44 protein-coding genes (2 of these 44 cut by a window edge) are annotated in these 57,671 nt (G+C 45.2%); 15 read left to right on the top strand and 29 right to left on the bottom strand.

Features of this window, described 5'->3' with window-relative positions; genetic code table 11:
- From A136_RS09890 to A136_RS09850, 9 genes are all read right to left on the bottom strand, one after another.
- Positions 1–240, bottom strand: the beginning of a protein-coding gene (locus A136_RS09890; protein ID WP_017065449.1) for an alanine/ornithine racemase family PLP-dependent enzyme. The gene continues 897 nt to the left of window position 1, outside the view; only the first 240 of its 1,137 coding nucleotides appear in the window; its start codon is at positions 238–240; its stop codon lies off the left edge, out of view.
- Positions 237–1,439: a DUF1611 domain-containing protein gene (locus tag A136_RS09885; RefSeq protein ID WP_017065448.1), complete on the bottom strand. Its 1,203-nt coding sequence runs from the start codon at positions 1,437–1,439 to the stop codon at positions 237–239. The genes A136_RS09890 and A136_RS09885 overlap by 4 nt, the downstream gene beginning before the upstream one ends.
- 402 nt (positions 1,440–1,841) lie before the next feature.
- Complete coding sequence (gene pheT, locus A136_RS09880) at positions 1,842–4,229, bottom strand: phenylalanine--tRNA ligase subunit beta (protein ID WP_017065447.1); 2,388 nt, start codon at positions 4,227–4,229, stop codon at positions 1,842–1,844.
- An 18-nt stretch (positions 4,230–4,247) separates the two neighbouring features.
- Positions 4,248–5,231: a phenylalanine--tRNA ligase subunit alpha gene (gene pheS / locus A136_RS09875; RefSeq protein ID WP_004734764.1), complete on the bottom strand. Its 984-nt coding sequence runs from the start codon at positions 5,229–5,231 to the stop codon at positions 4,248–4,250.
- 218 nt (positions 5,232–5,449) lie between these two features.
- Entirely contained in the window at positions 5,450–6,559 is a 1,110-nt protein-coding gene (locus tag A136_RS09870; protein WP_029235308.1) for a GGDEF domain-containing protein, read from the bottom strand.
- Positions 6,560–6,761: 202 nt separating this feature from the next.
- Positions 6,762–7,970 (bottom strand): hypothetical protein, encoded by a 1,209-nt coding sequence (locus tag A136_RS09865; RefSeq protein WP_017065445.1) that lies wholly within the window; start codon positions 7,968–7,970, stop codon positions 6,762–6,764.
- Between the two features lie 9 nt (positions 7,971–7,979).
- Entirely contained in the window at positions 7,980–8,786 is an 807-nt protein-coding gene (locus A136_RS09860; protein ID WP_017060448.1) for an outer membrane lipoprotein-sorting protein, read from the bottom strand.
- Positions 8,787–8,830: 44 nt separating this feature from the next.
- On the bottom strand, positions 8,831–11,293 hold the full coding sequence (locus A136_RS09855) for an efflux RND transporter permease subunit (protein WP_241846869.1): 2,463 nt from the start codon (positions 11,291–11,293) through the stop codon (positions 8,831–8,833).
- Between the two features lie 171 nt (positions 11,294–11,464).
- A complete protein-coding gene (locus A136_RS09850; protein ID WP_004741595.1) occupies positions 11,465–12,250 on the bottom strand; it encodes a TetR/AcrR family transcriptional regulator in 786 nt (261 codons plus the stop codon).
- Between the two features lie 554 nt (positions 12,251–12,804).
- Here A136_RS09850 and A136_RS09845 point away from each other — a divergent pair.
- Both A136_RS09845 and A136_RS09840 read left to right on the top strand, forming a co-directional pair.
- The gene (locus tag A136_RS09845; RefSeq protein WP_017065442.1) at positions 12,805–13,590 is read left to right on the top strand and encodes a hypothetical protein; all 786 of its coding nucleotides are present in this window, start codon (positions 12,805–12,807) and stop codon (positions 13,588–13,590) included.
- Complete coding sequence (locus A136_RS09840; protein ID WP_017065441.1) at positions 13,511–14,293, top strand: hypothetical protein; 783 nt, start codon at positions 13,511–13,513, stop codon at positions 14,291–14,293. The genes A136_RS09845 and A136_RS09840 overlap by 80 nt, the downstream gene beginning before the upstream one ends.
- A 155-nt stretch (positions 14,294–14,448) precedes the next feature.
- On the opposite strand, the gene A136_RS09835 is transcribed toward A136_RS09840, so the two are convergent.
- The 3 genes from A136_RS09835 to A136_RS09825 all read right to left on the bottom strand — a co-directional run bounded on the left by A136_RS09835 (position 14,449) and on the right by A136_RS09825 (position 20,657).
- The gene (locus A136_RS09835; RefSeq protein WP_017065440.1) at positions 14,449–14,943 is read right to left on the bottom strand and encodes an outer membrane beta-barrel protein; all 495 of its coding nucleotides are present in this window, start codon (positions 14,941–14,943) and stop codon (positions 14,449–14,451) included.
- Between the two features lie 143 nt (positions 14,944–15,086).
- Positions 15,087–19,130, bottom strand: coding sequence for an ATP-dependent RNA helicase HrpA (hrpA, locus tag A136_RS09830; protein WP_017065439.1), 4,044 nt, complete (start codon positions 19,128–19,130; stop codon positions 15,087–15,089).
- 198 nt (positions 19,131–19,328) lie between these two features.
- Complete coding sequence (locus A136_RS09825) at positions 19,329–20,657, bottom strand: MipA/OmpV family protein (protein WP_017060442.1); 1,329 nt, start codon at positions 20,655–20,657, stop codon at positions 19,329–19,331.
- A gap of 81 nt (positions 20,658–20,738) precedes the next feature.
- Between A136_RS09825 and A136_RS09820 the strand changes: the two genes are divergently transcribed.
- From A136_RS09820 to A136_RS09810, 3 genes are all read left to right on the top strand, one after another.
- Positions 20,739–21,191 (top strand): hypothetical protein, encoded by a 453-nt coding sequence (locus A136_RS09820; RefSeq protein ID WP_102428589.1) that lies wholly within the window; start codon positions 20,739–20,741, stop codon positions 21,189–21,191.
- Positions 21,192–21,292: 101 nt separating this feature from the next.
- Positions 21,293–23,320, top strand: coding sequence for a hypothetical protein (locus A136_RS09815; protein ID WP_017065437.1), 2,028 nt, complete (start codon positions 21,293–21,295; stop codon positions 23,318–23,320).
- 153 nt (positions 23,321–23,473) lie between these two features.
- Positions 23,474–23,923, top strand: a complete 450-nt coding sequence (locus tag A136_RS09810; RefSeq protein ID WP_017065436.1) for a TerB family tellurite resistance protein — start codon at positions 23,474–23,476, stop codon at positions 23,921–23,923.
- 122 nt (positions 23,924–24,045) lie between these two features.
- On the opposite strand, the gene A136_RS09805 is transcribed toward A136_RS09810, so the two are convergent.
- Both A136_RS09805 and A136_RS09800 read right to left on the bottom strand, forming a co-directional pair.
- On the bottom strand, positions 24,046–24,576 hold the full coding sequence (locus tag A136_RS09805; RefSeq protein WP_029235307.1) for a 3'-5' exonuclease: 531 nt from the start codon (positions 24,574–24,576) through the stop codon (positions 24,046–24,048).
- Positions 24,577–24,663: 87 nt separating this feature from the next.
- The gene (locus A136_RS09800; protein ID WP_017065434.1) at positions 24,664–26,202 is read right to left on the bottom strand and encodes a sensor domain-containing diguanylate cyclase; all 1,539 of its coding nucleotides are present in this window, start codon (positions 26,200–26,202) and stop codon (positions 24,664–24,666) included.
- A gap of 348 nt (positions 26,203–26,550) precedes the next feature.
- On the opposite strand from A136_RS09800, the gene A136_RS09795 reads away from it, so the two are divergent.
- The 3 genes from A136_RS09795 to A136_RS09785 all read left to right on the top strand — a co-directional run bounded on the left by A136_RS09795 (position 26,551) and on the right by A136_RS09785 (position 32,135).
- A complete protein-coding gene (locus A136_RS09795) occupies positions 26,551–27,183 on the top strand; it encodes a DUF2760 domain-containing protein (protein ID WP_017060436.1) in 633 nt (210 codons plus the stop codon).
- A complete protein-coding gene (locus tag A136_RS09790; protein WP_017065433.1) occupies positions 27,183–29,141 on the top strand; it encodes an Hsp70 family protein in 1,959 nt (652 codons plus the stop codon). The genes A136_RS09795 and A136_RS09790 overlap by 1 nt, the downstream gene beginning before the upstream one ends.
- A gap of 153 nt (positions 29,142–29,294) precedes the next feature.
- The gene (locus A136_RS09785; RefSeq protein WP_017065432.1) at positions 29,295–32,135 is read left to right on the top strand and encodes an Hsp70 family protein; all 2,841 of its coding nucleotides are present in this window, start codon (positions 29,295–29,297) and stop codon (positions 32,133–32,135) included.
- Between the two features lie 171 nt (positions 32,136–32,306).
- Here the strand turns inward: A136_RS09785 and A136_RS09780 are convergent, their stop codons facing one another.
- From A136_RS09780 to A136_RS09745, 8 genes are all read right to left on the bottom strand, one after another.
- On the bottom strand, positions 32,307–32,522 hold the full coding sequence (locus tag A136_RS09780) for a hypothetical protein (protein WP_017065431.1): 216 nt from the start codon (positions 32,520–32,522) through the stop codon (positions 32,307–32,309).
- Positions 32,523–32,790: 268 nt separating this feature from the next.
- Positions 32,791–33,264, bottom strand: a complete 474-nt coding sequence (locus A136_RS09775) for a DUF2947 domain-containing protein (protein WP_017060433.1) — start codon at positions 33,262–33,264, stop codon at positions 32,791–32,793.
- 164 nt (positions 33,265–33,428) lie between these two features.
- Entirely contained in the window at positions 33,429–34,016 is a 588-nt protein-coding gene (rimJ, locus tag A136_RS09770) for a ribosomal protein S5-alanine N-acetyltransferase (RefSeq protein WP_017065430.1), read from the bottom strand.
- 18 nt (positions 34,017–34,034) lie between these two features.
- Positions 34,035–35,579 (bottom strand): transcriptional regulator TyrR, encoded by a 1,545-nt coding sequence (gene tyrR / locus A136_RS09765; RefSeq protein ID WP_017060431.1) that lies wholly within the window; start codon positions 35,577–35,579, stop codon positions 34,035–34,037.
- A 123-nt stretch (positions 35,580–35,702) separates the two neighbouring features.
- A complete protein-coding gene (locus A136_RS09760; protein WP_017065429.1) occupies positions 35,703–36,755 on the bottom strand; it encodes a YcjF family protein in 1,053 nt (350 codons plus the stop codon).
- A gap of 14 nt (positions 36,756–36,769) precedes the next feature.
- Positions 36,770–38,143, bottom strand: coding sequence for a YcjX family protein (locus A136_RS09755; RefSeq protein ID WP_017065428.1), 1,374 nt, complete (start codon positions 38,141–38,143; stop codon positions 36,770–36,772).
- A gap of 199 nt (positions 38,144–38,342) precedes the next feature.
- Positions 38,343–38,528 carry a hypothetical protein gene (locus tag A136_RS09750; protein WP_004734731.1) on the bottom strand — a complete coding sequence of 62 codons (186 nt, stop codon included), beginning with the start codon at positions 38,526–38,528 and terminating at the stop codon, positions 38,343–38,345.
- A gap of 164 nt (positions 38,529–38,692) precedes the next feature.
- Positions 38,693–40,210 (bottom strand): fumarate hydratase, encoded by a 1,518-nt coding sequence (locus A136_RS09745; RefSeq protein ID WP_017065427.1) that lies wholly within the window; start codon positions 40,208–40,210, stop codon positions 38,693–38,695.
- Positions 40,211–40,464: 254 nt separating this feature from the next.
- Between A136_RS09745 and pabB the strand changes: the two genes are divergently transcribed.
- Positions 40,465–41,844: an aminodeoxychorismate synthase component I gene (pabB, locus tag A136_RS09740; protein WP_017065426.1), complete on the top strand. Its 1,380-nt coding sequence runs from the start codon at positions 40,465–40,467 to the stop codon at positions 41,842–41,844.
- A gap of 162 nt (positions 41,845–42,006) precedes the next feature.
- Here pabB and A136_RS09735 read toward each other — a convergent pair whose 3' ends face one another.
- Together A136_RS09735 and A136_RS09730 are read right to left on the bottom strand one after the other, a co-directional pair.
- Positions 42,007–43,725 carry an ATP-binding protein gene (locus tag A136_RS09735; RefSeq protein ID WP_017065425.1) on the bottom strand — a complete coding sequence of 573 codons (1,719 nt, stop codon included), beginning with the start codon at positions 43,723–43,725 and terminating at the stop codon, positions 42,007–42,009.
- 1 nt (position 43,726) lies between these two features.
- Positions 43,727–44,269 (bottom strand): heme NO-binding domain-containing protein, encoded by a 543-nt coding sequence (locus A136_RS09730; RefSeq protein ID WP_017065424.1) that lies wholly within the window; start codon positions 44,267–44,269, stop codon positions 43,727–43,729.
- A 304-nt stretch (positions 44,270–44,573) separates the two neighbouring features.
- On the opposite strand from A136_RS09730, the gene A136_RS09725 reads away from it, so the two are divergent.
- The 3 genes from A136_RS09725 to A136_RS09715 all read left to right on the top strand — a co-directional run bounded on the left by A136_RS09725 (position 44,574) and on the right by A136_RS09715 (position 48,218).
- Positions 44,574–45,173: a CoA pyrophosphatase gene (locus tag A136_RS09725; RefSeq protein ID WP_017065423.1), complete on the top strand. Its 600-nt coding sequence runs from the start codon at positions 44,574–44,576 to the stop codon at positions 45,171–45,173.
- Between the two features lie 309 nt (positions 45,174–45,482).
- Complete coding sequence (locus tag A136_RS09720; protein ID WP_017065422.1) at positions 45,483–46,736, top strand: aromatic amino acid transport family protein; 1,254 nt, start codon at positions 45,483–45,485, stop codon at positions 46,734–46,736.
- A gap of 120 nt (positions 46,737–46,856) precedes the next feature.
- Entirely contained in the window at positions 46,857–48,218 is a 1,362-nt protein-coding gene (locus A136_RS09715; RefSeq protein WP_017060420.1) for an L-serine ammonia-lyase, read from the top strand.
- A 133-nt stretch (positions 48,219–48,351) separates the two neighbouring features.
- On the opposite strand, the gene A136_RS09710 is transcribed toward A136_RS09715, so the two are convergent.
- Positions 48,352–49,494: an amino acid permease gene (locus A136_RS09710; protein ID WP_017065421.1), complete on the bottom strand. Its 1,143-nt coding sequence runs from the start codon at positions 49,492–49,494 to the stop codon at positions 48,352–48,354.
- Positions 49,495–49,575: 81 nt separating this feature from the next.
- A complete protein-coding gene (locus tag A136_RS22600; protein WP_048611631.1) occupies positions 49,576–49,773 on the bottom strand; it encodes a hypothetical protein in 198 nt (65 codons plus the stop codon).
- Between the two features lie 501 nt (positions 49,774–50,274).
- Here A136_RS22600 and A136_RS09705 point away from each other — a divergent pair.
- Positions 50,275–51,897, top strand: a complete 1,623-nt coding sequence (locus A136_RS09705; protein WP_017065420.1) for a methyl-accepting chemotaxis protein — start codon at positions 50,275–50,277, stop codon at positions 51,895–51,897.
- A 94-nt stretch (positions 51,898–51,991) separates the two neighbouring features.
- On the opposite strand, the gene A136_RS09700 is transcribed toward A136_RS09705, so the two are convergent.
- Complete coding sequence (locus A136_RS09700; RefSeq protein ID WP_017065419.1) at positions 51,992–53,482, bottom strand: SulP family inorganic anion transporter; 1,491 nt, start codon at positions 53,480–53,482, stop codon at positions 51,992–51,994.
- A 558-nt stretch (positions 53,483–54,040) separates the two neighbouring features.
- On the opposite strand from A136_RS09700, the gene asnS reads away from it, so the two are divergent.
- Positions 54,041–55,441 carry an asparagine--tRNA ligase gene (asnS, locus tag A136_RS09695; RefSeq protein WP_017060416.1) on the top strand — a complete coding sequence of 467 codons (1,401 nt, stop codon included), beginning with the start codon at positions 54,041–54,043 and terminating at the stop codon, positions 55,439–55,441.
- A gap of 133 nt (positions 55,442–55,574) precedes the next feature.
- Here the strand turns inward: asnS and A136_RS09690 are convergent, their stop codons facing one another.
- Both A136_RS09690 and A136_RS09685 read right to left on the bottom strand, forming a co-directional pair.
- Complete coding sequence (locus A136_RS09690) at positions 55,575–55,781, bottom strand: hypothetical protein (RefSeq protein WP_004734707.1); 207 nt, start codon at positions 55,779–55,781, stop codon at positions 55,575–55,577.
- Between the two features lie 127 nt (positions 55,782–55,908).
- Positions 55,909–57,312: a PLP-dependent aminotransferase family protein gene (locus A136_RS09685; RefSeq protein ID WP_017065418.1), complete on the bottom strand. Its 1,404-nt coding sequence runs from the start codon at positions 57,310–57,312 to the stop codon at positions 55,909–55,911.
- 218 nt (positions 57,313–57,530) lie between these two features.
- On the opposite strand from A136_RS09685, the gene A136_RS09680 reads away from it, so the two are divergent.
- Positions 57,531–57,671, top strand: partial view of a hypothetical protein gene (locus A136_RS09680; protein WP_017060414.1) — the 5' end (the start) only. 159 nt of this gene lie beyond the right edge of the window; only the first 141 of its 300 coding nucleotides appear in the window; the start codon lies at positions 57,531–57,533; its stop codon lies beyond the right edge, outside the window.

Here is a 57,671-nt window from a genome sequence, read left to right as displayed (position 1 = left end):
ACGTATCAGCATTTTAGGGATAGCAATGCCAGATTCAGTCATCTTTTGAAGATTTTCGATTCTTGAATCGGCTAACATTGTCGCGCCAGCATCAATAAGAACTTGTGCGATGATAGGGTGGCCGAGGAAGGCTTTTGTTACAGGCGTAACGGATATATTTTTCAGTGAGAGCTGAGAAATCAGGAACTGAGCGTTATGATGAACTTTCCCACAATCGATGTCTAACCTAGGGTAGTTCACCCTTTTTCGGCCAGTTTACTTGCTATTATAGGAAAGGCTGACGTTACGATGTGCAGTAGATGTTCAACAGGCTGTGACAAGACATCAGTAACCGGTAAACCAAATTCGGTAGTGTAAGTGTCTATCGCACAACGTGTTTCATCCAACGACATATCTTCATGATTCAGTGTTAGTCCAATAACATTGGTATTAGAAAACGTTTCGATAAGATTGATTTCTGAGGCAATCGAAGGCATTGGGCAATCAGGAAAATCACTACGATATAAACGTTTAGGGGCATGTTGCAGTATCACACCCGTTGGACAACTGCCACGTAAGATAAAAGCGCTGGTTGAAAACGCAGGGTGACTCAAGGCTCCTTGCCCTTCAATAATAATCAGATCCGGATTTTCTTTTTCATAGGCCTGTACAATGACAGATTCCAACTCACCGGCACAAAATTGTGAAGGAACAGCATCGAGTGCAACGCAGTATTGTGCGCCCTGCATAATGCCTGTTTGACCAGTGGCAATCAGAACGACGTTAAGGCCTTTTTTAGTCAGTTCATTCGCCAATATTGTTGCTGTTGTTCGTTTTCCTAGCGCGCAATCCGTCCCCATTACAGCAATTCTCGGGCATTTAACGTTGTGTATTTTCCCGCTAAACGTTTTCAGTTCGCCTTTATTTTTGGGTTTGCGAGTATCGAATATTCGAACGTTATTCTTTAAGCTGGCTTCTAAAAATAGAGGATCATCGGTTAGGAATTCATGTAAGCCATTTACGATGTTCATTCCTAGTGACATGGCATTTAAAATGATGCTTTTATCTAAGTCAGATAAAAAGCCACTTGATGGCGCAATGCCAAAAATGAAGTAATCAGGAATGCTTTCTGCGTGAATGATAGCTTCTTCAGCATTAGCAAGGATAGGTATTCCATTGGCTTTGTTATCAAGAACTTCACCAGCATCTAAGCCAGCAGACTCACTATCAATAACTGATAGAATACGATAGCTTAACGAATGTCTCACTAATCCATTAGCGGTTTTACCATCAATTTTACCAAAATTACCTTCGCAATATATAATCGCAGAAGGGATGACTGGTTTTACTTTCTGAGCAAGTGGTAACCAAGGAGCTATATGGGGGACGTTGTTGGTATCTACATTTTCAATTCTAGAGAGTCTGAATATATTTCTTAACTTTTCGGTTGAGATGGACATAATTAAAGCCTGCAGTATGGCTTAGGAGGGCGACTAAGGAGTGCCGAGTTGCGAGTTCGGAAAAGAAAAGAAGTCCCTACTAAGCGGTAGGGATAACAACCAAGGTAACACACTCACCAGACTTTTGTTGGTTATTATTAATACGCTTTCTGAGTCTATTACTTTCAGACTTCGCCCATACTAGCGTAATTGATTAGATAGCTAATACTCATTGTTCAACGTCGCCGTATCAAACTCGCAGCTTTACGGTTTCAAGGTACTTTTTCTAATATCAGTTAAGTGAATTAGAGTTTTGAGTATAACGCGTTTATGCCCAATAATGAGTTAGTATCCGCATCCATCTCCAAAACAAAAAAGGCCTCGCAATTGCGAGGCCTTTGGTTTTCTATCTATCAGAAGAGATTAGTCGCGAAGTGCTGCGCCGAATTTCTCTGAGATTGAAGCTACGATAGCATCTACTGAACCAGCGATGTCTGCATCTTCAAGTGTGCGCTCTACAGACTGTAGGCTAAGTGCGATTGCTAGGCTCTTCTTACCTTCTTCAACGCCTTGACCAACGTATACGTCGAACAGTTTAGCGCCTGTTAGGAATTCGCCACCAGCAGCGATACACGCTTCTACGATGTCGCCAGAAGCAACTGCTTCGTCAACAACAACGGCGATATCACGACGGTTTGCAGGGAACTTAGATACGGCTACTGCTTCTGGAAGCACGCGAGTGTTGATAGCTGCCCATTCGATTTCGAATACGATAGTGCGGCCGTTAAGACCAAACTTACGCTCTAGTTCTGGGTGAACAGTACCAATGATACCCACTTCTTTGCCGTCTACTACGATAGCCGCAGTTTGACCTGGGTGAAGTGCTGGGTGCTTCGCAGCTTTGAAGCTGTATGCGATTTCGTTTGCAGAAAGCTCAAGAACGGCTTCTAGGTCACCTTTAAGATCGAAGAAATCGACAGTGTTCGTTGCAATGTCCCAGTGCTCTTCGCCACGAGTACCAGAGATAACGCCCGCAAGCATCATTTCTTGGCGCATGCCGTTTTCAGCCGTTGCTTCAGGGATGAAACGTAGGCCTGATTCGAATAGACGAACGCGAGACTGTTGACGCTTCTGGTTGTGAACCACTGTGTTTAGAAGACCTTGGATTAGGCCAAGACGCATTGCTGACATGTCCGCAGAGATTGGGAATGGCAGGATTAGCGGCTCAACACCAGGTACAACAAGTTTTTGCTGTTCTGGTTCTACGAAGCTGTATGTGATTGCTTCGTGGTAGCCACGGTCTACAAGAAGGTCACGAACGCGCTTAAGCGGTTGGTCAGCTTCTTTGTGGTCATTCATTTTAAGTGCCGCTTTAGGCGCTTGGTTTGGAATGTTATCGTAACCGTAGATACGACCTACTTCTTCAATTAGGTCTTGCTCGATTGCGATATCAAAACGCCAAGATGGAGACGTTGCCGTCCAGCCAGCGTCTGTCGTTTCAACGTTACAACCTAGGCGAGTAAGAATTTCCACTACGTCTGTAGATGGGATTTCGTGACCTAGTAGGCTATCTAGCTTAGCGCGACGTAGAGCAACTACGTTTGCTTTAGGAAGATCAGCTTCAGATTCGCTGCCGTTTACTGGCGCAACTTCACCACCACAGATTTCAACTAGAAGCTGTGTTGCACGCTCCATAGCTGCTGCTTGTAGCGTTGAATCAACACCACGTTCGAAACGTAGAGAAGAATCAGTGTGAAGGCCGTAAGCACGTGCGCGACCACGGATATGATCCGGTGCGAAGAATGCTGCTTCAAGAAGTACGTCTGTTGTTTCAGTCGTAACACCTGAATCTTGACCGCCAAAGATACCAGCGATTGCTAGTGCTTTGTTGTGGTCTGCGATAACAAGTGTGTTGCTGTTTAGTTCAGCTTCGTTGCCATCTAGAAGTGTTAGTTTCTCGCCCTGCTCTGCTAGACGAACCACGATGCCGCCTTCGATCTTAGCGAGATCAAATGCGTGCATTGGTTGGCCTTGCTCTAGCATCACGTAGTTTGTGATGTCTACAACTGGGTCGATTGAACGGATACCACAACGACGCAGTTTTTCTTGCATCCAGATTGGAGATTCCGCTTTCACGTTTACGTTCTTAACCACACGGCCAAGGTAACGTGGACAAGCATCAGTAGCTTTGATTTCAACAGATACTGTGTCTTCAATGCTTGTTGCAACAGCTTCAACTGCTGGCTCTGTAACGTCTGCGCGGTTTAGTACGCCAACTTCACGAGCAAGGCCACGGATGCTGAAGCAGTCTGCGCGGTTTGCTGTTAGGTCTACGTCGATAGTTACGTCGTTAAGCTCTAGAAGCTCACGAACGTCCATACCTAGCGTTGTACCTTCTGGCAGCTCAAGGATGCCGTCAGACTCTACGTCGATACCTAGCTCAGAGAAAGAACAAAGCATGCCGTGCGATGGAACGCCACGTAGTTTTGCTTTCTTGATTTTGAAGTCACCAGGAAGCACTGCGCCAACTGTTGCTACTGCTACAGTTAGGCCAAGACGACAGTTAGATGCACCACAAACGATGTCTAAAAGCTCTTCTTCGCCGATATCAATTTTTGTAACTTGTAGTTTGTCTGCGTCTGGGTGCTGACCGCACTCAACCACTTTACCTACTTTAACGCCGGTGAAAACACCCGCAACAGGTTCTACATCGTCAACTTCCAAACCAGCCATAGTGATTTGGTGAGCTAGCTCTTCGCTGTTAATTGCAGGTTTAACCCACTCGCGTAGCCAAGATTCACTGAATTTCATAGTTTTGACTGCCCCGGATTACTTGAATTGTTTAAGGAAACGAAGGTCGTTCTCGAAGAACGCACGAAGGTCATTTACGCCGTAACGAAGCATCGTTAGACGCTCTACACCCATACCGAATGCAAAACCAGAGTATTTCTCAGGGTCGATGCCAACAGAGCGAAGTACGTTAGGGTGAACCATGCCACAGCCTAGAACTTCTAGCCATTTGCCATCTTTACGTTTCACGTCAACTTCAGCTGAAGGCTCTGTGAACGGGAAGAATGAAGGACGGAAACGCACTTCAACTTCTTCTTCAAAGAAGTTACAAAGGAAATCGTTAAGAATGCCTTTAAGTTGTGCGAAGTTTACGTTCTCATCAACTAACATACCTTCCACTTGGTGGAACATTGGCGTGTGAGTTTGATCGTAGTCGTTACGGTAAACACGACCCGGAGCAATGAAGCGGAATGGCGGTTTGCCGTTTTCCATCGTACGGATTTGAACACCAGAAGTGTGCGTACGTAGCATTAGATCAGGGTTGAAGAAGAAAGTATCGTGATCAGTACGAGCTGGGTGATCGTCTGCGATGTTTAGTGCATCAAAGTTGTGGAATGCATCTTCGATCTCAGGGCCAGACTCAGTGCTAAAGCCAAGCTCACCAAAGAACTGTTCGATACGCTCAACAGTGCGAGTAACTGGGTGAAGACCACCGTTCTCAATGCGACGACCTGGTAGGCTCACATCGATAGTTTCTTCAGCTAGTTTCGCTTCAAGCTCTGCACGTTGTAGTGCGTCTTTGCGAGCTGCGATCGCTTGTTGAACAGCACCTTTCGCTTTGTTGATCTCTTGACCAGCAGTGCGACGCTCTTCAGGTGGAAGTTTACCTAGGCTTTGTAGTTGAAGAGTTAGTTCACCCTTCTTACCTAAATACTGAACTCGCACTTCATCAAGTGCGACTAACGAATCTGCTGTATCAATAGCAGTCGTTGCATTAGCAATGATCTCTTCTAGATGTTGCATCATTTCCTCATCTACCAGTTGGTAGTGTCCGTATCGGATGATTAGTTTTTTTAGATAGCTACACATAGTAATCAAACACGCAACCAATGCCAAATTGAATCGCTAAAAGAACAAGTTATTGCCTAAAAACACGGCAAATTTAACAGGATATTAATGAGGAGTAGGAAGAAGTGGAACAATTACAGGTTCCACTTCTTAATTTGGAAATGACCTGAAGGCTAGATCTGAATAGAACAAACGCTGTTTTTGCCTGCGTTTTTCGCTAAATAGACGGACTCATCGGCGGCTTTAATCAATTCGTTCATGGTTTCGAATTCTTGGGTCATTTCAGCGACACCGACACTAATACTGCCAATCCAAACTTGATGACTGGTTTCAACCTCTAATTCAGACACTTTCTGTCGAGCGGTTTCCGCGATGTACATCCCACCTTTAAGGTCGGTGTTTGGGCAAATAACCAAGAACTCATCGCCACCTAACCGGCAAACAATATCATCATTACGGAACGTGTTTTTCAGTTCACGCGAGAGGGTTTGTAGCACCAAGTCGCCTGCATCATGGCCGCTGGTGTCATTAATGCGCTTGAAGTGGTCGGCATCAATCATAATACACACTAAAGGCATGCCCAGTTCTTTGGAGTCTTGCCAATGCAGCGCTAACTGTTTAAAAGCACTACGACGGTTATGCAAATTAGTAAGAGAGTCGGTTAATGACAGTTCTTCAAGTCTCTTATTCGCTCGTTTTAATTCTGCCGTACGTTCCTCAACTTTATCTTCGAGTAACTGGTTGAAGCGTAACAACTGTTTGTTTCGTTCAGAGACTTGTTCAAACAGGCCGTTAAGCGCAGCCAACAGCGGGACAGTCGCAGAATCTTGCTGCTTTTCTTCCGCTTCAAAGGCTTGCAGAGGTGTCGCGCCCTCTTCTATCGCGGTCATTTGTCGCGCCATGTTTTGGTCGATGCCGAGGATGTGGTAAGCAAGCCAGTGGATCAATAAATCAAGTAACTGCCGTGCTGACGACTGATCTTCTTCCATGATGAAAGCTTGCATACTGTAGATATCTTGCATAAATACACGATGCACTTTGATATGCTCTTCAATGTGTCGCTCATACACACCGCAATCTCTCATCAAAGATTCTTCTTCTTTAAAGTGAAATTCGGCATAGCATGTGAGATCGAGTAAAGCGACGTTTATGTCGTCGATAGAGATAGTGTTCTCTGACAACAGATTTCCGTAGTGGTTGATAATACCAACAAGATATTGATGCTGTTCATCTACAACACCAATGCCTGTTTCAAAGTTTTTATCCCAATTAAATGAATTCATAAATCCCTTAAGGCCGATACCACCAGCACGATTTACATGCATATTCGGAGGTTATAGATACTGAAAAAATATAACCATTTTACCTGTAGGTTTATTCGATTGTTTGATCCACTTTATAAAAAGACGACTTTGAACATTCTAAATATGGCTCATCTTAAATTTGAGACGTCCCCCCCAACAGGAACGCCCCACGAAGCTAACATTAGAAATAATATTCCAACGCCATCTCAACAAAGTCATCCTTGAGTGCGAAGAACAACAAGTCCTCTGGGGTTTCGTTCTCAAACAACCAAGCATTCAGTCGCCACTTGAGATTGTTGTTAATACGGCTCGATGCCTCTAGCTTGGCACTGTAGACATCACTGTTATCTAAGTCTTGAGTGATACCAGTAAGCACTTCGGTGCCGTCTTCATCGTTCAAAGCGAAACGGGCGCCAAGGAACACATCATTTTGGCCGATGGTTTGGGCATTGTTGCCTCGGCTGTCATACAGGTATTCAGCGATGAAGCCGATGTCCCAGTACGATTCAAGCGCCCCTACCCAAGTGTATTCAAAGCCTGTCGCCACGCCGGTATGGTTGTCGTAGCTGTCGCGATAAATGCTTTCCAGCTTCCATAACCAGTCACCGATAATGCCTTGAACATCCAATCCGAAGTGTTGCATTTGGGCGTAGTATGGCTTGAGTTGATTGCCTTCCACACGGTAATAAGGGTCGCGGTTTGTGCCGCCTAAGTAGCTTAAACCGACATCCCAATCACCGTACATTTGGCTGTAACGCAATGCCACATCAACGTGTTTTTCTTCTCGTGAAGATTCGTAAAGCGCATCGTCCGATACTGGCACGGTTGGCCTTAATCGACCGTCTTCGCCTGCGAAGGTACGCTCACGAAAATACGGCAGTAACATGGCGTCTATGGTGCCCCACTCTTTTATCGAGGTGAAGTGCACCATAGGCTGACCTAACTTGGATTCGCCATCGACCGATTCAATGGCATCGGTCTGGTTTACCACATCCACTAAATGCGCCGATTCGGTTACGCCCCAAAATACCTTTCCAACACCCGCTCGCAGTTCGTAATCATCCCAATAGGTTAAATACAAGGCTTCGCGAATATCACCATGAGTTCGTTCATCGTCTTCACTGTCTAGGCGATAAAACGGGGTGAAGGTAATACTGCCGTTGCCCTCTTGTTGCTCCCAGTAAAACTCTGGCTGCAACACCAGTGAGCTTTGTCCTTTGTCTTGCCCTTGTAAGCCGTCGCTAAAGAACTGCCTATGTTCAAGGTTAACCTGCCCTGCGATATCAGGACTAAAGCCTGCCGCCACACAAGGCAACGACACCTGCATAAGCCCGACGGTCGCCGCCAAGGTTAAGGATAATTGGGTTCCTGTTGCCACAATCCTTTTCATATTCCTGCCTTATTTCGCACGTTTTAGTGTGTTCTTTTGGAAATCCTTGTCTTTAAGACCGGTCTGGAACACTAAATCTGTCGTGGTTAATACGGTGCTTTTGCCTGTTTGATGGTTTTGCATCGCCATGGTGTGTGCGCGCCAGTATTGGTTTAGGTACTGTTTGTAATCTTGGAACGATAGAGTTTTAAGCAGTGCGCCTTTGCGGTCGTAAAACTCGACTTTCATTGGGCGGTAGTGCTGTTGGTCTAGCCATACCTTTTGCATGGTGTAGCCTGAGTTTTTATCGGTCGGTACTTGCTCTAAAACAAAGGTGTCTACGCCTTCCAGTTTTGCGTCTTCAATGTAGTTGAAGGTGTACTTTTCAAGTTCAAACGAGCTTAAGTCCTCATACGCAAATTCACTGCCCATAAACGGGCCAGATTTGTTGCGTGAAGAGATGCGTTTTACACGCTTGAGTGCAGGAAGATACAACCACTGGTCATCGGATTTGGTGATGTGCGAATGGTTTAGGAAAGCCGTGCCTTTTACGTCGCGTGGTTCATCAAAAATGGTTAAGCCTTTGTCGCCATCGTCATCGACTTCCAAAGATTTCAATCGCATCAGACGTGTACTGCTTTCGCCCTGCTTGTTGCGAAGTAGCATTTCCATGGTTGCGACAGAATCGCCCCACCCGACATCGACCGCTTTACGTTGCTCGGCAATTTCTAAGCCTTTCGCAGGGTCTGCTAACGCTGGGAAAGCGGCGAATGTGCTCAGTGCCAACGAGCTAACAGTAAGTAATGTAGTAGCGAATGTTTGTTTAACGCTTTTCATAAATATCTCCTTGAGTCAGCCCACCGCAGCAGGCCGACGTTTCCTTATTTGGTCGAAGTAGTCAGTTCGGCTGTCGATCTAGGCTGCGACTTGGTATCTGGCTTTGATTCGTGCTGAGTTTTAGCTGAATAGTGGGTCTGTTTGTCGAAGATCATCAGTAAGCTTGGTAGCAAGATGAAATCGACCACCAGCGCAATGAAAATCACAATCGCGCTGAGTAAGCCCATGTCGGAGTTGAGTCTGAAGCTCGACATCGCCAGTACAGAGAAACCGGCCACTAGCACAACAGTGGTGATCCACAAAGCGCGACCTACGGTGTGGAAAGCGTATCGAACCGCTTCTTCTGCTGATTTCCCTTCGATTCTTGCGCGCTGGTATTTACTCAAGAAGTGCACCGCATCATCAACCACGATACCCAACGTGAGCGTGACCACGACTGACAAACCGAGGTTGATTTCACCTGAGATAAGCGCCCATAAACCAAAGCCAATGATCGCAGGCGCAATGTTGGGCACTAGGCTGATCATGCCTAAGCGAACCGAGCGCAATGCAAAGATCATCAAGCCAGAGATAAGCACTAGGGTGATAGGCAAAGTTGATAGCATGCTCGCCATGTTGGTTTCGCCAATATGAGCAAACATCAGTGACGGGCTCGAAGCCACCACTTCATATTGCGGTGCATTGGCTGCAAACCATGAGTAAATGCGCTCTTCGAGTTCGACTAGCTCAACGCTGCCAAGGTTATCGACGGTGAGTACCATTTTGATCGATGATTTATCGACGTTGATCTGGTTGTTCAAGTCCAAGCCGTACGGCAGAGACATTTCGTAAAGCAGCAGATATTGCGCGGCAAGTTCACGGTTCAGCGGTAGCTTGTAGTAGCTGTCGTCGTCGGCATGCATATTCTTGTTCAAACGCATATAAACATCAGAAAGCGTTGCCACATGGTCAGTTTCTGGTTGAACGCGTAGCCACTTAGTAAAGTCACCAATTGCTTGCAAGAACACAGGATCAGCAATCGCTTGAGACTCGTTAGTTTTCACTGCGATACTGAGGGTTGTCATGCCGCTTACGGTCTCTTCCATGAAGTCAGCCGCTTGTCTGAATTCACTTGAGGTATCGAAATACTTCACCGATTCATCGTTGACTTTGTTGAGCGGAATTAACGCGGCAGCGCCAACAATCACTAGCGTAGAAATCGGCAGCAGTGCTTTACGGTTAGTTACGACAAAATCGCCCAGCTTATCCATGAAGGTGACTTTGTCTGCCGCCTTAGGGTTGGCAGGTAGACGTTTGACTGGCAGCAGTTTTAGCAACGCTGGCAACATAGTCACAGACAAGAAGCACGCAATAAGTACACCCAGTGCCGATAAGTTACCGAAATCACGCAGCACTGGTGAGTCCGACATGTTCATCATCAGGAAACCAATCGCAGTGGTCACCGAGGTGATCAGAATCGGCATCGCATTGAGCTTGATGCTGTATTGAATGGCTTGTGCTTTCTCCATACCGCGCTGCATCGCTTGTCTCATGGTCACAATCACGTGAACACAATCAGCCACCGCCAAAGTTAAAACCAAGGTTGGCACATTCACGGTTGCGGTACTCAAGAACATCCCTGCCCAACCAGACAATCCCATGGTGGCAACAATCGAAGAGATGATCACAATGAGCGTCGCCACCACACTAAAGAACGAGCGCAGCATAAAGGTCAGGAACACCAGTACCACCAACAGCATTAAGGGAACGAGCGTTGAGCTGTCTTCTTGAGCCGAAGTCATAAACGCGTTGTTCATGGCTATGATGCCCGCTTTATGGAATTCGACATTAGGATACTGAGCTTGGTACTTGCCGATCATGGTATTGATTGCCGCAATCACCTCTTGCACTTCTGCGGTTTTGTCCACTTCTGGCAGTTGCACGGTGACGTTCACAATCGTCACATCGCCAGAGGCCGACACCAAGGCATTCTTAAGCAACGGCTCGTTAAGGGCGATCTGTTTTACTTTGGCGATGCGTTCTGGTGTGTGTTCGTACTCTTCATACAGCAAGTCTTCTACCAAAAGATCATCTTCAATGGCTTCGGTGTGCTGATAATTAGCAAGGGAATCGACACGGCTTGAATACGGGATCTGCCACGCATCAACCGTGAGATTTTGAATCAGGGTGAGAGTTTCAGGGGTGAAGACATTGCCATCTTCAGGTGCGACAACAATCGCAAGGTTGTCGGTTTTTGCAAAGATGGTTTGGATTTCATCGAACGCCATCAACTGCTTGTTGGTGCCTTCGAAGAAGATGTTGTAGTCCCCTCTAAAGTAGAGGTTCTTAGCCCCTAATGCAGAGAGAATGATGATTGAAAACACCACCAGCAGAACGATAAACGAACGCTTGGTAGGTATTGAGTGCCAACTGTTTAGATCTGTGTTTGCGCTATCAGCATTAGGGTTATCTCGGTTTTGCTGATCGAACGTGGGCTTCTGGCTGTCATGTTTCATCACAGTCTCCATTTGTGACGATTCGTCATATTTGTGTCATAAAAAGCCAGCCGAAGCTGACAAAAGACACAATGCTTAGTCAAACACTCAAGAAAACAGCAACCACAGTCGGTCAGTCTCAAGTTTGTGACGAATCGTCAAAAATGGTTATTAATAAACCCACATGTGTGGGTTTAACGGAAGCTATCGACCTACAGACTCTAAGTAAGCGATCTCTTCACTGAACAGTTCTTGTTCTACACGACGCCAAGTTTTGCGGTAATCCCAGTCACTAGAAAGGGGCTGCCAATTTAGGCCGTCTAGAATCATGTTCGCGTTGTGTAATACTGAATACGGGTCTTGTAACCGCTTAATACAATGACTGTTTGATGCGTTCTGTGACAAGGCATTTGAACCAAATGCGATTGACCAGTTAGCAAAAACGATGGCATCTGAGCCAACGCCAGAAGAGAACTTTAGGTCACCCGCTTCTACCGCTTGGTTAACCATAGAGTCGCATTGTTCAATCACCAACTCTTCCAGTTCATTCATCTCGGCGACGCGTGCACTAGACGCTTTCTCTAGTACCCACGGGCTTTTAGCCATGATCGCACAGGTTGATAGTACCGGTTCCATGCGAGCATAGATTCGGTAAGCAACGTGCAATGCGACGATCTTTTCACGTGTGTTGCCTTCAAACTCTCCAGAGCGAGCAAACATCATTGCTTCTGTCTTGAGAGAGTGAATACATAACGCTAAAACGACGTCTTCTTTGCTGCAAAAGTGATTGTATATCGTACCTTTAGAATAAGAGCTCGCTGCCGTTAGCTTGTCCATCGTGAGGTTTCCGAACCCTTGTTCTCGAACCAGATCTTTTGCTAACAACATCAACTCTACTTCTCGGTCTGCAATAGACTGCTGCTTTTTAGACAACACGCCTTTGCAACCAAAGATACCTTGTTTATCGCCTTTACAACCAAAGCCAAACATAATTTTTTAGTCCGTATATGAGCTTAGCCGTTATCTAAGCTTCGCCAGTATTTAAAACACTCCTATCCAATATATTAACACGAATAGTAAATTCATGTAGTTAACCATTTTGTGACGCTTCGTCATTTCTGACTTATCGTCATAATAGCGCAAATATTGATCATATCAAGGTGTTTTATAAATTAAATACAAGTTATGAATGGATGGATAAATATGTCAATAAGTAGATAAAGAAATCATCAACAGTCACTAGAGAGAGAAGATAGACGCTTTCATGAAGACAACACTAAAGGTTGGAAGCTCATTCTTTACGTTAATAGACCACGTTATTTTGAGCCTTGGTACAGAATCAGACCCGAAAAAGACGGCCGTAAACCCCATCTTTAGCCACCTTCTGACCTAGAATGAATGAGTGTAGGCTTACTTTTTGGGGCAGACCTCTCCTTATGGTCAATATTTGGCTTACTAATGTCGTTTTCTGTTAAGTTGCTATAAATTCGGTAAGGGGTGACTTACAATAGTGACAACGACTTACCTTTTTTGAGAACACGATATTGAGCGCCAAATATTCTTATTTAGCTTGGCAAGTGAATACTTCTAGCCCTGCAGAAAAGCTGGTTTTATTGATGCTTGCAGACGGTGCTGACGAATTCGGCTACACCAATGTGTGCCTACAAACAGCAGGTCAACTTTGTGCTCTCTCTACGTTTGGTTTAGCCGACTGCCTTAAGTGTTTAGTCGACCAAGGTTTCCTCGATAAGGTGAAAGTAGACTATCGAGATAAGAAAGAGATTCACGTTTTCAAAATGCTCATTGAGCAAGAGCAAGCTACGGCGCACGTTGAGGTTCAACCGACCAATAGTATTCGGGTCTACTCTACTGCACCTGCACCTGCACCTGCACCTGCACCTGCACCTAAGTTTCAGCCTGCTCCGGCACCAATGCAACACATGCAGCAGGCCCCTCGCCCACAAGGTCGAGGCTCAATGAACAGCAACACCGTCTCTACTCATGATCTCAACGAAGAAGAGATACCATCATGGGCAGAACGTGCGTTTAAATTCTCCGGTTTGACCGGTGACCATAGTTTAGTATGGAAGAAATTTGTCCTCTGGTATAAAGCCAAAGCCAATGAATTAATGCCATTATCTCGGATTGAATCCAAGCTGCAGTACTGGCTAGTTAACGAGAAGCAAAATGAAAGACAACAACAGCAGAAGACCTCTCAATATTCAGGAAATGCAGGACAAGCTCAAGGAAATGGGTATAGACAAAAGCTTAGCCCATCTGAACGCTTCAGGCAGCAGCTCATTCAAAAAGGCAAAAAGCCAACCTTCTGAGCTAGCTCAACCTGTTGTACCTGACGCTACAGGTCCATTAGTACCTGAAGTGATTGAAGCGCAAAGTACCGAAGTGAAAGTAGCGGCTGCACAAGCTGCGGATTCTGGTGCGTCTCAACAAGTACCTGTTGTTGATCAAGATCCTGCAGAGCTGGAACTAACCGATTGGTGTATTCACGTGTTCGGCTCTTTCTTGAGCGTGTACGAAACGCAGTGGGAATATCAGTACGGTAGTGAGCCAAGCGGTAAGTTCATTGAGTTTGCCAACTCTGTTGATTCAGACGGCCTTAACCGCGTTTTAATGCACTGCCACGAACGTATTCAGCTTGGCAACAGCTGGCCGCCGCAAATGGGTGAGCTGTGGATCCTGAAAGATTCTTTAACTGAAGAAGAGTTGCTGGATAGCCGTATCCGTGTGTTGTCTCGCACCGCTGCCAACAAAATTGAAAAATGGCTGATTCAGAACAAACTGTATGACTTGAAGCGTACGGCTGAAAACAAGCTGGATGGTCTGTTTAAGAAGTACTACTTGGAAGCAAAACGTTTAGATGAGAAAGGCATGCTTGAAACTGAGTTACCAGAATTCCTTCTTGCCGCTAACTCTGTAAAGAACCTGAACGATTTAAAACGTGAAGAGTACGAAAGTAAACACGGTAAAGCGATTAACCCAAGAATTCAGCGTATTCTGAACAGTAAAAAATAACCATCCGCTTGCTATCTGTTATAAGAAAACAGAGTAGCGATTACACGGTTAACAGATACAAAAATGCCAGCTATCAAGCTGGCATTTTTTACGAATTCTTACGAACTCTACAAATATCCGTGACCAACGGTACGTCTGTCACTGACTGCAAGTAATTACAGTAGGTGGATAGTTGCGTTTAGCGTGAATACGCCAGAGTCGTCATCTTTCATTTTGAAGTTTTGGTAGCTAGCGCCTACAGATAGTGGACCAAAGATGAAGTATTCAGCGCCTACACCGTACATGATATCAACATCGTCTTGCTTGAAGCCATCAGCTTTAAGCTCGTAAGAGTGAAGACCACCCTTCGCGTATACGTGAAGAGGACCAAAATCGATGCTTGGTTTAATCGCTAGGTAAGCAGTGCTTGCGTCTAAATTCTTAAGATCGCGGTTGCCGTAATTAACGCTGCCGAAAGAACCTAGATCCCAGTAACCCGCTTCAACACCGATTAGTGGAAGGATACCTGTACCTACGTGGATGCCCACCGCGTTTTCATCTTCACCAGCGAATGAGTTTTGACCACCCATTACACCGCCGTACAACCAAGAATCAGCCATTGCTGTTGAAGATGCACCTAGTAGTGCTAGTGCCAATAACGTTTTTTTCATATTCGACCTTTTTCGTCCTAGTGGCAGGCCTTGAGTGGTAATAAATTGCCACCAAGTCGCCCTGTATGTAATAACTATTCAATTAGTAATGCAATAAGCAAGATTTATACCCAAACCTTGCCATTGCGTCTAGCTTTATTCCTTTAGCAAGCATCAATCGCGTTTTTAACACGCTTATCTGATACTGGGTAAGGCGTACCGAGCTGCTGTGCGAAGAAGCTTACACGAAGCTCTTCTATCATCCAACGCACCTCTTTTACATTTTCTGGAACCGCGATCCCTTTTGGAATTTTATTCAGCAGTTCTTTGTAATCATTCATTACTGACTCAACTTTGATCATGTGAAGACGATCTTTGTTCGGGTCAATTGGCAGTTTTTCCATGCGGCGTTCAATCGCTCTCATATAGCGTAGAATATCCGGCAAGCGTTTCCACCCACATTCTGTGGCAAAACCCTTAAAAATCAAACCTTCTACTTGAGCTTTTATGTCAGAAAGTGCGAATGCCATAGAAAGATCCACGCGTCCTTTCAGCTTTTTACTGATGCTGAATGCCGTGGTTAGGATGGTTTCAACCTGTTGAGCAATCTCTACTACGGTATCACCCAGCTCTGCACGTACGTGTTCTTTCAGAGCTTCAAACTGCTCTGGTTCCCAAACCAAACCGCCCTTCTCTTCAATCAGCTTATCAATACCACAAGCGATACAGTCATCGATAAGATCGAGTACCTGTCCGTATGGGTTGAAGTACAAGCCAAGTTTCGATTTGTTCGGCAGGTTCGAGTGCAAGTATTTGATCGGTGATGGCACGTTCAACAAGATTAAACGACGCTGACCCGATTTCATTGCCGAGATTTGCTCTTGCTCGGTTTCGAACAGTTTGATCTCTACGCTGTCTTTGGTATCCACCAGCGCAGGGAAGGCTTTAACATCGTAGCCACCACGTTTCTGTTGGTAGACTTTTGGTAATTCACCAAAGCTCCACGTGTGCAGGTTCTGCTGCTCGATATCGTCGTCTGCCACTTTAGAAAGCGTTTCTTGAACCTTGTCTTTCAGGCTCTCTTTCAACTCATGCAGATCTTTCTGTTCTTTCAGCTTACGCTTGCGATGATCTACAGCGCGGAATGTTACCTTTAAGTGCTCTGGAATCTGGTCTAACTTCCAGTCATCACGTACCACTTCCACACCCGTCATGCGGCGTAGCTCTTTCTCAAGAGAATCCAGTAACGGTGCTTCAAGCGGTGTCACACGTGCCAAGAATGCATCTGCGTAGTTTGGCGCAGGTACAAAGTTACGGCGTAGCGTTTTAGGTAGTGACTTAATTAGGCTAATCACCAGTTCCTGACGCAGGCCTGGGATCTGCCAATCAAAACCGTTTTGGTCAATTTGGTTCAAGATAGGCAGCGGAATGTGTACCGTTACACCATCGTTGTCGTCACCTGGTTCAAATTGGTAGCTCAGTTTCAACTTAATACCGTTTTGGTGCCAGAAGTTCGGATAATCCAAATCAGTAACGTGGCTAGCATCGCCTCGGAACAGCATCGACTTTTCAAAGTTAAGCAGCTCAGGAGTTTTCTGACTGGTCTTCTTCCACCACGTATCAAAATGACGGCCTGACACTGCCTCTTCGCCAACACGTTGATCATAGAAGTCGAACAGTTCATCATCATCGATCAAGATGTCGCGACGACGCGATTTATGCTCAAGCTCTTCCACTTCTTGCAGGAGCTTGCGGTTCTGTTTGAAGAACGTATGTTTGGTTTCCCACTCACCTTCAACCAATGCACTGCGTACAAACAATTCACGGCTGACAGTGGCATCAATCGCACCGTAGTTAACTAAGCGTTTTGGAATGATTGGGATTCCGTAAAGCATCACTTTTTCGTGTGCCATTACTGCCGCTTGCTTCTTCGACCAATGTGGTTCGCTGTAACTACGTTTAATCAGGTGTTTCGCTAGCGGTTCAATCCATTCCGGTTGAATCTTCGCGATAACGCGCCCCCAAAGTTTTGAGGTTTCTACCAGCTCCGCAGACATGATCCACTTAGGCTGTTTCTTAAATAAGCCAGACGCAGGGAAGATATGGAAGCGTGCATTACGTGCACCTTGATACTCATTCTTCTCTTGATCTTTCATACCGATGTGCGAAAGCAGACCTGATAGCAGTGACATGTGAATGCCATCGTAGCTGCCCGGTTCTGTATTCAACTTAGTATCCAGTTCACGCATTGCTTGGTGAATTTGGAAGTACACATCTTGCCATTCACGGATACGTAAATAGTTGAGGTAATCTTGCTTACACTGTTTGCGGAACTGGTTACTCGACAATGCTTTTTGCTGCTGCTTGATGTAATCCCATAAGTTCACAAACGTGATGAAGTCAGACTCTTTATCGAAGAAACGCTTGTGCTTGTCATCAGACGATTGTTGCTTATCTGATGGACGCTCACGCGGATCTTGAATCGACAACGCAGACGCGATCACCATCACTTCGTGTAGGCATCGGTTACGTGGCGCTTCAATTACCATACGCGCTAAACGTGGATCGATAGGCAGTTTTGCCAGCTTACGACCAATCGCGGTTAGCTTCTTCTTGTCGTCGCCGTGGTTCTTGTTTTTGTTCGCTGACGGTTCAACGGTGGCGATCGCACCAAGCTCTTCAAGCAGCCTTACACCGTCTTGAATGTTGCGCTTATCGGGCGCTTCAACAAATGGGAACGCTTGAATATCGCCTAGGCCTAGCGCTGTCATCTGAAGGATAACCGATGCTAGGTTAGTACGAAGAATCTCTGGGTCAGTAAACTCTGGGCGTGATTCGAAATCTTCCTCTGAGTACAGACGAATACAGATACCTTCCGCAACACGACCACAACGACCTTTACGCTGGTTAGCACTCGCTTGAGATACTGGTTCAATCGGTAGGCGTTGTACTTTAGTTCGGTAGCTGTAGCGGCTAATACGCGCCGTACCCGGGTCGATAACATACTTGATGCCCGGAACGGTTAACGAGGTTTCTGCCACGTTGGTTGCCAGAACGATGCGTCGACCAGTATGAGACTGGAAGATACGGTTCTGCTCACCCGCCGATAGACGCGCGTAAAGCGGGACAATTTCGGTATCACGAAGGTTGCGTTTACTTAATGCATCTGCGGTATCACGAATTTCTCGCTCACCGTTCATGAAGATCAAGATATCGCCAAGGCCTTCATCACACAGCTCATCAACGGCTTCAAAGATGCCTTCGATTTGGTCGCGGTCTGAATCACTTTCATCACCACCTAATGGGCGGTAACGCGTATCAACTGGGTAAGTACGACCAGACACTTCAATGATCGGTGCATTGTTAAAGTGCTTAGAGAAACGCTCTGGATCGATGGTTGCCGACGTGATGATCACTTTCAGATCAGGACGCTTTGGCAGTAACTCTTTCAGGTAACCCATGATGAAATCGATGTTCAGGCTACGTTCGTGCGCTTCATCGATAATGATGGTGTCGTACTGATTTAAGAAACGGTCGTGTTGAATCTCCGCCAGTAGAATACCGTCGGTCATCAGTTTGATTTGGGTATTGTCAGAAATCTGGTCGTTGAATCGAACCTTATAACCAACGAACTCACCCAGCTGTGTTTCCATCTCTTCAGCAATACGGTTCGCAACCGAACGCGCCGCAAGACGACGGGGCTGAGTGTGACCAATTAAGCCAAAGCGGCCGCGGCCAAGCTCAGAACAGATTTTTGGTAGCTGAGTGGTTTTACCCGAACCCGTTTCACCCGCCACGATAACCACTTGGTTTTCAGCGATGGCTTTCGCGATGTCTTCGCGCTTTTGGCTAACCGGGAGAATTTCTGGGTATTCAATCGTTGGTTTCTGTGCCGCACGCTGAGTTGCCGTCATCATCGACTTAGCAATGTCTAACGCAATCTCATCAAAGACAGCGTGCTTAGCTTGTTCGTTCTTAATTTTGCTCGCACCAGCAATTCGCTTACTCAAACGGAAGCGATCGCGCATCATACATTCGTTGAGCGCTTTACGAAGAGAGGCTGGGCTATTCTGAGATGATTTGTTGTTTGTCGCTGATTGTTCAGCAGATTTTTTCGATGCAGCTTGGTTTGGTTTCGCTTTGCTCTGTGAAGAACTTGGCTGTGCTGCATTCTTGTTGTTATCTGCTTTTTCCGGAGACGAAGTCAAAGCGTGTCCTATTCTTGTACTTATTAAACTCGCGCGATTATATCACAAGTCTCAAACAAAAAAGCCTGACAGCAAAGGGAAAACCTTTAGCTATCAGGCTGATTAACCTCGCTAACACTCGCAGGAGCTATGAAAGCGCGGTCAAATGTAATTCGTACTTAGTCAACTCTGGTTTAAAGCTAACGTTAAAAACTGCGCTTAAAACTCATATTGGAAGTAAACCGTGTTGTAGTTACTACCGCCTTTGATACGACCATACTGAGAGGATTTTTCAAAGATTGCAGAACGGTGATGCAATGAATAACCGAACCATAAGTTGTTCAAGTCATTCTTACCAATCAAGTCGCCAACGTTGACATCGAATGAGAAGTCTAAGTAGTTCAATAGATGGCTTGCGGTGTAACCTTTACGGTCCATCTCAGAGCCTTCGATATAGGTAATCGAATCGATGTAAGACATACCTTCTGCCACACCAACACGCCACTGAGTTGGCCAATCAAAGGTGTAGTACGCCTTGATTGCGATAATGTATTCGGTGCTGCTCGATTGAACGTCTGAACTCCAGTGGTGCGCAATACCTGGGGTTAAATAGATATCCAGTGGCAAACCGAAGATCTCATCGGTTAACGGGTGTCCATAGAAGAACGAGGTCAACTGGTTGTTGTATTCGTCTTTTTCTCTATTGAACTTCATGATGTCGCCAATATTGGATGGCGTTCCCCAGCCGTGTGCGACACGTAAGTAAGGCGCATTGCTCAGTTTAGGTTTTGGCGCTTTCTCTTTGTCGTTAAAGAAACCAAAGCCAAGGTACAATTCCCCCTGATAACGGTCTTCAACAATCGAAGAATCGTAAGCGTTATCGTCCAATCGAGTCACACTGGTTGAACCCAATAAGTACAAGTTAGAAACCACATGGTAACGCGTTTCAACACCAACATTTAAGTCAACACCAGCACCAATGGTTTCATTAGATGCGGAGTAATACTCACTGTTGAAATCAGCACTTTTATAACGCAGCGTCGCGCTCGGGTAAAACTCCCAATCTCCAGTTTCATACTTGGCTTTAGCTCGTAAGTTACCGTGGAAGTTGTATTCACTGTCGCTCATTAACTCCGTCTCGACAGACCAAGAATCATCAAGTTGGTAGGTCAGTTGAGCACCAAAGTCCGCCGTATCGCCTTCAATCGCGTTCTGCTCAGATGCAGGAATATCAATAAAGCGCATGCGAGAGATAGCATTGAAAGACCACTTCTCATCGTCAGTTTGATAGAGGTATACCCCCATCTCAGTACCGTCAATAAACACATAATCGTTCTTGAAAAACAGCATCGGTACGAATGAGCTAACCGATTGGTCGCCACCAGACGTGTCATAAGGGATGCTTGCTGTACGGAACATTGCAGCGATGCCCCACTCTTGCTCTTCAGCGGCCCACGCATTAGCACTTACGAAAATGCCACTTAGGAAAGCGCTACCTAGTAAAACCAATCCAGATGAAGGAAGAGTCGGTAAATATTTGAGCTTCATTCTTGTGTAATTACTCTTTGAAAAAAATATTGTTTTACTGATTAGACATTTATTAACCATGACGGCTAACTATTTTTAGGTTTGCTCGGCATTGACCGTTACAATGTAGAATATTCTCGGTTAAATGAAAGTATTGTGAAAGTCTCCGAATTACAAAACATTATAGATCACTTACCCAAAGATTCCGATCCAGATATTGTTATGGGTGAGGCGTGGTTGCCTGAGCGTTTGGTGGATACCAACCTAGACGGTGACATGCTATTTCTTGAATTCGATAATGCCCCTGAAGACAATCAAGGGGATGAAGAAGGCCGTGGCTTTGTTGAGCACGAGATTGCTATGATTCGAGAAAAGCTCGAACTGTTATTAGACGAGCCTTCCGATACCAAGACCAAAGCCGATGCCCTATTGGCAATATTTCTAATGGGCCATGAACTTTCTAGCTCAGAAGTTATCGAAGTTCTTGAATCAACAGAATCTGAAACGACAGAGCCTGAGATTGCAGAGCATAATCAACAGAATCTGACTCAGTAGAATTTGAAGCATCAACGCTTGGAACCACAAAGCCAGACACGAACAAGCTCGAAACAAAAGAACACCACGACGACTAGCCACCAACGATTTTAGGTACCGTATTGAAACCCTCTACGACATCATCTCTTCCCCTGTTACTCGCCGGACCCATTTTAAGAAAAACCACCGCGACTGAAGTAGTACTTTGGTTAGCCACCAGCTCGCCTCTTACAGGCAGAGCCGAGCTTCATACTCAAGAAATAGACGATTCTGAAGCAGCACAAGACCAGCCGTTTTATACCTCATCGCTTGAAGAACATGATTCGATTCAAATCGGTACACATGCGTGGATAACGCTAATTCGCTTACAAGGTGAGTTTCCGACTAATACGCGGCTTGAATATGATATTCACACAGAGTCAGGTTCACTAAAAGAGCTCGCCCCTCACCTTGTTTACAACGGTAAATCTCGCGTTGAGTTTAAGATATCGACCTCTGCTGATTACATTCTTCATGGCTCTTGCCGCAACCCGCATCATCCAAGTAAAGACAGCCTAGTTGCAGCCGATAACAAGATGGCCGATCAAACCGTCGCTGAAAGACCCGACATGCTGATGATGAGCGGCGATCAGATCTACGCCGACCATGTGGCAGGCCCAACACTTGATGCTATTCAACAAGTGATTCACCTGCTTGGCCTTGTAGGCGAAAGCTTACCGACTGACTCGCAAATTAAACAAATCAACAACAGTGACGCTCTGTATAACAGTGAATACCACTTATACCAGCGTCATCACTATTTGCCGCACCACACAGCTTCAGAATCCATGCTCGATAAGTTATTCCCGAATCGTGGCGTGCCGATTTTCAGCTCTACCGATTGTGAAAACCACTTGGTCACGCTGTCTGAGTTTATCGCGATGTACTTATTGGTTTGGTCTCCGACACTGTGGCAATGCGTCAATCGAGAGCGTTTAATTGAGAATAACTTCACTCAAGGTGGACGCCAATTAACACCGACTGAGCAGCAACAATGGCGTGATGAAAGCGTCATCATGGATGATTTCATTGCTGGCTTACCGCAAGTGCAACGTCTGTTCGCGCATATTCCAACGTACATGATCTTCGATGATCACGATGTGACGGATGATTGGAACCTTACCGTGGGTTGGGAGCATGCCGTCGACCAAAACCAGTTCGCGACCCAAGTCATTGGTAACGGCCTTGCGGCTTACTGGATGTGTCAAGGTTGGGGTAACAAACCGGAGAGCTTCGATGAAACGTTTATCGAGCAAGCAAAACAGCTTTTTGTCGCTCAACCGCTCATTACTAAACAACCGCGCATTAGTAAACAAACTCATAATGAAGCCGGCAATGCAGCGACTACTCACTCTATTGGCAACATCGAGCCAGACAAGCATCAAGCCTTTATTGAGATGCTGAGCCGCTTTGAAGAGTGGCATTACACAATAGATACCTCACCCAAAGTCATTGTGTTGGATACTCGTACGCGTCGTTGGCGTTCAGAGTCACGCATGAACAAGCCTTCAGGTTTAATGGACTGGGAAGCCTTGATTGAGTTTCAACATCAGTTAATGAATCAAGATAAAGTGGTGATCGTTTCTGCTGCACCGATGTTTGGCGTGAAGTTTATTGAAACACTGCAAAAGATGGCGACCACAATCGGCAAGCCATTAGTGATTGACGCTGAAAACTGGATGGCACATCCGGGCAGTGCTAATACGCTGATTAGCATCTTTACCCATACCAAAACACCGACCAACTTCGTGGTACTTTCTGGCGATGTTCACTACTCCTTCGCTTATGACATCAAGCTTAGGTATCGTCGCAACAGCCCGAACATCTATCAAATCACCTGCAGTGGTATTAAAAATCAGTTCCCTGCTCCGCTGCTTAAATTCTGCGATGTATGGGACCGCCTGTTATACAGCCCTCGCTCAGTTTTGAACTACTTCACTAAGCGTAAACGCTTGAAGATCGAAAAGCGAAGCCCTGACAATCAGACCTTCTATCGCCTTTCAAACCGCAGTGCGATTGGAGAATTGAGGCTAGACACTGATGGGAAACCGCAATCGATCACGACACTCAGTGGCGACGGTAAAATTACCCGTTTCCCAGAGCCCGATTGATAAAATGCTCCTTATCGCTCGCGTATCCGTAATGTCAGTTTTTAGTAAAGACGCTTGCGATCACACTCTGTAGACCCAATAGTTATGGTTATGTTTATAGTTGATAGCTATCAGCGTTACGGAACTCGATACAAATTTTAACTGGAGCTCGTTATGTTCAATTCTCTCACATCAATGTTTAAACAATTGATTGAAGGCCAGGACCTAAGCAAAAACCAAGGCACATCACCTAATATCGCCATCGCGAGTTTGTTGTGTGAAGTCGCGGGTGCCGACCATCAGATCAATGAATCAGAAAGAGTCGCTAAGCTACAGCTTCTGCAGCGTTTGCTGGATTTAGATGAAGAACAAGCAAAGGTACTGCTCGCGCAAGCAGAGCCGAAAGTAGAGCTATCAGTATCGCTGTATGACTTTACATCGCAACTCAGAGACCTATCTCAGCCAGTGCGAATCGACGTAATCAAAGCGATGTGGGAAGTAGCGCATGCCGACGGGGAAATTGACCCTATCGAAGATTCTGTGATCCGTAAAACAGCAGAACTGCTCTACGTCGACCACTGTGACTTCATCAAGAGTAAGTTAAGTGTTTTAGGCGAAAATTAGTGCCTGAAATAATGAATTGGAAACTGAAATAAATAAAAGCGACGGGTTAAGAAACCGGTCGCTTTTTTGAATCGGTAAACTGAAAGCTGACTAAACAGGGCTGAGAGGAGCTAAAAATTTAGCTACAACATAGTTAATGTGAGTTTCGCAAGATTGTAAGCATCGACATAACCCGAGTGCTGACGACCTTCCCACTCAATATTTTTGGCTTCTTGAGCAGCGCGGTGACCAATGCGTTTGTCTTTCAAGCGATTCTGAACACGGTAAAGCGTTGCGATGTTTAAGAACTCGCTAAACGGAGGCTCGATGCCTTTTTCAATACACTCTTTGTGTAAGATAAGGTCGTCACGTCCCCACGCTGCGTAGATTTTTTTGGGACCACCAAAGTTCTTAATCATCGACTTGATGACAGACTCTAATGGGCGACCCTGCTTTTCGATTTTACGAGGTGTAATGCCCGTTAACTCGGCACAGAATAGAGAGACTTCGTCTTTCTCTGGCTTAACGTAGTATTGTGCTCGCTTCACGATAGTACCGGATGCTAGATCAATCTCAGCAAGACCAACTTCAATGATCTCTCCTGTTGTTCCCATACCGTCTTCGCTCCAACAGCACATTTCCAAATCGAAACACACAACTCGATTGTGATTCATACGTCGCCTAATTCTCTCGTCAAAAATTTTGTGAAATTGTACATGAGCCCAATACAGAACTCGACCCTAGTTGTATCAAGTGCTCATTTAGCCTGCAATTGTCACTCGATTTCGGCCATTCGACTTACTTTGATAGAGCATACTGTCTGTTTTTTGCAGAATCTCTTCCGTGTTTTCATTAGCGTAAATAGCAGCACCAATACTCAAAGTACAACTGAGCTGTCGACCTTTGTGCTCACAATGAGACTGGCTCACTGTTCTTAGAATACATCGTAAGTATCGTTCTAGGGCTTCATGGTTTGTAATACTAGAAATGATACAGAACTCATCTCCACCTATACGAAACAGGTTATCCCCCTCTTTCAAGCTCACTGAAATCAATTTAATTACATGAATGAGTAAAGCATCCCCTGCAGGGTGACCGAATTGGTCGTTAATGCCTTTGAACTTGTCGACATCAAATCCGATGAGACTAAAGGGTTCATTTCGCTGTATCGCTTTATCTAACATCTTATTGAAAGCACGTCGGTTATAAACTTCCGTAAGACTGTCGTGGTTGGCTAGAAAACGAAGCTCTTCTGTTCTTTTATCAAGCATTTGATACAAGCGCTCTTTCTCTCGGATTTGCATATTAACGATATACGCCAACAGCAATGAGATAGTTGTTCCGACTAACGCGATTCCGGTTAACACCAGATAACCATAGAAAGAGATGCATGAATCTATTTTGTAATCGACCTTCCAATCTCGATTGGTCAGTGAGATTGTTTTGGTAATGTGGTGCCCAGATACCGCTTCATAACCCTCGGTTTCAAACAATATTGGGGAGTCTTCTGCTTCGAAACCCGTATCGGTAACACGAATATAGACATCCATGTCGCCGACTGCCGAAGCCAGTAGATTTTCAAAGTAATAAGTCGTGCGAACCACACCAATCACAACGCCAAGTAGATTATCGCTTTCGCCTTCAAACACTGGGTGATAAACCAACATGCCGGTCTTTGGTGTATTTTGATCTAAGCCGTCTTGAAGTAAGCGAACTTTGTCTGAAATATTCGCTTTACGTGTCTGTTTAATATTATCTAAAACCAGCTTGAAGCGCTCACGAGAAGAGTAAAAGCCAAGGACGTTGTCGTTTGCTTGTGTGTTGGGATACAGGTCACTAGCAATGAATGCCGGCTCACCATCTAAGATGTAACCAAAGACTTTGGCTTCGTGTTTTGGAATAGTGAACAGTTCGTAAGACGGGTGTTTTTCTTTCATCTTAGCGGTATGCTCGGCAATATCGTCTGCTGCCACTTTTTGCATCCACTGCAAGCCAATTAGACTTTTTGAAACATTAATCGTTTGTTGTGCAAAACGATCAAACTTATCCCAGTTTTCAGGGTCGTTTGCGTAGAAAAAATTAGCACCAGAACCAATGTAAGCCACGTCATTAGCGATAAACGCTTCCAAACTCAGTGTCTGGTGAGTAGCAAAGCTATCCAGATTCATATTTAACGCGCGGTTTTGGTTTAACGCGACCAATATAAAACACAACACAGTAATCAAAAAACTGACCAAAAATACGACCAATGGGAGAGTTCGTCTCTTCAACCCTGTAAGCGGGTCGGTAGTGTGCGGCATGTGGCTTCCAAATAGTCTCTAATGAGTTAAAAGTATATAACGGAAGGGAATCATGCTCCATTTCTGTTTAGTCTTAAAACTGACATAAAACGGGCATTGTTTACCTTGCCCTCACATCGACGACCAATATTCGACCGAATCTCGACTAAATTTCAAGCTAACACACCAAAAACCCACTTGATTAAAAACATTAAATACCACTCTTAAGCCTTGAATATGCTAGTATCCATCCATATTTATAGCTTGAAAGTGACCGTTTCGGCTTAGTGCCAATGAGTTTCTTTCCAACCTGTATATTCCTTTGAACCGACGAATATACCGTTAAATCAATTTTAAAGAGAAATCACTATGATCGTTGATTTGAACCTAATCCCACAAACGTTTGATATGCTTCACGCAGGCCTAACTGCATCAAGCGTTTTACTACTGTTAATTGCCGTTTCTCGTAAAACCAAAGTGGTTGAGAAAGTCGTAGAAAAACCAGTAGAAAAGGTCGTTGAAGTTGAAAAGCCAGTTGAGAAAATTGTCGAAGTAGAGAAAGTAGTAGAAGTTGAACGTGTGATCGAAAAAGTAGTAGAAGTTGAATCTAAGCTTGCTACAGCACCTACTGATTCAGCAATGCAGCTACTGTCTATCATGCAGCAAGAAGCGCGCCTTATCGACTTCTTAAAAGAAGACCTAACGTCATTCTCTGATGAAGAAGTTGGCGCAGCAGCTCGTGTTATTCACACTGGCGGTCAAAAAGTATTGGCTGATTACGTAACGCTGTCTCACATCCGCACTGAAGATGAAGAAACACGTATCACTATCGCTGAAGGTTTCAACCCTCAAGAAATTCGCCTAACTGGCAACGTAACGGGCAATGCACCATTCAACGGCACACTAGTTCACAAAGGTTGGAAAGCAACTGACATGAACCTGCCTAAGCTTGCTGAAAACTACGATGCATCTGTAATTGCACCGGCAGAGGTGGAGCTATAATGGAACACCAAAGTCATTCAGCTCAAGAGCCATCTTCTCAAGAGCAAAACCAGGCACCCAAGTTCAGTGTTGGTATCGATTTAGGTACTACACATTGCGTTTTGTCTTACATCGACACAAGCAATGAAGACGCTCGCGTTGAGGTGATGCAAATCCCTCAACTGACGGCGCCAGGTACAGTAGAAACTCGCAGCCAACTTGGCTCGTTCCTATACCAACCGCACGAACATGAAATGAATGCGGGCTCTCGCGTTCTTCCTTGGTCTTCAGAGCCAAAAGCGCTAGTGGGTGCAATTGCTCGTAACCTTGGTTCTAAAACCCCTATCCGTTTGGTAGCAAGTGCAAAATCTTGGTTATGCCACGGTGGTGTTAACCGTCGCGATGCTTTCCTTCCTGCAGGCAGCCCTGAAGAAGTTGAAAAAGTATCTCCGCTTAAGACAACTGAATTGTACCTTGAGCATCTTAAAGACGCATGGAACCACGCAAACCCAGAACACAAACTGGCAGACCAAGATGTAACGATCACGGTTCCAGCTTCGTTTGATCCTGCGGCTCGTGACCTAACAGCAGAAGCTGCACGTAATGTTGGTTTCACTCACCTAACGCTTCTTGAAGAGCCACAAGCGGCTCTGTACAGCTGGATTGATAACAGCAACGACACATGGCGTGATGAAGTAAACGTTGGTGACATCGTTCTTGTTGTCGATATCGGTGGTGGTACAACCGACCTTTCGTTAGTTGAAGTAACACAAGATGACGGCAACCTAAGCCTGAACCGTATCGCAGTAGGTGAACATATCCTACTTGGCGGCGACAACATGGACTTAGCACTGGCTTACCGCTTGAAGATGAAACTGGCGCAAGAAGGCAAAGAACTGGCTCCTTGGCAGGTTCAAGCAATGACTCACGCATGTCGTGATGCGAAAGAAGCACTGCTTAACGATGCTGAACTGCAATCTGTTCCTATCGTTGTTCCAAGCCGTGGTTCTAAACTGCTTGGCGCAACACTGAAAACAGAACTGACTCAGCAAGAAGTTCAACAAACATTAGTGGACGGCTTCTTCCCTAAAGTTGCTGTAACTGAGCACCCTGTACAAAAGACGCGTGGCGCACTGACTCAAATGGGTCTGCCTTACGCTCAAGACGCAGGTATTACTCGTCACATTGCCGCATTCCTTTCTAAGCAAGCGAATGCGCTTTCTGGAAATAGCGAAACGGCTCAGCAAGATTTCAACCCGTTTGCAAACATGCCCGGTATGCCCGGTACGCAAGGGTCAGAAGCGCCAGCGGCAGACTTCATCAAGCCAACAGCAATCCTGTTCAATGGTGGTGTTCTAAAATCGAACCTACTTGCTGATCGTCTTTCAGATACGATCAACGAATGGTTGATCAATGCTGACGAAGAGTTCGCAAAACAGCTTTCAGGTTTAGATTTAGACCTAGCGGTTGCAAGTGGCGCTTCATACTACGGCGCAGTTCGTCGTGGCCAAGGCGTTCGTATCCGCGGTGGTATCGCTTCTTCTTACTACGTAGGAATTGAAAGCGCGATGCCAGCTATCCCAGGTATGGCTCCTCCGATGGAAGCTTTGTGTGTTGCACCATTTGGTATGGAAGAAGGTTCAAGCGTACAAGTACCTAGCCAAGAATTCGGTCTAGTGATTGGTCAGCCAGTACACTTCCAGTTCTTCGGTTCAACCATTCGTCGTGAAGATGAAGCGGGTACGCACCTTGATCACTGGGCGCCTGAAGAGCTTGATGAGCTTCCTGAAATCCAAGTGACATTGCCGGTTTCTGAAGGCCGTCGCGAAGGTGAAGTGGTTCCAGTGACTTTGGCTTCTCGCGTTACTGAGCTAGGCACCTTACACCTAGAAGCGATTGCTACTGACAACGGTCAGAAGTGGCACGTTGAGTTCGATGTTCGTGAAGACTCGAATAACGACTCAAACGAACAAGCATAATGAATCAACGGCACCTTAGCGGGTGCCGTTACTTTATCAATGCATTTCTCAATCTAGTCCTGCCTGTTTCTCAGGAATGACGTTTACGAATAACAACAATAAGACCAAAGCTATCAAAAAACTGGTCATCACTCTGGAAGAATAAGGTTTTGTATGGCAACTCCTCGTTTTTTAGTCGGCATTGACTTAGGTACAACCAATACGGTTGTCGCTTACTGTGAAATCAACGACGACCTACAACATGCTCCCGTTTCTCTTTTCGATATTGACCAACTCATCGGCCCCGGTGAAGTGGTTCGCAAGCCCTTACTCCCATCCTTTCGTTACCACCCAGCACAAGGTCAAATATCCCCTTCTGACCTGACAATGCCGTGGGAACCAAGCCCCGTTGAAGGCGATATTAAGAACGTTATCGTCGGTGAATGGGCACGTGAATTAGGCGCTAAGGTTGAAGGCCGCCAAGTATCGAGTGCTAAGAGTTGGCTGTCACACCAAGCGGTGGATCGTAACTCCGACATTCTGCCTTGGGCAGGCGCAGCAGATGTCGATAAAGTCTCGCCAGTTGTGGCGAGTGCAAGCTACCTCAACCACATTCGCCAAGCATGGAACTACCGTAACCCGAGCAACAAGCTTGAAGACCAAGATGTTGTGGTTACCGTTCCTGCTTCCTTCGATGAGACAGCACGCAAGCTAACACTCGAAGCGGCAGTACTTGCTGGCTTAGGTAAGATTCTATTACTCGAAGAGCCGCAAGCCGTTTGTTATGACTGGTATGCCCGTCATCAACAAACCGCAGCCGATGAACTTCAACAGATCCCGCTGATTCTAGTGTGTGATGTCGGCGGTGGTACCACCGATTTAAGTTTGATCGAAGCAAGCTTCAACTCAAACAATGGCGATGACCAAGAACTCGCACTCGACCGTATCGGCGTTGGCGAGCACTTAATGCTCGGTGGTGATAACCTAGATTTAGCCCTTGCCCACCTTGCAGAGCAACGCTTCAATCAAAACAAAAAGCTGAATGCTTCGAGCCTAACCAAACTGATTCAACAGACTCGCGCCGCAAAAGAGAGCCTGCTTTCTGCTAACGCGCCAGACGATGTGAAGATCACCATGCTGGGCAGCGGTTCAAAGCTACTTGGCGGTACCAAGAGTATTGGTTTAACCAAACAAGAAGTTCATCAGATTGCACTGGAAGGTTTCTTCCCGCTTTCTGAGTTTACGGAAGTACCCGACAAACGCCGCAGCGCGGTGGTAGAGTTCGGCCTACCCTACGCAGCAGATCCTGCGGTAAGTAAGCACGTTGCCGAATTCCTAGCGACACATCAGCAAGTATCTAAAGCCGCATTGGAAAAGTCAGACTCTGTTGAGTTTGATGATACCAAACCTGCAATTCCAGTTGGCGTGCTGCTCAATGGTGGTGTGTTTAACAGTGAACTGGTAACAGAGCGAATTACTCAGCTACTGGGCAACTGGAACGGTTCTCCTATCACAGTGCTTGATAACCCTCATCCAGATTGGTCTGTTGCCCTTGGCGCGGTTGCCTTTGGTAAAGCACGCCGCGGTGCACAGCTGAAAATCGGTGGCGGTGCTGCCCGTTCTTACTTCTTGCATCTGCAAGAGAAAAACAAGATGGGTAAAGCGCTTTGTCTGCTTGCCAAAGGAACCGAAGAAGGCCAAGAGATACGCTTGAACAGCCGTCGTTTCTCGCTGACTTTAGGCGAGCCAGTACGATTTAATCTTCTGACTTCAACACACGATCAAATTGCTCATGACACCGCCATTCAAAACGGTGTGATGGTCAATGTGGATGCCGACTTGTTCTCCCCTCTCCCACCGTATATTTCTACGCTGGAAGGCTCAGGTACTGCAGAACTTCAAGCCAACCAAAAAGAGCGTGTTGAAGTACTGCTCGCTTGTCAGTTAACCGAAGTCGGCACATTGAAAATGGAGTGTGTGAGTATAGAAGATGACTCTAAGCGTTGGTTGCTTGAGTTTGAAGTAAGAAACAAGCAAGGCGATGAATCTGATACCTCCGCGCTTCACCCAAGATTGGAAGAGTGTAAGGAGTTGATTTCTCGCCTGTACAGCGGCAACAAGAAGAGTGCTGAATCGAAAGAGATCAAAACACTATCGAAAGATCTTGAGAAGCGACTAGGTAAACGCGATGAATGGGACTTCACGACCCTTCGTCATCTATTTGATACCTTCTCATTAGGTCGTAAACGCCGCCGTCGTTCAGAAGCACACGAGAAGAACTGGCTGCGTTTGGCGGGTTACTCGCTGCGTCCAGGCTTTGGCGATCCGACTGACTCATGGCGTATCGAACAAATTTGGGGCCTTTACCAACAAAACATTCAATTCCAGAACCACCAAGGTTGGACGGACTGGTGGGTATTCTGGCGTCGTGTTGCCGGTGGATTAAACCAAGAGCAGCAAGAGAGTATCTTGGCTGACATCGCTAAATACCTTCATCCAGGGGCAATGAAAAACCCTAAGACAGCCAAAGATGCACAAGACAATGGCTATGAAGCCATGGTTCGTTTAGCGGCATCACTTGAGCAACTTGAAGTGGAAGACAAAGTTCTGCTGGCAAGTTGGTTCTTAAACAAAGCGATCAACCATAACCAATTTGAACAAGCGCACTGGTGGGCTCTGGGTCGATTGGCTTCAAGAACACCTTTGTATGGTAGCCAACACAGCGTGATTCCTAGAGAACAAGCTGAACAGTGGTTGCCGAAACTACTTGAGCAGAACTGGCATAAAGAGCAGATGATTGCCTTTGCAGCGGTGATGATTTGTCGAAAAACCGGTGACCGTCAGTTTGATATCTCTGACGACTATCGCAATCAAGTTATTGAGAAGCTTAAGCAAAGCAAGGTACCTGACTCATGGTTAACACTAGTGAGTGAAGTGACTGAGCTTTCTGAGAGTGAATCTAAGCGTGTGTTTGGTGATGCGTTACCAAGCGGATTAAGCCTAATCAATAACTAGGTTTGAAAACGATTAGCTTTCGTTGCTAATGGTAAAGAAGCTAGCAAGAAAAGAAAAAGCCACTTTCGATTCGTTGAAAGTGGCTTTTTTATTGGTGGCTTAAGGCTGGTATGTGTAATCGACTTATAGCTTTTTGGTTAAGAGCCTTAGCCGTGTTGCAGTTCATCATTGTTAATGTTTGGTTCCAGTTGGGTTGATAGGAAAATCCGTATTTTCATAAATGTCAGATAGTTTTTTCGGTTTATTCTCTTTTGCTCCTTTGTTCGATTGATTATGAGTTTCGCTTAAAAGCCATTCCTCATGCATTTTTGCTGAATCCAAAAACTCTGGATCCTCCATTGCTTCCTTGCGAAGTTTATTTACACGTTCGAGAGTATCCCAAATCATAATACTTCACCTCCACTAAGGCAGTAATATAAAGATAGCTCAACCCCATTAAACTTCAACTAACCCAATGAGATAGCGATCTCAATTTCGTAATTCACTCGCTTTAAATGAGTGGATATGGTCACCTTTAGTTGGGCTCAAATAGTGGGTCTTTCCCCATGATCTTCGAAGATCATTAGGCACAAAAAAAGCGAGCTCGATGCTCGCTTTTTGTTTATCTATCTGTTGCTCGGATTACCAGCACTAGCTCGATTAAATCACACCGAGGTTAAGCACGGTTACCAATTTTCACCTTGCCATTGGTAGCAAACCAAAGGGCTTCTGAACGACGACGACCGATTAGAATCGGGCCATCATCGTAGAACAAGAAGTTCTTCCAATGCTTCTTGAAAATCGCCCATTTGGTTTCAAGAACATTGTACTTTTCGTAACAAAAATAAACAGTTACGTCATCTTGCCAATCAATAAAGTTAAGAATCTCTTCTGGCATTTCAGGCTCATCCGCTTCCCAATGCGCCATCCAACTGATCTCTTCATTCCAGTTCGATGCTTTGCTTGGCCAGTCTTGCGAGCTCAGTCGTTCTGCGTCTGGGCTTTGAGGGCTCACGTTCTCTTTCCAGAACTGAGATGCTCTCGCCTGTGTCATTGGCTTAATCTTTTCCAAGTCCTCTGCCGGAAGCGGCATTGACTGGTGTGTGAAAATCCATTTTCTTTGGTATTCGTCCAAAGTTGTGTATGACATCAAAATTCCTCAAATATCTGCTCAGGCTGATGGATTTACCATGCCTATCTGTTCTTTTTGATGCAGCGGCGATTAGCAAAGCTTGATATACGCTGCGTCTAAATTTTGTTTACGTTTAAAAGCTATTTGCCTTTAACTAGTACTACGTCTTAGCAATATTGCCGCTAAATAACGCGTCTATCTTCCCAATTTGGGTTAACTAATGCTGTCAGTATATGGTCTTCCCATTTACCGTTAATCTGTAGGTAGTCTTTAGCAAAACCTTCTCGGACAAAACCAAGATGTTCTAATACGCCAGCACTGCGTTCGTTGTGAGGCATGTAGCCCGCCATTAAGCGGTGCATGTTCTGCACATCAAACATGTAGTCTTTGGCCATGTTCAAACCTCTGCGCATGTAACCGTGGCCCTGTGCACTTTGCGCCAATGAGTAACCGACATTACAAGCGTAGAACGGGAAACGAGACAAATTACTGAACGATATGGTGCCTAACATTTCATTAGAGTCAGCGTTAATCAGTAAACAGTAATAGCCTAGCCCCATTTTATGAAGCTCGTTTAACTTGATCAGTCGCTGCGCCCAACTCGCTCTATCAAAGAACGCGTCTTCGCGAATCGGTTCCCAAGGTTTCAGATACTCTCTGTTAACCTGAAAGTACTCGCTGATCATGCCAGCATCATCGATTTCAGCCGTGCGTAGAATCAGATTACCATCATGCTTATAAATGCGCTCTGGTGTACTCAAATCTTCCATAATCTTGTTCTTATTCGATCAGTTCTTTCTGATACCGTAATCACGAAGCTTATTCGCAATTGAGGTATGAGATACATTCAAACGTTTTGCTAGCTTACGGCTTGATGGGAAAGACTGATAAAGCTTCTCTAGAATCTGAGATTCATAGTCTTTCATGATTTCATCGAGCGAGCCGTCTAAGCTCAGGTTCGCCATTCCAGCCGTCATTGTTTCAAGCTGTGGCAAATGGAATTGCTCAACCGTTAGTGTGTCTGAATCTAGCTCTGTTAGTGCACGTAGAACCATGTTGTCTAACTGGCGAATGTTGCCCGGCCATTGGTAATTACCAAGCTGGTCGATCAGCTCTTGAGTCAGTTTTGGTTTTAACATACCTAACTGCTGCGCGTACTTTGCAACGAACAGTTCCAACAGTGGCGCTACGTCGTTTGAGCGTTCACGCAATGCAGGGATAGACAGAGTCAGTACATTCAAGCGGTAAAACAAATCTTCACGGAACGAACCCGAGTCGGCTAATTCAGAAAGACGGTGGCGCGTTGATGCAATAATACGAACATCCGCGTGCATCTCTTCTTCTTCACCAACACGACGGAATGAACCATCTTGTAGGAAACGCAGCAGCTTGATTTGAAGATGCGGGCTCATCTCGCCAATTTCATCTAAAAATACCGTACCGCCATTCGCTTGCTCGAAAATGCCTTTATGACCTTGCTCATGGTTGAATGAACCCGGCGCATGACCAAACAATTCCGTTTCCGCTACGTCATCAGGCATCGATGCACAGCTTAGAATCAAGAATGGGAAAGACGATCGATTTGAACGGTTATGACACGCTTTCGCCAGCATCTCTTTACCCGTACCTGTATCGCCTTCAATTAATAGAGGCTGATCCAGCATAGCCAATTTCTTAGCTTGGCTGATCAAGGCTTTATGGCGATTAGAGACACCAACAAAGTGTTCAAAACCCAGGTTGTTCTGTTCTGGGATTGAATCTGGCGAGTTCATCTCTTGATTACAAGAACGAATCGTCATTACTGCGCTTGCCAGTACCGCTTCGTTGACATCACCACCAAGGTAAATCGGCAGGATCTCAATAGAGAAATCTAAGCCATCCAACACGACAACTTCACGATGGCGCGTTACATCGCCTTCGATCCAACGAGCAAAGTTAAAACTAGGAACAAACGTCGCGAGCGGTTCACCGATGACTTCATCTTCTTGTTTGTTGAAGAGGCTCAATGCGGCGTGGTTAGCCATATCGACTGAGCCTTTAAGGTCAATCGCAATAACAGGATCAGGTAGGTTTGCCAGCAGAGCAATCAGCTCTGTGTTATGCCTTTCGCTTGGCATAAATTGGATTTTACGTACATCCTTCACACCTGAAATTCGGCGAATTTCAGCCATAAGTTCACTAAAAGCATCAAAATCAATATCAGGGCAGTTTAGATAAATAATACCTTTAACATCAATTTCGATTCCTCTTAAATCAATGCTTTTTGAGGCCAAGATATCGAGCAACTCACGCGTTAAGCCGAGTCTGTCTTCACACAATACTTCAAGACGCACAAATAGTCCTATTATAGGTGTCAGGATAAGTTGACAGTAGTGTGGATTAAGCTCTGAGTTCAGTCAAGAAGAAGAGTAAACATATGTTTACTCTTCTTCTCAAACTATTGAGCTTCAAATGCTTTATTTAAGAGTGATACGCTTTATTTCAGAAAGGACGGCTTTGCGGAGGTCTGCCAGTTTTACTTTTCGTTCGTTATGCCAAGGCATAGGACGCAGCAATGTCATGGCTTTTAAGCCCAGTCTTGCAGTAAGGATACCGACACCTAGCCCCTGCCCTGCTCGAGCTGAGACTTTGCCTGCAAGATCCATCGAGACGAGATCCATACTTGCATCAATCGCGAGCTCACTTGCTCCTGCAGCGGCCATGTTGATTAACACCAGTTTAAATAGCTTAATGCGAGACCAGTAGCCAAGCTCAATGCCATACACATCAGCAAGCTTGTCTATCATGGTGAAATTTCGCCAAGCCACCAACAACATATCAGCCGCCGCCAATGGACTCACCGCGACCAAAGCCGCCGATTCGGTCGAAAACTTAGTGACGATTTGAGTCGCTACTTTGTCTTGTTGACTCACGACTAACGCATCGTACATATCCAACACTTCTGCATCACTGTGTGCAGGGTTAATGCTGTTTCGCCACTTATCGTACGAAGGAGACTCAGCGATAATGCCGCCTTGCTTGGCGATGTTTTCACAGAACGCTTTGCCCTTGCCGACACTTTGACTTTGGAGTAGCTCTTCACTCTGCTCTTGCACACTAAAGTGATCTTTAAGTGAACGCAGTTTCCACAGCTCTTTGCCTATTGCGCCTAAACCCAATGAAGCAATGGCAGCAATAAAGCCTGCCCAACCTAACGCAAGCCAATCAGCAGTTTGAATTGCGGTAATGACCGAATCAATTGCTTGCCATCCAACTAGGCCAGAAAAAGCGACCAATAAACCCGTTCCAAACCACTTCTTCTTTTTGCTCGGTCGAATCACTTGTTCCAATTGCTGCTCAGCTTCACCATCAAGTTCGGCTTCCACTTGCGGTGCGACAGGGACAAATTTCTCTTGCTCTGTGAACAGTTGTTGAGCACCTAAATCCGGGCCAACGTCGGTCTTGTCTTGCTCATCAAAAGAGGTCTTCAACGGTTCATTAAAGACCTGCTTTGTTTTTAATTCACTCATTTTGATTGCCTCAATTACTTCAACTTGTCGCCAATGAGATACTCTAAAACCTTGTCGACTCTTAGATGTTGGCAAGGCTCATCGGAATGTTGCTCCATCGGTCTAAAGCTCGTGAAATCAAACTGGTTGGTTTCCCAATACTGTTTGTTGGGCAACTTACGCGGCACCTCTCCCGGATACATGGTTTGAGGGACATTATCCAAAGTCACACCTTGCAACGCCGGAACATTGTCTGAGCCCGACGAGATATAACCCGCGCTGGTCGCTTGAATAGACGCAATGCTCATGCAACTCATGTCGATGTGTTCAAACGCCGCCTGTTGCCAAGCCGGATGTACCATCTGTTGTAACAGCGATACCAAGTTTGGATGTTGATCCGGTGTCACGTGGTCAGCTTTAGTGGCTGCAAACAAGATCTTGTCGATCTTCGGCGCGAATAAACGTCTTAAGATATTGCTTCGACCGTACTTAAAGCTCTTAAGTAACTGTTCTAACGCGCCACGCATGTCCATGAAAGAGTCATAGCCCGCATTAAGTGGCTGTAAGCAATCCACTAGCACGATTTGTCTGTCGAACGTCGCGAAGTGATTCTTGTAGAACGCTTTGACGACCTTCTGTTGATACTCTTCATAACGCGCTTTAAGTACCGCATAGTTACTTGTTTTTGAGAACTTACCCTCAGGTGCGATGCACGGGAAGAATTGCAACACAGGCGCGCCTTCAAGCTCACCGGGTAATACGAATCGACCCGGTTGTACCCAATGCAGCCCGTTACTTTTACAAGTATGAAGGTACTGAGTGTAGCTATCGGCAATCGCGACCAGTTTCTTTTCGTCCGCTTCTGCTAGCAAATCGATATCACCACGCATTACGTTCCACTGTTGCGAGTAAGTTTCTCTGTCGCCTTTCAATGCGGCAAACTGAGATTGGCTCCAGGTATCGAAGTCCATATCCAGTAACGGCAAATCAAGCAGCCATTCACCTGGATAATCGACAATATCGAGATAAAGGGTGCTGTTTTTACTCAGTAGCTTTTTCGCGCCCTTCGCAGGCTTATATTTGATTGCTAGACGAATCTCACTGACATCACGCGTTGGCACTGGCCATTCTGGTGGCTGTGCATTCAACGACTCCATCGCTTCATCATAAGAGAAGCGTGGAATCATCATGTTGTGTTGCGGGATACGCTTTGCGCCAATAATTCTTCCATCTCTCGCCGATGCAAGCAGTGGCAAGTTTTTGTGGGTAGACGTATGAAGAAGCTGATTAACCAGCGAAGTAATGAATGCTGTCTTACCCGCACGAGAGAGCCCCGTGACCGCTACTCGAATATGAGAATCCGTTCCTCTGCTTATAAAGTCACTCATTTCTTGAGTTAGGTGTTTCATTTGAACGACTCCGTGATAGTTAGGCTAGCTGGTTATGATAATAGAAAGGCAAGCCTATGTTCTTTCCCCGTTGGGATAGTTTGTATGCTTTTGCTTATGTTGATGAGTATGCAATACACATTCTTAATGCTAGATGAATAAAAGCCCCTGACTACATTCATAATCAGGGGCTTTAGAATTTTTGCACGATATCCGACGTCTAATCGTCTTCAATCAACTTGTAGATAACAAACAGTGCAATCTCTGCAATTAGCCAAAGCGCACATGTAATCGTCACGTATTTATTATCAAAGATACTGATCCCTTTCAAGATCAGGTCGTAGCCAACAAAAGCACCAATCACCACTGCCAAGATAATCTGTAGGATCTGAATAAAACGAGGCATTCCTCTCTCCTATGTTCTTATATCAAACTATGTGTTTATCACTATATCATTGATAATAAGACAAAAGTGCAGATAATGCTGCACTTTTGTCTTTAACTTTCTGTCAAAAATTGCAATTCAAACGCTGAAGTTAGCGACAATTACGATTTTTTGGCGTCGATTAATTACGCTTTCTCAGCTTCAGCAATCTTCACTTTCCACGTGTCAGGGCCGATCTGGTGTGCGTTCACGCCGCTAGAGTCAACCGCTACCGTTACAGGCATATCTTCAACTTCAAACTCGTAAATCGCTTCCATACCGAGATCTTCAAACGCAACAACGCGTGCTTTTTTAATTGCTTTTGCGACTAAATAAGCTGCACCACCAACCGCCATTAGGTAAACCGCTTTGTGCTCTTTGATTGATTCAACCGTTGCAGGGCCACGTTCCGCTTTACCGATCATGCCCATAATGCCAGTTTCGTTCAGCATCATGTCAGTGAACTTATCCATACGTGTTGAAGTTGTTGGGCCCGCAGGACCTACCGCTTCATCACCTACAGCATCAACAGGACCCACGTAGTAAATGAACTTGCCTTTGAAATCAACGCCGGCTGGTAAGCCTTCGCCGCTTTCTAGCATGCCTTGAATACGTTTATGAGCAGCATCACGACCGGTTAAGATCTTACCTGACAGAAGAACCGTTTCGCCGGTCTTCCACTCTTGTACGTCTTCTTTAGTCACTTCATCAAGGTTAACACGACGTGTATTTGCGCCCGCTTCCCAAGTGATGTCTGGCCACTCTTCTAACTTAGGTGGCGTTAGCTCTGCTGGGCCGCTGCCATCTAGTGTGAAGTGAACGTGACGCGTTGCTGCACAGTTCGGGATTAAGCAAACTGGCTTAGATGCTGCGTGTGTTGGTGCTGTTTTGATTTTTACGTCAACCACAGTCGTTAGACCGCCAAGACCTTGTGCACCAATACCTAGCTTGTTTACACGGTTGAAGATGTCTAGGCGAAGCTCTTCTTCTGCGTTCTCAGGGCCTTTTTCGATAAGCTCTTGAATATCGATGTGTTCCATCAAAGATTCTTTCGCTAGTACCGCTGCTTTCTCAGCCGTACCGCCAATGCCTATACCTAGCATACCCGGTGGACACCAGCCTGCACCCATTGTTGGCAGCGTCTTCTCTACCCATTCTGCAATATCATCAGAAGGGTTCAACATAACCATCTTGGTTTTGTTCTCAGAACCGCCGCCCTTAGCCGCGATTTGAATTTCAACTTTGTTGCCTGGAATCATATTAATGTGGACAACCGCTGGTGTGTTGTCTTTGGTATTAATACGCTTACCTGCAGGGTCCATTAGGACAGATGCACGCAATGGGTTATCTGGGTTGTTGTAAGCTTGACGAACGCCTTCATCAACCATCTGTTGTACTGTTTGATCCGTTTCCCACCTAACATCCATACCGATGTTCACGAAACAAGTAACAATACCCGTATCCTGACAAATTGGACGATGGCCTTCCGCAGACATGCGCGAGTTGATAAGAATCTGAGCGATCGCATCTTTAGCTGCTTGGCTCTCTTCTTTCTCGTACGCTTTTTCTAGGGCTTGGACAAAGTCTAAAGGGTGATAATAAGAAATGTACTGAAGTGCGTCAGCGACACTGCTGATCACATCTTGCTTACGAATAACCGTCATTGCATGCCTCTTTATTGTTCTGGTTCCATGTGGGTTCACAGTTTGACTATATATGCCAAATCGAATTAGGTGGTTTAGCTTTTTATTGTGTTGAGCTGTATTTAGTTGCTTTAGCAATCGCTTGCATAGCTTTAAACTAAACCACTTGGATTACTCCGTTCTAATCAAGAACCCATTTTATTTTCAATTTATGATACTCTTGCTTCCTCTCACACGCCATGCAGTGATCGAACTCTTTGTCACAAATTAAACAAATGAATAACAACGAATTTCGCTCTATCCAAATCAAGCCGCTTGAATATCAATCAACTTTAGCTAAACAGCTGTTTTCCCATATTGAAAACCTGCCGTGGGCAATGCTATTACGCTCCGCTTCAGAAAGCCACGTTGATAGTCGATACGATATTTTAGTTGCTCAACCCATCGCCACCTTCGAGACAATCGGTGCAGAAACGACCGTTAATGTTAATGAGACGTGCGAGGTTTCAGACTCTGATCCTTTCGAACTACTCGACCAATATCAGCAACAATTATTGCCTGCGACTAAAGAGCACACTCAGTTGCCATTCGTTGGCGGCGCTTTAGGCTATTTTAGCTATGATTTAGGGCGCAGAGTCGAGACACTTCCATCACTCGCAAAGCGTGATATTGAAGCACCTGACATGGCAGTTGGCTTGTATGAATGGGCTGTTATCGTTGACCACCAATTGAAAACGGCGTGTATTGTCGGTAGCAATATCGATGAACATCATGATTGGCTAATGCAGCAGATGGCTCAATCACACCTATCACATGCGCCCTTTGGGTTAACCACACCGTGGCAATCCAATATGAGCGAAGAGAGCTACGCCACTAAGTTCGATAGTGTTCAAGAGTACCTGTTATCCGGGGACTGCTATCAGATTAACTTAGCTCAGCGCTTCAATGCCCAATACCAAGGTAGTGAATGGCTGGCTTATGACAAGTTAGAACAGTACAACTCAGCGCCCTTTTCGGGTTTTATCCGTTTGGCCGACTGCGCAATCATCAGTGTTTCGCCAGAGCGTTTCTTAGAACTCAAAGACAACGTCATTGAAACCAAGCCAATCAAAGGCACACGACCTCGTTCTGAGGACCCGATGATTGATAATGCCAACGCGCAAGACCTAGCAAGCGCCGATAAAGATCAGGCGGAAAACTTGATGATCGTCGACCTACTTCGTAATGACATTGGCCGAGTAGCAAAACCGGGCACAGTGCATGTACCAAAGCTCTTCGATATTGAAAGCTTCCCTGCCGTGCACCACTTAGTGAGCACGATACGAGCGGACCTTGATGACCAATACTCTGCAACTGACCTTCTGAGAGCCTGTTTCCCTGGAGGATCGATTACTGGCGCACCAAAAGTTCGCGCGATGCAGATCATTGAAGAGTTAGAACCGCATCGACGTTCAGCGTACTGCGGCAGTATTGGCTACATCAGCCGAAATGGCAGAATGGATACCAGTATTACCATTCGTACATTAGTCGCCGAGAACAACACGCTTTATGCTTGGGCTGGCGGTGGTGTGGTATTTGATAGTGATTGTGCTTCTGAATACCAAGAAACACTGGATAAGCTGAGTCGAATTCTACCGGTACTTGAAGATTGCTAAACCTAGTGTCATTAACTGCGAGTTCCGCGACTTAATGACGAGTTCCGTAGCTTAACGGCTAGCAAAAGTTCGATATAAAAAGAAACCGAAGGATCGTAAGATCACTTCGGTTTTTTAGTCTGTAAGTTAGAGTACATAACTCACAACGCTTTATTCGCGTGTTTAAGCGACCTTCACCGCAGAGACACCCCACTTCTTAAGCATCTCTTTCAGATCGTTGGCGGTGTAAGGTTTACTCAAAATGTCATCCATCCCACACTGAATACAACGTTCGCGTTCTTCAAGTGTCGTTCCGGCGGTCAGAGCCACAATAGATTTAACGTAACCCTTCTCTCTTAGCTTCTCTGTTGCTTCAAACCCGTCCATAACAGGCATTCTGCAATCCATGAATACAATATCGTATTCATTGTCTGACGCGAGTTCAAACCCTTCGACACCATTGCTTGCGATAGCTGGTTCAATCTCATGTTTACGAAGCATTTGCTGGATGATGATCTGGTTCATCTTAATATCATCAACCACCAGCACTTTAAGTAGTGACAATTCCGCTTCAGACTCAAAGCCCTTGGCGACACTATCACTCTCTGCCGGAACATCGACAACTTGAAGAGGAATCGAGATGGTAAAGGTCGTGCCTGAGCCAACAACACTGGTCACCCCAATATCGCCATTCATCAGAGCCACCAGTTTGCGACAAATCGCTAAGCCAAGCCCGGTGCCCTCATAGTTTCGGCTACTTGAGTTATCTGCCTGTGTAAAAGGTTCAAATAGCGTCTTATGTGCTGATTCAGCAATTCCGACTCCGGTATCTTCTACAGAGAAAACAAATTGGTTTTTGTCCCACTCAATATCAACATTCACATGCCCTTCTTCTGTAAATTTAATCGCATTACCTATTAAGTTCACAAACAGTTGTGTGATGCGCTCTAAATCGCCTTGGAAATGGGAGGGAACGTTTGACGTAACACTGATATTGAATTCGAGCTGCTTCTCAATTGCTCGATTGACGAAGATGCTTTCAATCGTGTTTCTCAAATCACGTAGGGCAAATTTCTTTGGAATAAGCTCCAACATCCCTGCATTGATTTTGCTGTAATCCAATAGATCATTAATGATGGTTCGGAGAAACTCTCCAGATTGGCTCAGGTTGTTCACTATCTCACGCTGAGAGCTATTCAGTTCGGTATCACTGATCAACTCGGCACTGCCTAGTAAGCCATTAAGTGGAGTTCTTAACTCATGATTAATCATGGCCACAAAGTCACGCGTTGCCCTTTCGGACTCTTCCGCTCGTTTACGTGATTCAATATTTCGGTTGATTGCTAGTTGATGGGTTAAGGCACTGCAGATAAGGTCCGTGACCAACAACAGTTGGCTTTGGATAAACTCGTAGTCTTGGTCTAACAATCTGACTCTGACGATTAACGCACCAACTATGACTTTTTCAACCTCTAAGGGCACGGTCAGTAGGTTGTCTTGCCAATGAGGCGCTTGAATGTCTTGCTCTAACACCTCGACAGTCTCATCGCCATAATCATAGGTCTGTAACTGAGGGATGAGCTTGGGAGGTAGAATCAAACGACTGGCTTCGATTAAGTAACTGTTAGTCACGTTGGTCGTTAGTTCAGATAGCATGACATCATCGAGATCATTTCTTAGAAACGCGCGCCCAAAATCAATCAACAGGTTGTCGATTTGTTCTTGGAATTCAATGCGGCGTATATTCGCGTTGGAGCGCTTTTCTAACTGACGCAAAGCAAGCTCAAGTTGTTGGTTAGCCTCGAACAGTTCGAGGCTCTTCTGTTCCAACAATCCTTCAGCCGCTTTTCTTGCCGCGATTTGACGCTTAAGCTTCTTCTCTAGGGCTGATGCCAGATCCATATTACTTTTCTACTTTGAGATTAAACCTAACCACGCTTTGGTCATCATTTTGTGGCGTCATCTCCACCGCGATAGATTCACCGTGGTATTCAGCGCATCCTTCTATAAGTCCTAAGCAAACATGAGACATACACCTTGCGCTTTTGTAGTCAAAAACAAGTTGTGCTTCGGTCGTGGTGATAAAACTGAATTCAGGTGGCTCAGCATCTGGATAAAGCTTCTTCACTTCAACGTGAATGTAGCGCTCTACGTGCTGAATAAATTGAAAGGTGGTATTGCTGTGAGCAAGGCTCGCTTTATTCGGCAATGAGGCTAATAAGTTCTTAAATACGGACTGCCCGAAAACGCGTTGCAAGCTTGCTGCATCTATATCGGTTTTTTTGCTCAGATTAATGATGAGTTTAACCAGATCTTTGTGGTCGTAACTTCCGACAGATGTGTAGATCCCTTCATCTTCTGACATCTCTAGAACTTCTTCCAAAAGCTCTAACCCAAACTTGTCTTCAACAAGCTCTAAAAATTCGGTGAATATGATTCCTTTCATCTCATACCTTTTCTTCTATTTCTTTTTAGAATGGTTCACTAAGTCATTGTTATCAAATTCTTAAACGAAAAATCTACGCTTCGTAACCCAATTTTATGACATGGGTAACGCTTACTCGCAGATGTGTACATATTGAATATAGCAAAAACCAGCATTTTAAGGATGTCAGTCACTACGTGGCCCTTAATTACGCCTAGTTAATCGCTAAACTAAAAGTAAGTAAATGAAGACACACTCAAAATTGGTAATCAGCCCACGGTTATGTCTATACTTAAAATCATAATAATCAATATATTGGCTTGATATGAATAAAGAAAACTTCCTTCAGCAATTCCAACTTAACCCTACCGTTGGCTATCACCCAGAGTCAGTAGAGCGTGTTTCGCACATCAGTGGCGAGCAATTACGTAAAGCGGCAGTGGTGGTAGGTTTAGTTGAAAGAGAAGATGGTTTACATGTAATTTTTACTAAAAGAGCGGCTCATTTAAAGCATCACCCCGGCCAAGTCAGCTTTCCTGGTGGTAAACACGAACTTTCTGACCCTTCTATGCAATTCACTGCACTCAGAGAGCTCCATGAGGAGGTGGGAATTCGATCGGATCAAGTTAAAATTGTTGGGCAATTACCCGCATTGAGTACTATTAGTAAATTTTCTGTGACGCCGATTGTTGCCATGGTCGATCCTGACTATAAAGCCATCATTGATGAGAACGAAGTTGCCTCAATTTTTGAGGTGCCCGCTACCTATGTTTTAGACCAAGCCAAGTTACACAGCCACACTGTTAACTTTAAACAAATCAAGCATCGTGTTTTTGCGATGCCCTTCCAAGAGCACCTAATTTGGGGCGTTACGGCGCAAATCATCCAATCATTGCAGCAACATGTAGTGCAACGAATTACATAGCAACTACGTTTTGTTTAATCTCTGTTAACAAAATCCAGACTTTCTATGGAACAGATTTATTAATGCAATTTTACGCAAACGTTTCCCTGGTATAAATCTATACAACCCCGCCTTTCGCATAAATAAAACTAATACCAAGCATAAACATAAATCACCTGTGGCACGCTATTTTCGTGATCAAAAATCCGTTTTTCGCATATCATGTGACACGCCGTTTCATTACATGATTTAGATCTATTTTTTGCAGAAGAAAATTCTGCAGAATTAGCCCCGACTTATTTCCTGTTCCCAAAAAATGAGTAATTTAACATGAACACAACAACTTCTTCGGCAAATGCCGTTAAAGATTCAAGCAAGTTTAACTATAAAGATTTTACCTGGTGTTTATCACTATTCGGTACAGCAGTTGGTGCTGGCGTACTATTCCTTCCAATCAAAGCTGGTGCGGGTGGTTTTTGGCCATTAGTTATCCTAGCTCTAATTGCGGCACCAATGACTTGGTTCGCACACAAATCTCTAGCTCGTTTCGTACTGTCTGCAAAAAACCCTGAAGCTGACATTACAGATACAGTAGAAGAACACTTCGGTAAGACTGGCGCAAACCTTATTACTTTCGCTTACTTTTTCGCTATCTACCCAATCGTTCTGATTTACGGTGTTGGTATCACAAACACTGTTGATTCTTTCCTAGTAAACCAAATGGGTATGGAATCTATTCCTCGTCCTCTTCTTTCTGGTGCACTTATCCTTGCTATGACTACAGGTGTTGTATTCGGTAAAGATCTGATGCTGAAAGCGACTTCAGCAATGGTTTACCCACTAGTATTCATCCTACTAGCACTGTCTTTCTACCTAGTTCCAGATTGGAACACTTCAATGATGGAAGTAACACCTGAATGGTCAACAATGCCTTCTGTTATCTGGCTTGCAATTCCAATCATCGTGTTCTCTTTCAACCACAGCCCAATCATTTCACAGTTCTCTAAAGAGCAACGTCGTGTATACGGTGAAAACGCAGTTAAGAAAACTGACGCGATCACTGGCGGCGCAGCAATGATGCTGATGGGTTTTGTAATGTTCTTCGTATTCTCTGTAGTTCTTTCTCTATCTCCAGAGCAACTAGCAACAGCACAAGCACAGAACATCTCTGTTCTTTCTTACCTAGCAAACGTACATGAGTCTCCACTTATCTCTTACATGGGTCCTCTAGTAGCGTTCGCAGCGATTACTTCTAGCTACTTCGGTCACTTCCTAGGTGCTCACGAAGGTCTTGTTGGTCTAATCAAGTCTCGCTCTGGTTCTTCAATCTCTAAGATTGAAAAAGCATCTCTAGCGTTCATCGTTGTTACAACTTGGATTGTTGCGGTAGTTAACCCAAGTATCCTAGGTATGATTGAAACAATGGGTGCTCCAATGATTGCAGCTATCCTGTTCCTAATGCCTGTGTTTGCGATGCAGAAAGTACCAGCTATGGCTAAGTACAAAACTTCAGCACCTGTGCAAATCTTTACAGCTTTATGTGGTCTAGCGGCTATTAGTTCTGTAATCTACGGCGCTCTTTAATCTCAAGCCCTTTTTATAAGATGGCATCCATCTTATATCGCGAGATTAGACAAAAAATATAATGATAATAAATGAGCCTCCCGACTCCCCTTGGGAGGCTCTCTTTTTGAGGTAATCGCTATGATTAGTGTATTTGATATCTATAAAATCGGTGTTGGTCCATCGAGCTCACACACAGTTGGACCAATGAAAGCGGGTAAAGAATTTATTGATGACCTACGTTCAATGGGAAAATTGCGCGACATCACTAAAATCACCGTGGACGTATATGGATCACTATCACTGACAGGGAAAGGTCACCACACAGATATCGCAATCATCATGGGTCTTGCTGGCAATACTCCTGAGCGTGTTGATATCGATTCTATTGCTGGCTTCATTGCTCGCGTAGAAGAAACTGAGCGCCTTCCTGTTGGCATGCACTGTCATACAGTATCGTTCCCACGCGATGGCGGTATGAACTTCCACACTAGCAACCTTTCTCTACACGAGAACGGCATGAGCATTCATGCATGGGTTGGTGACGAAGTTGCATACTCAAAAACGTACTACTCAATTGGTGGCGGTTTCATCGTTGACGAAGAGAACTTCGGCAAAGAAGAAGAAAACCCAATCAAAGCACCTTACGAATTCACAACAGCTGAAGAGCTGGTTAATCAGTGCAAAGAAAGCGGTCTTTCTATCAGTACACTGGTTATGAAAAACCAAGCAGCGTTCCACTCAGACGAAGAGTCTCGCACTTACTTCGCTAACATCTGGAAAACTATGCGTGAGTGTATGGATCGCGGTATGAATACTGAAGGTATCCTGCCTGGTCCACTACGTGTTCCTCGCCGTGCAGCAGCACTTCGCCAACAGCTAATGACTTCAGAAAAAACAACCAATGATCCAATGTCGGTTGTTGACTGGGTAAACATGTTTGCTTTCGCAGTAAACGAAGAAAATGCAGCTGGCGGCCGTGTAGTAACGGCACCAACAAACGGCGCATGTGGCATCATCCCTGCTGTATTGGCTTACTACGATAAGTTCATCCAAACAGTGACAGAGAAAGATTACATCCGTTACTTCGCAGCTTCTGGCGCGATCGGTGGTCTTTACAAGCGTAACGCTTCAATCTCTGGTGCTGAAGTTGGCTGTCAGGGTGAAGTTGGTGTGGCATGCTCTATGGCTGCTGCTGGTCTTGCTGAGCTTATGGGTGGTAGCCCTGAGCAAGTATGTATGGCTGCAGAAATCGGCATGGAGCACAACCTAGGTCTAACATGTGACCCAGTTGCTGGCCAAGTACAAGTACCATGTATCGAGCGTAACGGTATTGCTGCAGTTAAAGCAATCAACTCGACTCGTATGGCGCTTCGTCGCTCTTCTGCTCCTACTGTTTCTCTAGATAAAGTTATCGAAACAATGCTAGAAACAGGTAAAGACATGAACGCTAAATACCGTGAGACTTCTCAAGGTGGTTTGGCTGTTAAGGTTGTTTGTTGATAGCCTTTGAATCAATCTGTTTTTAATCAGCAGATAATAAAAAGGAACGCCGATGCGTTCCTTTTTTGTATCTGAATTCCGGCCACTTATATCTAAGATGCTCGATTCGAATCTTAGATAATGGACCAAAGAACTAGATCACTTGTGAGATAAGCAGGAAGCAACCAAACAGCAGTGAGAACAACATCATTGCGCTGCCACCTTCTGCTCGGTATCGGTCATCAGCAACTTTCATGAAACGCTGTTTGTGGACCATAACCAGAGGAACAAACACCGCTAGGAACACCAAGATGATACCTGCGTAATTCAGTACTTGTAGGAACTTGTCTGCCGCAAGCAATGAACCAGCCAACGGCAAGATAAAGCTAATGCAGTACGTTACCGCTGTATTTTGGTTGAACATGTCTTTGTTCTGGTTGAACAACGCCATCGCCACACCAAAGAAAGAGGTCAACAACGCCAAGCCCGTGAAGGTAGACAGAACGTTACCCACCCAAGGAGACTGAGCCTCAAACGCCGCCATCAAATCTGATACGTTCTCAAAGCTTCTGAATTGATCTTCACTCAAGTTGCCCACTACCGCAAACAACCAACACAAGTAACACACTAATGGGATCAGAGAACCGATGATCACCATGTTACGCAGCTGTTTATCTGTCGCTTCGTGGTTGTAAGAAACCAAGGTTGGAATCACCACCATAAAGCCAAAGCTCGTAAACAGGATGGCACTGGTTTTGATTAGATCAACGTGGTCATGGCTGGTTACCTGCATCAAGTTTTCTTGAGTCATGCTCGGCGCTAAGAACGCCATGGTGGCAAACAAACTAGCAAGCATCACGAAGAACAATGCTCGATTGAGCTTATCAATCACACCAGTACCACTTGCGACTACTGCGCCAGCAAGCAAGGTAAACACGGTTTGGCTGGTAGTCGCGGTAATTTCGACGCCAAAGTTAGACAGTAACTTACTCAGCAAGTCACCTGCGCCCAGAATGTAAGCCATTAATAGGCAAATCAACAACGCGTATAGCAAGCCGTTGGTAAGCAACTGACCTTGTTTACCCAAGGTTTTTCGGGCAATAGAGTTTAATCCTAGACCGCCACCCGCTTTGATGGTCGCTTCTAGAAGTAGTAATGCTGCGTAAGTCGTACCGAAGCAGATCAGTACCATAAGCAGTGTGCCGTAAAGCAATCCGAATTGAGCTAATACCATTGGGATCGCAAGCATACCAGCACCGAGAGCGGTACCAGCGATAATTAGGGAGCTACCCATCATTTTAATATTCATTGTTTTTAACTTATTTGTTTAGTTTTTATAGATGTGAGTCTTCGTTCATCGAGCGGATGACAAAGGAGTTCAGATAGAAATAAAGTTATAAAACGAATAACAATAGGAGCGATAAGCGGTAAAGAAGCGTGCAGAGACGTTGTCGAACAGGGCGTTCAAAGGGGAGCTTGTCTTAAAAGAGGTAAAACGAGAAGCGTGAGTAAGCATTAACTGATGTGGTGAACCTTCCGTAGGTTCAATAATCGGTGATGTAATCTTGAATTTCATGTATGTGTCCAATAAGTCACATTCCATAGTATTTGAAGCAGCGTATCCGTTGCTGCCCTACCTCTATCATAGAGGTCTTTTCATCTTATCGAATGAGCCTCGAAACACAACGCTATAACCACAATTTTTGCTATTAAATTGAACAAAACAACCATTTGGATATAAATCGACCACTAAGTCGTCTAAAACAATAGTCTTTATTGATAAAAGACAAGCGGACAAATACATCGAGCTAATTAACAACCTAGGCTTTTCTAATTATCAGCACAATCAAAACTCGATGCTGCACTTCAATTTTCCCAAAACAACAGTCTGTTTTAAGAACAGCGAGGAGCTTGAAGCGCGTTCCATTTCAACATCAGACACGACACAAACTCGCTACATCACAGAAACATAACCACAACCGGAGTGTGGTCACACAATTCGTTATACCCCATAGGTGGTAGGAATTCTTACTAGTACAGTATTTGCGTCATTATAATTAATAAAAACAAACACCTTATGCGCTCAACAATCACCTTTAAAATCCTAGTGGCCCTCGCCATCGTGTTCACCTTTTTGCTGGCAATATCGACCTATTTCCAATATTCGCAACAAAAGCAACTTGTAAACTCAGTGTTAAGTGAGCAGCTTCACGACAAAGCAAGTAACTACTTCGATAGCCTCAATATGATGATGCTCACCGGCACCATGGCACAAAAAGAGACCCTTCGTCAGAAAGCACTGGCTCAAGAAGGCATTGAAGACGTTCGTGTTTTACGCGCCGACGCTGTCAGCAAGTTATATGGCCCAGGTAATGACAACCAAACACCGGTTGACGATATTGATAAACGAGCGCTAGCGGGCGAAACCGTTATCGAACCTTTTTCTGCTGATTGGGGCAAAGGCTTGGTTATTGCTCTGCCAATGAAGTCGAGTGAAGATTACCGAGGAACCAATTGTGTCGCCTGTCATATGGCACCAGAAGGTGAAGTCTTGGGTGCGATTCGTCTCGAATATAACCTTAACCATGTTAACTCGCTGATTAACACTCAAACCATGGCTGCTATTGGCATTATGGCAGTGATCTCGTTTGCCGGATTTGTCCTTACGATGGGATTAATTCGTAAGATTATCGTGCGCCCGCTGCAACAGACTTCTCGCTTTATGACCCAAGTCAGCAACGATAAAAACCTATCCACTCGCCTGCCGGAACAAAGCAAGGATGAGATTGGCACGCTGGCTAACTCCATCAACTCGTTCATGGGAACCGTATCTGACAGCTTAGAAAAGGTACAAAGCACCTCGCACAAGTTAAATGCGTCTGCCAACCAACTGACTAGTGTCGCGCAAATTACCGAGCAAGCCGCCAGCGACCAGCAAAGCGAAACCGCAGAAGTGCAACACAATGTCGAAGGAATACAGGCACAGCAAGTCAATGTAGAACAAGCGACTTTAACAGCTTCAGAGCTTATCAATCACACCGCTGATGTGGCGTGTAAGAGTGCCAACCAAGCACACGAAGCAAGCAGTGAGATAAAAAACCTCGTTAGCAGCATAGAAGAAGTGAAACACAAAATACTGACACTCAATGAGCAAACCGGAGAGGTCTCTTCAATATTGAGTGTGATTCGTGGCATTGCTGACCAAACCAATCTTCTGGCCTTGAATGCAGCAATTGAAGCGGCTCGTGCGGGAGAACAAGGTCGTGGGTTTGCGGTGGTGGCTGATGAAGTTCGCCATCTTGCATCACGAACCGCTGAAGCAACAGGCAGTATTGAGTCAATCATTCATCAGTTCCAGCAAGGCAGCGAAGAGTCGCTGACTTCTGCCGATCGCGTTTGCGAACAAGCCCATCAAAGCTCAACCGATATCGACGCACTTTCAATTGAAATGAATGGTGTGGTCGAAGAGATGAAACAGGTGCTGGCTCACGCACAGAATATTCAGCAGCAAACGCAATCCACCACACAAGCGACTCAAGATGTTCAACAAAAGGTTGAAACCATCACCTCTCACGCCAACAACACATCGCAATCCGCGGCTGAAACTCGCAACATCAGCAATGACTTAGAAGAGCTATCTGATCATCTTGAATCGCTGATTAATCAGTTTACTTTGTCGAGTACAAAGAAGAAGTCATAGATCGCCAACAAAAAAGCGCTCAACAATGAGCGCTTTATCTTCATAGCAACGTCTAATTCAGGCTTTCAGGCTTTAAAAGAACCGTAAACCAAGATTAGTGCGTAATGGAAACCGCGGTTAAGTCTTTATGCTTGTGATACATCGCGTGTTTGACTATCAGGTTCGCACTCACGCTATCCATTCCTGACACTTCAACGTAAGCCCCTTTTTTACGGAACTTGAACACAACCTTATCAAGCGCCTCGACCGAGGTATTATCTAAGAATGACGCATCCGATATATCGATGGTCACTAAAGAGGTCGCGTTGTCATAATCAAATAAGTCGACAAACGCATCTGACGAAGCAAAGAAGACATGGCCTTTTACTCGGTGAATGGAGTGCATTTCGTTTGTCACGACTTCATCGGATATAAACACCATGGATTTGCTGGCATGTGCATAAAACAGAGCCGACAGCACCACGCCAACCGCAACACCTATTGCTAAATTATGAGTAAACACCACCACCGCCACGGTTGCTAGCATGGTTACATTGGTTGGCAGTGTGTGATCTTTAAGCTCAACAATGGAACGCCATGAGAATGTGCCGATAGAAACCATGATCATCACAGACACTAAAGCGGCCATCGGTATCAGCTTCAACCAATCAGAAACAAACACCACCATTAGCAACAAAACCACCCCAGCGATCATGCTGGACAATCGGGTTAAGCCACCTGATTTGATGTTAATGATCGACTGACCGATCATTGCGCAGCCCGCCATTCCACCAAAAAGGGAAGCCACGATGTTCGCAACGCCCTGCCCTTTACACTCATTGTTTTTATTGCTTTCAGTATCAGTCAGGTCATCGACTATGGTCGCTGTCATCAAGGATTCCAACAAGCCAACCAGAGACAGAGCAATCGAATATGGCAGGATGGTTGCAAGCGTCTCAAACGTGAATGGAATATTAGGAATCAAGAACACAGGCAGTGAATCGGGAAGCTTGCCCATATCGCCAATCGTTCTCACATCTAAGCCGAAGAGCAAACTAATGATTGTCAGAGCAACAATCGCGACCAGTGGGGAAGGTATTGCACGACCAAACTTGGGAAAATAAGGAAGCAGATAAATGATCGCCAAACCCAAAGCGACTAACACGTAAACGCTTGACGGGAAGTTGATTAATTCAGGAAGTTGAGCCATGAAAATTAGAATGGCGAGCGCGTTAACAAATCCAGTAATCACCGATTTGGAAACGAAATTCATCAGGTTACCAAGCTTGAGATACCCAGCTGCGATCTGAATGACGCCAGCTAGAAATGAAGCGGCGAGTAGATATTCTAGTCCGTGCTCTCTCACTAAAGTGACCATTAGTAGCGCCATAGCGCCTGTTGCACCGGAAATCATTCCCGGACGACTGCCAACCAAAGCAGTGACGACACAAATACAGAACGAGGCATAGAGCCCTACTTTAGGGTCAACGCCTGCAATAATTGAAAATGCGATGGCTTCAGGGATCAATGCGAGTGCAACCACAATCCTAGATAATGAATCTCCTTTAACGTTTGATAACCAGTGTTTTTTTAAATAATTAAGCATGTAATTCTCTTTTACTTGTACAGCCAGTCCTGCCTTGTTGAGACATAATTTGATCGACTGTTTTTCTTGAATGAGCGAGCGCTCGAAAAGTGCGGGTGTAGAGAGAATGCAGGGGTTAAGGCGGCGTAATTAACACGTAGATATTAAACTCCTCTTGTTGCTTTAGTGGGAAATTAAGAAGGTGATCAAGTCCAAAATGACTGAATCCGCGCCAATGTAGAGTGAGTCTCAACACAATCACACTCCCATTATTGAAAACAAAGGTTTCGATTACGCCATGCTCGTTCAGCAGCTCACATAGGGTGAAAGGTAAGGCTGACGCTAAGATCGAACAAAAAACACACCCTCAAACCTATTTATCGTCAGTAGACACAATATTTCTTTCACCAAGCAAGAATAAAGGTTGAAGCTGTCGGTATGACAGGTAATATGTTCAATCGATTTAAAAAGTTTATACAACTTAATGTTTCGGCTAATTATTGTGCAAATGTATATTTATTTGCAGCAATGCCAGAGACTTTGAGTTGAATTTGTCCCTCAATGGAGAATGAAATCAACATGACTTACGCGCCTGTAACAGACGTACTTGGCGGCAAGCTAGCGGTAGACAGTGAAGTAACTGTTCGCGGCTGGATCCGTTCACGTCGTGATTCCAAAGCTGGAATCTCTTTCCTTGCCATTTATGACGGCTCTTGTTTCGACCCGATTCAGGCCGTGGTTCCTAATAATCTTAATAATTACGAAAACGAAGTATTAAAGCTAACAACTGGCTGCTCTGTTGAAGTAACGGGTAAGATTGTTGAGTCTCCTGCGAAAGGTCAAGACTTCGAACTAGCAGCAACTGACGTTAAAGTTGTAGGCTGGGTTGAAGACGCTGACACTTACCCAATGGCTAAGACACGTCACTCTATCGAATACCTTCGTGAAGTTGCTCACCTACGTCCACGTACAAACGTGATTGGCGCAGTAGCACGTGTACGTAACTGTCTATCTCAAGCGATTCACCGTTTTTACCACGAGCAAGGCTTCTTCTGGACTTCTGCTCCGCTTATTACTGCATCTGATGCAGAAGGCGCTGGTGAAATGTTCCGTGTTTCTACGCTAGACATGGAAAACCTACCACGCACTGAAAAAGGCGACGTAGACTTCAACGAAGATTTTTTCGGTAAAGAGACGTTCCTAACAGTATCTGGCCAACTTAATGCTGAAGCTTATGCTTGTGCACTAAGCAAGGTTTACACGTTCGGTCCTACGTTCCGTGCTGAAAACTCAAACACAAGCCGCCACCTAGCTGAGTTCTGGATGGTTGAGCCTGAAGTTGCGTTTGCAGACCTTAACGATGTAGCGAAACTGGCTGAAGACATGCTTAAGTACGTTTTCGCTGCTGTTCTTGAAGAGCGCCGCGACGACCTTGAATTCTTCGCTTCTCGCATCGACAAGCAAGCAATTACTCGTCTAGAGCAATTCGTAGACGCTGATTTCGCACAAGTTGACTACACTGACGCAATCCAAATCCTACTAGACTCTGGTAAGAAATTTGAGTTTGACGTTGAGTGGGGCATCGACATGTCTTCTGAGCATGAGCGTTACCTAGCTGAAGAGCACTTCAAAGCACCTGTTATTGTTAAGAACTACCCGAAAGACATCAAAGCTTTCTACATGCGCTTAAACGACGACGGCAAAACAGTTGCAGCAATGGACGTACTTGCACCAGGCATCGGTGAAATCATCGGTGGTGCACAACGTGAAGAGCGTCTAGACATTCTAGACGAGCGTATGATTGCTATGGGTATCGACCCTGAGCACATGAGCTGGTACCGCGACCTACGTAAATACGGTACAGTGCCACACGCTGGTTTCGGTCTTGGTTTCGAGCGTCTAGTATCTTACGTAACAGGTATGGGTAACGTTCGTGACGTGATTCCATTCCCACGTACACCACGCTCTGCAAACTTCTAATTCGAAACCTATTCGATATTAAAAGTTAAGAACAAACAAAAACCTCCGCACTTGCGGAGGTTTTTTTATGTTCGGAATAAAACGAGTCCAGATGCTTCTGCGTGCCACTATCTGAGACTCATTATTTCAACAGCTAATCCACATCTTGGTCGATAGCGTATTTTATTGCAAGACCGCAAATTGCCATCATAACGAATGGGATCGCGGCAGTGGTGTATTCCGCCCACGCCATATCAGCGAATGCTTTTGCCAGCAGTACGTGGCCGAGAATAAGCAGAAGCGCACACACAATAGCGACAATAATCAGCTTAACTTCATTTCCCATAGTCATTTTCAACATAACGGTATCTCCAATATTTGGTCTACCGTTATTGAATCACAACTCTTTGGTCAATTAGGCGTACAGTTACCCCACAAACAACCCGTACAGTTGGAATGATTGTCTTTTTTATGAGGGACTTAAGGTTTTACGAGTGCGTAAGTTGATGTGCCAGTTTGCCAAGCCAGATGAGCGCCTGTTCTTTCTCTTCTGTCAGTTCATAAGAGAAGTTCAATCGTATCGCGTTATCCACTCTGCCATGCTCACTAAACAGATCGCCAGATGCAACGCTAATACCTTGTTCGATAGCCAGTTGATGAAACTGTTGGCTGTCGAATTTTTCAGAAAAGCGAATCCATATCAAGTAACCACCAGCCGGCTCTTCAATCTCTATTGAATGCGGAAAGTACTGCTTAATGACATCGATAAATCGCTCTTTCCTGACGACAAGGTTTTTACGCAGTTTACGAAGGTGATTGTCGTAGCTTTCATGCGTTAAGAAATGAGCGACACCAAGTTGAACAGGAGCGCTACTCGATAACGTAGAAAGAAGCTGTAACTTTTGAATCGCGTCGTTAAAACGCGTGTTCACAACCCACCCTACTCGATAACCAGGACACAAACTTTTTGAATACGACCCACAAAGCAAGACGGAATCGGTCTTATCGAAGGCCTTTAGTGGCTTCGGCTTATGCCCTTCGTAATAAAGATCGCCATACACGTCATCTTCAATAATGTAGGTTCCATGCTGTTCTGCAATCTCTACCACACGGCGCTTTGCCTGTTCCGACAAACTGGTTCCCGTTGGGTTTTGAAAAGTCGTCATCAGCCAACACGCTTTAACATCTTGGTTTTGTAGCGCGTTTTCAAACTGCTCTATATTCAACCCATTGATTGGGCAAACGTCCACTTCGATAGGGTTAAGCCCGAGCCTCTCGACAGCCTGCAGAGCACCATAGAAGGCGGGAGACTCAATCACGACGTTATCACCCGACTTGGTGACCGTTTGCAGGCTCAAGTTGAGCGCTTCCATAGCACCCGACGTAATCACGATGTCTTGATGATTAACCGTGATCCCTTGCTGCAGATAACGCTGTGCGATTTGCCTTCTCAAGGACTCACTGCCCGGTGGTAAATTATTTATCACACTCGCGCCAGTCATCTTCCTACCCGCGCTGGCAAGGTTTCGAGTCAAGGTAGGTAACGGGAAAAGGTCGGGATCTGGGAATGCAGAGCCGAAAGGAATCACACCTTCGGCTGAACTCGACTTCAAGAAATCAAATAAGCGGTCATTAATGGCTTTCTTTTCACTAACGAGTGGCTGTGCGTAGTCAACGCCGTCCAGCCTTGGCGCTACAAAGTAGCCCGACTGAGGTTTAGCGATGATCCACCCTTCGCTTTCTAGCAACTGGTAGGCTTGTAAGACAGTACTATTGCTGACGTTGTAATTTCGACAACTCATGCGTACCGAAGGGATCTTCTCTCCGGATCGCCACGTATTGTTGGCTATCTGAGTTCGAATATCCTTTGCAAGCTCTTCATAACGCGCCATCTAATTGTACTACCTAGAGAAATTCTGTGAGCCGGTGATTTTATCACTTACGCCAACAACTATTGCTGCTATCCATATGATCGCACCTAATTTCCACAATAGTGTGAATTGGTTCACAGATAACTTTGTAAGCTTTGCTAAGTTTGTACCCAAGGTAGGAGCTAAGTTGGCTTTCTACCTCAATAATTTGATGTAACCCAAAAACATGCGAGATAACAATGAAAAAAATAGAAGCAGACCAATTAAGTTATAAAGGAGAGTCAAACGGTGTTCACAGTTGGACAACACCGAGCGGTCAGCCATATTACTGGCACCCAGATTGGCTCCATATTGCTGAAGATGCGACAGGCTCACATCCA

Origin of the sequence: Vibrio crassostreae 9ZC13, assembly GCF_000272045.2 — a bacterium.
In the GTDB taxonomy this organism is placed as follows: Bacteria; Pseudomonadota; Gammaproteobacteria; order Enterobacterales; family Vibrionaceae; genus Vibrio; species Vibrio crassostreae_C.
The sequence above is the reverse complement of the archived record's forward strand: the minus strand, read 5'-3'. Positions and strand labels throughout refer to the sequence as shown.

Bases quoted from the DNA above. Each gene is read 5' to 3' on its own strand.
- A136_RS09885 (WP_017065448.1), bottom strand. From the start codon at position 1,439: ATGTCCATCTCAACCGAAAAGTTAAGAAATATATTCAGACTCTCTAGA.
- pheT (WP_017065447.1), bottom strand. From the start codon at position 4,229: ATGAAATTCAGTGAATCTTGGCTACGCGAGTGGGTTAAACCTGCAATT.
- pheS (WP_004734764.1), bottom strand. From the start codon at position 5,231: ATGCAACATCTAGAAGAGATCATTGCTAATGCAACGACTGCTATTGAT.
- A136_RS09870 (WP_029235308.1), bottom strand. From the start codon at position 6,559: ATGAATTCATTTAATTGGGATAAAAACTTTGAAACAGGCATTGGTGTT.
- A136_RS09865 (WP_017065445.1), bottom strand. From the start codon at position 7,970: ATGAAAAGGATTGTGGCAACAGGAACCCAATTATCCTTAACCTTGGCG.
- A136_RS09860 (WP_017060448.1), bottom strand. From the start codon at position 8,786: ATGAAAAGCGTTAAACAAACATTCGCTACTACATTACTTACTGTTAGC.
- A136_RS09855 (WP_241846869.1), bottom strand. From the start codon at position 11,293: ATGGAGACTGTGATGAAACATGACAGCCAGAAGCCCACGTTCGATCAG.
- A136_RS09850 (WP_004741595.1), bottom strand. From the start codon at position 12,250: ATGTTTGGCTTTGGTTGTAAAGGCGATAAACAAGGTATCTTTGGTTGC.
- A136_RS09840 (WP_017065441.1), top strand. From the start codon at position 13,511: ATGGGTATAGACAAAAGCTTAGCCCATCTGAACGCTTCAGGCAGCAGC.
- A136_RS09835 (WP_017065440.1), bottom strand. From the start codon at position 14,943: ATGAAAAAAACGTTATTGGCACTAGCACTACTAGGTGCATCTTCAACA.
- A136_RS09825 (WP_017060442.1), bottom strand. From the start codon at position 20,657: ATGAAGCTCAAATATTTACCGACTCTTCCTTCATCTGGATTGGTTTTA.
- A136_RS09810 (WP_017065436.1), top strand. From the start codon at position 23,474: ATGTTCAATTCTCTCACATCAATGTTTAAACAATTGATTGAAGGCCAG.
- A136_RS09805 (WP_029235307.1), bottom strand. From the start codon at position 24,576: ATGAATCACAATCGAGTTGTGTGTTTCGATTTGGAAATGTGCTGTTGG.
- A136_RS09800 (WP_017065434.1), bottom strand. From the start codon at position 26,202: ATGCCGCACACTACCGACCCGCTTACAGGGTTGAAGAGACGAACTCTC.
- A136_RS09795 (WP_017060436.1), top strand. From the start codon at position 26,551: ATGATCGTTGATTTGAACCTAATCCCACAAACGTTTGATATGCTTCAC.
- A136_RS09790 (WP_017065433.1), top strand. From the start codon at position 27,183: ATGGAACACCAAAGTCATTCAGCTCAAGAGCCATCTTCTCAAGAGCAA.
- A136_RS09785 (WP_017065432.1), top strand. From the start codon at position 29,295: ATGGCAACTCCTCGTTTTTTAGTCGGCATTGACTTAGGTACAACCAAT.
- A136_RS09780 (WP_017065431.1), bottom strand. From the start codon at position 32,522: ATGATTTGGGATACTCTCGAACGTGTAAATAAACTTCGCAAGGAAGCA.
- A136_RS09775 (WP_017060433.1), bottom strand. From the start codon at position 33,264: ATGTCATACACAACTTTGGACGAATACCAAAGAAAATGGATTTTCACA.
- rimJ (WP_017065430.1), bottom strand. From the start codon at position 34,016: ATGGAAGATTTGAGTACACCAGAGCGCATTTATAAGCATGATGGTAAT.
- A136_RS09760 (WP_017065429.1), bottom strand. From the start codon at position 36,755: ATGAGTGAATTAAAAACAAAGCAGGTCTTTAATGAACCGTTGAAGACC.
- A136_RS09755 (WP_017065428.1), bottom strand. From the start codon at position 38,143: ATGAAACACCTAACTCAAGAAATGAGTGACTTTATAAGCAGAGGAACG.
- A136_RS09750 (WP_004734731.1), bottom strand. From the start codon at position 38,528: ATGCCTCGTTTTATTCAGATCCTACAGATTATCTTGGCAGTGGTGATT.
- A136_RS09745 (WP_017065427.1), bottom strand. From the start codon at position 40,210: ATGACGGTTATTCGTAAGCAAGATGTGATCAGCAGTGTCGCTGACGCA.
- pabB (WP_017065426.1), top strand. From the start codon at position 40,465: ATGAATAACAACGAATTTCGCTCTATCCAAATCAAGCCGCTTGAATAT.
- A136_RS09735 (WP_017065425.1), bottom strand. From the start codon at position 43,725: ATGGATCTGGCATCAGCCCTAGAGAAGAAGCTTAAGCGTCAAATCGCG.
- A136_RS09730 (WP_017065424.1), bottom strand. From the start codon at position 44,269: ATGAAAGGAATCATATTCACCGAATTTTTAGAGCTTGTTGAAGACAAG.
- A136_RS09725 (WP_017065423.1), top strand. From the start codon at position 44,574: ATGAATAAAGAAAACTTCCTTCAGCAATTCCAACTTAACCCTACCGTT.
- A136_RS09720 (WP_017065422.1), top strand. From the start codon at position 45,483: ATGAACACAACAACTTCTTCGGCAAATGCCGTTAAAGATTCAAGCAAG.
- A136_RS09715 (WP_017060420.1), top strand. From the start codon at position 46,857: ATGATTAGTGTATTTGATATCTATAAAATCGGTGTTGGTCCATCGAGC.
- A136_RS09710 (WP_017065421.1), bottom strand. From the start codon at position 49,494: ATGATGGGTAGCTCCCTAATTATCGCTGGTACCGCTCTCGGTGCTGGT.
- A136_RS22600 (WP_048611631.1), bottom strand. From the start codon at position 49,773: ATGAAATTCAAGATTACATCACCGATTATTGAACCTACGGAAGGTTCA.
- A136_RS09705 (WP_017065420.1), top strand. From the start codon at position 50,275: ATGCGCTCAACAATCACCTTTAAAATCCTAGTGGCCCTCGCCATCGTG.
- A136_RS09700 (WP_017065419.1), bottom strand. From the start codon at position 53,482: ATGCTTAATTATTTAAAAAAACACTGGTTATCAAACGTTAAAGGAGAT.
- asnS (WP_017060416.1), top strand. From the start codon at position 54,041: ATGACTTACGCGCCTGTAACAGACGTACTTGGCGGCAAGCTAGCGGTA.
- A136_RS09690 (WP_004734707.1), bottom strand. From the start codon at position 55,781: ATGTTGAAAATGACTATGGGAAATGAAGTTAAGCTGATTATTGTCGCT.
- A136_RS09685 (WP_017065418.1), bottom strand. From the start codon at position 57,312: ATGGCGCGTTATGAAGAGCTTGCAAAGGATATTCGAACTCAGATAGCC.